At 69.1% G+C, this 57,671-nt stretch carries 34 protein-coding genes (2 of these 34 cut by a window edge); 16 read left to right on the plus strand and 18 right to left on the minus strand.

The features are described 5' to 3' along the window. On the plus strand, positions 1–1,434 hold the 3' portion of the coding sequence (locus tag AB0A74_RS05170; RefSeq protein ID WP_358247610.1) for a hypothetical protein. It extends 186 nt beyond the left edge of the window; the window shows 1,434 of its 1,620 coding nt (coding positions 187–1,620); the start codon falls outside the window, past its left edge; its stop codon occupies positions 1,432–1,434. 283 nt (positions 1,435–1,717) lie between these two features. On the opposite strand, the gene AB0A74_RS05175 is transcribed toward AB0A74_RS05170, so the two are convergent. From AB0A74_RS05175 to AB0A74_RS05195, 5 genes are all read right to left on the minus strand, one after another. Then, the gene (locus tag AB0A74_RS05175; protein ID WP_358247611.1) at positions 1,718–2,632 is read right to left on the minus strand and encodes a hypothetical protein; all 915 of its coding nucleotides are present in this window, start codon (positions 2,630–2,632) and stop codon (positions 1,718–1,720) included. Between the two features lie 140 nt (positions 2,633–2,772). Continuing rightward, on the minus strand, positions 2,773–3,807 hold the full coding sequence (locus AB0A74_RS05180; RefSeq protein WP_358247612.1) for a competence protein CoiA family protein: 1,035 nt from the start codon (positions 3,805–3,807) through the stop codon (positions 2,773–2,775). A gap of 509 nt (positions 3,808–4,316) precedes the next feature. Next, positions 4,317–7,910: a hypothetical protein gene (locus AB0A74_RS05185; protein ID WP_358247613.1), complete on the minus strand. Its 3,594-nt coding sequence runs from the start codon at positions 7,908–7,910 to the stop codon at positions 4,317–4,319. Positions 7,911–8,183: 273 nt separating this feature from the next. Continuing rightward, positions 8,184–8,486 carry a hypothetical protein gene (locus AB0A74_RS05190; RefSeq protein ID WP_358247614.1) on the minus strand — a complete coding sequence of 101 codons (303 nt, stop codon included), beginning with the start codon at positions 8,484–8,486 and terminating at the stop codon, positions 8,184–8,186. Further along, positions 8,483–9,112, minus strand: a complete 630-nt coding sequence (locus AB0A74_RS05195) for a zinc ribbon domain-containing protein (protein WP_358247615.1) — start codon at positions 9,110–9,112, stop codon at positions 8,483–8,485. Before AB0A74_RS05195 ends, AB0A74_RS05190 begins: the two co-directional genes overlap by 4 nt. 666 nt (positions 9,113–9,778) lie before the next feature. On the opposite strand from AB0A74_RS05195, the gene AB0A74_RS05200 reads away from it, so the two are divergent. The 7 genes from AB0A74_RS05200 (at position 9,779) to AB0A74_RS05230 (ending at position 25,478) form a co-directional block, all read left to right on the plus strand. After that, positions 9,779–10,063 (plus strand): hypothetical protein, encoded by a 285-nt coding sequence (locus tag AB0A74_RS05200; protein ID WP_358247616.1) that lies wholly within the window; start codon positions 9,779–9,781, stop codon positions 10,061–10,063. A gap of 128 nt (positions 10,064–10,191) precedes the next feature. Then, the gene (locus tag AB0A74_RS05205) at positions 10,192–20,421 is read left to right on the plus strand and encodes a DNRLRE domain-containing protein (protein WP_358247617.1); all 10,230 of its coding nucleotides are present in this window, start codon (positions 10,192–10,194) and stop codon (positions 20,419–20,421) included. A gap of 67 nt (positions 20,422–20,488) precedes the next feature. Then, positions 20,489–21,031 (plus strand): hypothetical protein, encoded by a 543-nt coding sequence (locus AB0A74_RS05210; protein WP_358247618.1) that lies wholly within the window; start codon positions 20,489–20,491, stop codon positions 21,029–21,031. Positions 21,032–21,108: 77 nt separating this feature from the next. Beyond that, positions 21,109–22,947 carry a S8 family serine peptidase gene (locus AB0A74_RS05215; protein WP_358247619.1) on the plus strand — a complete coding sequence of 613 codons (1,839 nt, stop codon included), beginning with the start codon at positions 21,109–21,111 and terminating at the stop codon, positions 22,945–22,947. Position 22,948: 1 nt separating this feature from the next. Beyond that, a complete protein-coding gene (locus AB0A74_RS05220) occupies positions 22,949–23,962 on the plus strand; it encodes a Dyp-type peroxidase (RefSeq protein WP_358247620.1) in 1,014 nt (337 codons plus the stop codon). Between the two features lie 546 nt (positions 23,963–24,508). Beyond that, a complete protein-coding gene (locus AB0A74_RS05225; protein ID WP_358247621.1) occupies positions 24,509–25,159 on the plus strand; it encodes a GNAT family N-acetyltransferase in 651 nt (216 codons plus the stop codon). A 13-nt stretch (positions 25,160–25,172) separates the two neighbouring features. After that, positions 25,173–25,478: a hypothetical protein gene (locus AB0A74_RS05230; protein ID WP_358247622.1), complete on the plus strand. Its 306-nt coding sequence runs from the start codon at positions 25,173–25,175 to the stop codon at positions 25,476–25,478. Between the two features lie 56 nt (positions 25,479–25,534). On the opposite strand, the gene AB0A74_RS05235 is transcribed toward AB0A74_RS05230, so the two are convergent. Both AB0A74_RS05235 and AB0A74_RS05240 read right to left on the minus strand, forming a co-directional pair. Then, complete coding sequence (locus AB0A74_RS05235; RefSeq protein WP_358247623.1) at positions 25,535–25,795, minus strand: hypothetical protein; 261 nt, start codon at positions 25,793–25,795, stop codon at positions 25,535–25,537. After that, positions 25,792–26,430 (minus strand): TNT domain-containing protein, encoded by a 639-nt coding sequence (locus AB0A74_RS05240; protein ID WP_358247624.1) that lies wholly within the window; start codon positions 26,428–26,430, stop codon positions 25,792–25,794. The genes AB0A74_RS05235 and AB0A74_RS05240 overlap by 4 nt, the downstream gene beginning before the upstream one ends. 1,142 nt (positions 26,431–27,572) lie before the next feature. Between AB0A74_RS05240 and AB0A74_RS05245 the strand changes: the two genes are divergently transcribed. From AB0A74_RS05245 to AB0A74_RS05280, 8 genes are all read left to right on the plus strand, one after another. Beyond that, positions 27,573–29,486 (plus strand): GMC family oxidoreductase, encoded by a 1,914-nt coding sequence (locus tag AB0A74_RS05245; protein ID WP_358247625.1) that lies wholly within the window; start codon positions 27,573–27,575, stop codon positions 29,484–29,486. Positions 29,487–29,563: 77 nt separating this feature from the next. Next, positions 29,564–30,733: a ferritin-like protein gene (locus tag AB0A74_RS05250; protein WP_358247626.1), complete on the plus strand. Its 1,170-nt coding sequence runs from the start codon at positions 29,564–29,566 to the stop codon at positions 30,731–30,733. Then, on the plus strand, positions 30,730–31,296 hold the full coding sequence (locus AB0A74_RS05255; RefSeq protein WP_358247627.1) for a hypothetical protein: 567 nt from the start codon (positions 30,730–30,732) through the stop codon (positions 31,294–31,296). Before AB0A74_RS05250 ends, AB0A74_RS05255 begins: the two co-directional genes overlap by 4 nt. Further along, on the plus strand, positions 31,293–32,210 hold the full coding sequence (iolE, locus tag AB0A74_RS05260; protein ID WP_358247628.1) for a myo-inosose-2 dehydratase: 918 nt from the start codon (positions 31,293–31,295) through the stop codon (positions 32,208–32,210). The genes AB0A74_RS05255 and iolE overlap by 4 nt, the downstream gene beginning before the upstream one ends. 2 nt (positions 32,211–32,212) lie before the next feature. Then, positions 32,213–33,205 carry a sugar phosphate isomerase/epimerase family protein gene (locus AB0A74_RS05265; RefSeq protein ID WP_358247629.1) on the plus strand — a complete coding sequence of 331 codons (993 nt, stop codon included), beginning with the start codon at positions 32,213–32,215 and terminating at the stop codon, positions 33,203–33,205. A gap of 266 nt (positions 33,206–33,471) precedes the next feature. Beyond that, complete coding sequence (locus AB0A74_RS05270; RefSeq protein WP_358247630.1) at positions 33,472–33,882, plus strand: DUF296 domain-containing protein; 411 nt, start codon at positions 33,472–33,474, stop codon at positions 33,880–33,882. Positions 33,883–34,405: 523 nt separating this feature from the next. After that, positions 34,406–34,906 (plus strand): hypothetical protein, encoded by a 501-nt coding sequence (locus AB0A74_RS05275; RefSeq protein WP_358247631.1) that lies wholly within the window; start codon positions 34,406–34,408, stop codon positions 34,904–34,906. A gap of 198 nt (positions 34,907–35,104) precedes the next feature. After that, positions 35,105–36,235 (plus strand): endonuclease/exonuclease/phosphatase family protein, encoded by a 1,131-nt coding sequence (locus AB0A74_RS05280; RefSeq protein WP_358247632.1) that lies wholly within the window; start codon positions 35,105–35,107, stop codon positions 36,233–36,235. Positions 36,236–36,333: 98 nt separating this feature from the next. On the opposite strand, the gene AB0A74_RS05285 is transcribed toward AB0A74_RS05280, so the two are convergent. The 11 genes from AB0A74_RS05285 to bioB form a co-directional block, all read right to left on the minus strand. Beyond that, positions 36,334–37,527: a hypothetical protein gene (locus tag AB0A74_RS05285; protein WP_358247633.1), complete on the minus strand. Its 1,194-nt coding sequence runs from the start codon at positions 37,525–37,527 to the stop codon at positions 36,334–36,336. Beyond that, complete coding sequence (locus AB0A74_RS05290; protein ID WP_358247634.1) at positions 37,524–38,582, minus strand: hypothetical protein; 1,059 nt, start codon at positions 38,580–38,582, stop codon at positions 37,524–37,526. The genes AB0A74_RS05285 and AB0A74_RS05290 overlap by 4 nt, the downstream gene beginning before the upstream one ends. Further along, positions 38,579–42,316 carry a hypothetical protein gene (locus AB0A74_RS05295; RefSeq protein ID WP_358247635.1) on the minus strand — a complete coding sequence of 1,246 codons (3,738 nt, stop codon included), beginning with the start codon at positions 42,314–42,316 and terminating at the stop codon, positions 38,579–38,581. The genes AB0A74_RS05290 and AB0A74_RS05295 overlap by 4 nt, the downstream gene beginning before the upstream one ends. 10 nt (positions 42,317–42,326) lie before the next feature. Next, complete coding sequence (locus AB0A74_RS05300; protein ID WP_358247636.1) at positions 42,327–44,531, minus strand: hypothetical protein; 2,205 nt, start codon at positions 44,529–44,531, stop codon at positions 42,327–42,329. Next, positions 44,528–48,988, minus strand: coding sequence for a DUF6603 domain-containing protein (locus AB0A74_RS05305; protein WP_358247637.1), 4,461 nt, complete (start codon positions 48,986–48,988; stop codon positions 44,528–44,530). Before AB0A74_RS05305 ends, AB0A74_RS05300 begins: the two co-directional genes overlap by 4 nt. A 7-nt stretch (positions 48,989–48,995) precedes the next feature. Continuing rightward, positions 48,996–50,420 carry a hypothetical protein gene (locus AB0A74_RS05310; protein ID WP_358247638.1) on the minus strand — a complete coding sequence of 475 codons (1,425 nt, stop codon included), beginning with the start codon at positions 50,418–50,420 and terminating at the stop codon, positions 48,996–48,998. A gap of 129 nt (positions 50,421–50,549) precedes the next feature. Further along, the gene (locus tag AB0A74_RS05315; protein ID WP_358247639.1) at positions 50,550–52,544 is read right to left on the minus strand and encodes a hypothetical protein; all 1,995 of its coding nucleotides are present in this window, start codon (positions 52,542–52,544) and stop codon (positions 50,550–50,552) included. A gap of 678 nt (positions 52,545–53,222) precedes the next feature. Then, positions 53,223–54,761 (minus strand): hypothetical protein, encoded by a 1,539-nt coding sequence (locus AB0A74_RS05320; protein ID WP_358247640.1) that lies wholly within the window; start codon positions 54,759–54,761, stop codon positions 53,223–53,225. Positions 54,762–54,919: 158 nt separating this feature from the next. Further along, complete coding sequence (locus AB0A74_RS05325; protein WP_358247641.1) at positions 54,920–55,864, minus strand: hypothetical protein; 945 nt, start codon at positions 55,862–55,864, stop codon at positions 54,920–54,922. A 13-nt stretch (positions 55,865–55,877) separates the two neighbouring features. Next, on the minus strand, positions 55,878–57,152 hold the full coding sequence (locus AB0A74_RS05330; RefSeq protein WP_358247642.1) for an adenosylmethionine--8-amino-7-oxononanoate transaminase: 1,275 nt from the start codon (positions 57,150–57,152) through the stop codon (positions 55,878–55,880). Beyond that, positions 57,149–57,671 carry the end of a biotin synthase BioB gene (gene bioB / locus AB0A74_RS05335; RefSeq protein ID WP_358247643.1) on the minus strand. The gene runs 572 nt beyond the window's last position, so the window shows 523 of its 1,095 coding nt (coding positions 573–1,095); the start codon falls outside the window, past its right edge — the gene reads right to left on this strand; it ends in the stop codon at positions 57,149–57,151. Before bioB ends, AB0A74_RS05330 begins: the two co-directional genes overlap by 4 nt.

A 57,671-nucleotide genomic window follows, 5' to 3' on the forward strand; every position in this document is an offset into this window, starting at 1 on the left:
GAATCCTTGGCCGCGCGCGTCCGCCCGCTCCTCCTCGTCAAGGAGTCGGTTCACCATTCCAAGGTCACCAAGGCGTTGAAGCGCCTGCTCGACACGAGTCCGATCGGCGACGTCGAGCAGTACCGTGACGAGTTGAACGAGCTGCGCGAGGCATGGAAGACGACCACGACCGGCGAGACCTACGGGCTGGTCCAGTGGACGGGAACAGAGGTGCCCGACACCCTCGCCCCGGTGTCCAACGTGCTCCTGGCCGAGGCGTGGATGTACATCGACCTCGTGCACGTCGATCCCGACCAGCGCAGACGTGACGCCCTGAATTTCCCGATGCGGCAGCGCTATCTGGCCGCGGTGCGCTACTACTGCCGGATCGCCGAGCTGGTGGTGCGGACGTTGCGATACGTGGAGAAGCTGCGCGACGTCGGCGTGGTCGTGCTCGACGTCGCCGACTGGGAGCGCGACGTCGTCGTGGGCTCGGAGATCGTCGAGGAGGGCATCATCCGTGTCGCGCCCGTTGGAACCGAGGCGACCGCGGCCGACTTTGGCGAGCAAACCAGGGAAGTCTGGCGTGATCTCACCACCGTAGAGGCACTCCGGCAGGACTTGGTGACACGACTGCGAGTGGTACTCGGCCGTGCCGACGGAACCCCGGCGACCGTCTACGACGCCGCCGTCCTACCTCGACCCGCCGACGCGGAGGATCGACAGAGCGCCGACGTTCTGATCACTGGAGGAGTGGTGTGCCGCCTGCGGTTTCCGGTGGCCGACGGACAGCCGGATCCGCCGTCGATGGAACTGGTCAGCGCAACCGAGAGCAACGAGGCCCATCTGGCGCTGTGCCGCTTCCAATTGCAGGCGGGCGAGGCACACACGCTGGCGTTCTACGGCGAACACGACGACGAACCGCACCTGACCTTTACCACCCACCTCACCGCCGAGGACACCGAACAACTCCGGGTGGTCATCGACACGCTCGAAGACGTCCTGGCCATCGAAGCCCTCACCGGCCGAAGCCTGGGTAGGCCCACCACCATCGGCGATCAGGAACGCATCCTGCTTCGGGTCACGCGCCGACTCCACGAAGGACGAGTCGTCGAACTCGCCCGCTCTATCGGCCCACGGATCGACCCTCGCGGCGAACTGCCCACCGGCGAACACAGCTGCCTCGTCCGCAACGAACCGCAGACGATGACGTTAGCAGGAGTCGAGGTCCCGATGCCCGCCTTCGTCGTGTGGCACCCCCGTGCCTCCACCCGCGACCTCGGATCGGCACCCGAACACGGCCCCGAGGCACGACGGTTCGACATCGCCGCGCCGCAAGGCGAGCGGTTTTTCGCCTGGGCACCCGACGTCTGCACGATCGCACCGGACGAGATCACCCAGCACGTGGAGCCGTGGGACCTGTTCGGCATCGACCAGCGGACCAGCCCGTTGTGACCGACCCGCCGCGACGATGAATCCGGGTGACGTGTCCGTCACCCGGATTCATCGCACACCTACCATGTCGCGATGAGGCTCCCCGGACGTAAACGTCCCGACGGCTTCGACCACGAGCCTTCGCGACGATCGTCGAGGGGACGGACAGACTCGCTGCGGCCGGACTCGGCGAGGACGAGGCGCGCACTCGCGGTCGACGCCCAGGCCAGGCCTAGGTTCAGTCCCGGCGTCACCAACGGTGCTCCCGGACCAGTCGGGTAGCCGGTGGTGGGCGGACGGACGGTCACAGGCTCAACTGGCCTGTCGGCGTCTTCTTGGCCAAAGTGACCAGCTCCCCGACCCAGTCAGCGGACAAACGCAGTCCTTCGGCATGTTCGACCATCCACTCGGCGGCGTAGCGCTTGCGCGCCGCCGCGGTGATGCACGCGGCGTAGCCCGGGTCGGCGGCGAGCCGGGCGGCCAGCTCCGCCCTGCGTGGCAGCAGCGCCTGTTCCTGCTGTTCAACCTGGTCACGTACGAGTCCCAGGGCTGCGCTGACGATGTGGTTCTCATGCCAGCGAAGGCGTGGGTTCCCCAGCAGCTCGGTCAAGCCAGGTACACCCCGTGCCGCGGCTTGGTGGCCGCGCCAGGTCGCGCGCCGGAATCCCGGATCGGCCGCCACCGTGTCCACCCACCGCCGCACGACGTTCTCGGGCAGATGTTGCGGCGCCGCCTCCTCGTCGTCGACCTCCGGCGACCACCGTGCAGTGCGTACCCTGTCCGTAGCGGTGTCGGTCAACTGCTCCAGCGGCTCCGACCAGGCCGCGACGGCGGACCAGAGGTTGACCACACCCCCGTGGGCGAAGCCGACCTCCACCTGCCGGGTCCAGCCGTCGATCCTGTCCAAGGTGGTACGCAGCCTCCGATGATCGGCTTCGGCGAGATGGTCACCGGCGGCGGCCAACACCGCCGCGGCGTTCACGGTGCGATGGTTGAGGTACAACAGCACCGTGCCGCAGGCGGCTGCGGCGTCGAGAGCCTGGTCCAGGGTGACCTCGTCGTCGAGCACGACGGTGTCGACGTCCAACGACGCCGCCAACACCGTCAGGCCCTTTCGGCGAGCGGTGTCGCGTACGTGTCGTGCATGGTCGGCCAAGCTGTCCCGATCGGCGGCGGCGAACCCGACCACCGCGTCCTCCACATCCTGGGGCGTCATCATGGTGGGAACTCCACCAGCGGACACTGACAAAACCGGCTGCCCCGACCGACCGACGGGATAAGTACGCTCGATCGGGTGATCCGGGCCGCCAACCTGTTCAGCGTGTGCGCCAGGTTGCGTGATTTGATGCCGCAGCAGAGCTACTCAGGCACAGGGCCGGGACAAAAGTGCATGTTCGGTTCCCTGATCTTCCCTCCGTCCAGATGGATTCGCTCACATACCCGACGCACTGCGAGTCTGTCTTCGACATCGCGAACGCCGGCGAACCTCAGCGCTCTTTTCACCCATAACTCAAGCAGAAGCGTTCGCGGCCAGCCGAACGTTATGACCGCGAGCGTGGTCAACTGGCCAGTGAAATCCCGCCGGAACATCGGGTCGTCGTGGTCGTCAAGAAATGACGAGCCGCGGATTACTTCGAGGAGTCGGAGTACATCCTCTTCGCCGAGAAGGAGCTTGCGCTCCTCCGATCGGGCCTCGGGGACCGGCACGGGCTCCGGCTTGCCGAAAATCGCGAATCCGATGCGTCTGCGCTGGATTCTGTGGATACTTTTCAGCTGTGCACCGGGATAGGCCTTGTCCGGATACTCCCTGCCAGGGCGAACAATCGTGTCGAGCCTGACCGCCCATAACTCTTGCTTGTCAACGTCGAGGCAGCAAGCCTCCGAATCCGCGAGGGTACCGTGCAGAACGTCTGCGGTCACACGGATCTCACTACCTTGCGGTGCCGTCAGCAACCGATGCGCACGTCCGTCGGTCCACACCCAGTAGGTGAACTGGAATGTGTCAGGCCCCGTCGTGTCCGCCACCGTCCGGCGGTTCATCTCTTGTGTCGTGATCGCAGAATCCTGCACCTCTACCGCGTATCGAAGTCCGGAGTCGGGAATCGTCACCGCTACGTCGACCCGCCGACTGACGGCGGGGTAGGATTCTTCGAGAGTCACCTCGTATCCTACGCTGCGGAACTTGTCTGCCAGAATTCGCTTCGCGGCGAGGTGTCGCAGACTTTCGCCCGATGCCGGGCAGTCCAGATTGGCTCGATGCGCAAAATGGGGCACCACGATTCGCCCAGGCTTCAGGACAACCGCCTCGTGACAGGCCGGGCAGGTGTAGTCGGCTCGTGGGAGTTGGCGCGTGGCTTCGACGCGCTCCCCATCACTGTTGCGTGCCACCAACATGGTCCCACGTCTACACCAACCCCCCGACAATCTGGCGTTACCGCTGGTCGAGTTGCACCACCACATCGTGGTCGGTGCCGCAACAGCGCTCGCACGTCCAGTAGTGGATCATGCGGTGTGTGGGTGCGGACCTGGCTGTGGCGAAGTCGCAGTGAGTGCATGTACTGATCACGGCGCGGTTCACGCGGTCGAAGCCACAGGACTGGTCGTAGGAGTACCTGTGGGTCTGACCGCGGCGTTAGAGCGCAAGAAAGGCTGGACGTTGGCCAGCCGGCCAGCGAGGTCTCCCCGAACGGTGTCCACACGATGATTGATTCTCTGCGGCGACGGTCAGGGATATCGCCGAAGAAAGACGGACTCTTCCACGGTCTGAGCGAAGACAACTCAGAGGCATGTCCGAAGCCATGCCGCCCTGCCCTGCCGCGACGAGGACGGCATGACCCTCAATGATCTGGAGTGGTCCATTCCCGGCCGCGTGATATCAGGTCGACCAATGAGCTGGTGACGTGTCAGCCGGTGGCCATCAGGCCGTCGAACTCCTCCAGTGTCACGAACGTCATGAGCGGCCGTGGCACGAAGGCCGCCGGGCTCGGGCGCCGTGTGACGAACAGTCCTTGGACGGACGTCGGCATCGGTACGCCGAAGGCGTCCGCGACTGCCGCGCAATCCGCCGCGACGGTGTCCACCTTGGCTTGCAACTTGCCGACTTCGCCCTTCTTGGGATCGTAGAACTGCCGAACCGCGCGTGCGATCTCGGCCGGGGTGAACACCTCGGCCAGATCCTTGTCGTCGATGACCCACAGGACGCCATTGTCGGGGTGCATCGCGATGTGGTCGATCTCGCCGGGCAGGGAGGCGAGTCCGATCGTGTGCGCGTGGTGGGGCTTGATGCGGCTGCGTACCACGAACCCCATGTCCCGCAACCGCTCGTCGACCTGGTCCTCCAAGAGCCTGGTGCGCTGCAATCGAACCTGGTCGATAGCACGGCGCACCGTCGGACAGCGGTCCAGGCGGCTGGTCGGCCACGGCAGCAGGCCGTCGGTGAGATAGCCGCTGGTGACCCGTCCCGTGGCTGCCGAGTTCCACGGCAGGACCAGCACCGTGTCCTCGGTCAGCCGGATCAGGGGTCGGGTGAGGAGCCGGTGGTCGCGGGCCCGCGCTTTCCACGGTTGCACGCGTTCAGCGGCCAAGTCGGCGCCGGTCAGCGTCAGGGCCGCCAGCGCCGCTTGCGCCTGCGCACGGTCGATGTCGAGTTGGTCGACCAGCTCGGTCTCGACGTCGACGAGCGCGACTTCCGCAGTCGGGTGTTCGTTGGTGACCGGCCAGGCGCTGAGCACCGTGCAGGCGCCCAGCAACGCCGTGGCGGTACAGCCGAGGTCGGTCATCATCGCCGGATCGACCTGGGCCAGGATCTCACCGAGGTCAGGGCCGCGTCCCAGCTCGGTATCGGGTCGCGTGGTCGTCCGCTGGTAGTGGCGTAGGCGGGCGTCGTCGAACGCCTCGACGTCGATGGCCGTGGACTCCCCGGCGTGAAGGGTGATCTCGAAGCGGTCGGACACGTCGGTCACCTCACCGCTCATCTCGTGCAGCAGGGCGTCGGCACGGGTGGTGGAGTCGACGAACAAACCGGCCAAGGCCAGCAGGTGGGCCCACTCGATGTCATCGGGCTCAGCTGTGCCCTGCTGATCGTTCACCAGGGCGAGTTCCATCAGCGTCGCCAGGACAGCAGACTGCTTGACCAAAAGGCTCTCGCCGTCCGGTTCGAGTTCCGGATCACCGGTCTCCGACAAGCGCGGTGGCATCTGAGCGCGATTGAAACGTTGACGTCGGTGCGCATCGCGCGTGAAGGCGACCGCTTCGATCTCCTCCGCAGCCCGGTGTAGCACCGCGGAGGCGTCGAAGCGTGCGAACCACTCTTCCACCTGGTGACGCAGCCAGGGCAGGATCACCTCCAGTTCGAGAGCCCTGGACTCGGCGTGGTCGCGACGCCCCGCCGCTTGCCCGCTGTCGACCAGGTGGACGCCGAGCAGCCTGTTGGCCTGCGACACCGCCCACTCCGGCACTGGCGCGGGCCGCCGCATGTCAAGAGCCTTGTTCAACGTGGTCTCGGCCGAGACCACCAGCACCCGGGTCGCGGTGGGCCAGGCTGCGGCCAGAGACTCGACCGCCGCTGCTTGATCATCGCCGCAGTTGCGCAGCAACGCGGTCGTGATCAGCTCACCGAGTCGCCTCTGAACGTAGCCGGGGTTCTCGACCTCATGGTGCTGCAGGGAGGAAGTCCACCGGATGACGATCCCGCCCTCACCGCCGTCACCGCCCTCCAGCGTCAACGGTTCGCCAGAGGCATCCTCGTACACGAACTCGACCACCAGCCGATCGAGGCCGCAAGCACGCAGTACCGCTGTCGTCTCGTCTCGCAGTTGCAGCGCCACCCGGCACGCCGTCCCCACCATGTCGAACGCGAACGCCACCAGATGCGACGGCATCGACCCCCGCAGCACCTCGGCGAACAGCGGCCCGTGCCACGGATCTGCGCGATCGAGCAGACCCAACGCCCACGCGGTCCTGTCCGCGGACACGAAGCTGACCGGGTCGGCCTCCGACATGACGACCGCCAACTGGTTGACCGGCGGCAGGCCGAGCCGGTGCAACGCCCACTCCAGTGGAGCCCGCCGCCCCGCCAGTTCCCACTCCTCGTCACCGACCTGGTGCGGGGCGACCATGATGCCGGTGGGCGGCAGACCGGCTCGATGCAGAGCCTGGCCGTTGGCCCGCCACGTCTGCCAGGTGTTCACCGGCTCCCAACCGAACATCTGCACATCCGTGTTGGTGACCACCTGCTCGTGGAAGAACGCCCACAGCTCGTCCGAACGCTCACACGTCTTGACGATCCAGGCCAGGTCCTCCAGAGAAATCATCGCGACCGGCTCGGTCACCCCGATGAACGAGGTGCCGATCAGCGCGGTCACCACCACCCGCACGATCTCCGCATCCTCCGGCAGGGTCAGCGGCCCGGCATCGGTGGGTATGGAGACACCCGGTGTGACCGCGGTCAACGCGGTCTCGGCCTCGCGGACATCACCCCCAGGTCCGATCTGCGCCGCGACCGCAAGAGCCAGGACGTGGCGTTGCCCGTAGAAGATGAGCATCACCGGCCCCGCAGGTCCCTGGAACACGTCAGCGGGCGGAAGATCGTGTAGCGAGTGCAGCAGCTTGCCGACCTCACCCCGCGCGATCCGCAGCCACTCCTGCTGCGACCGCAACGACCGCGCCGCAGCCCGGGCAGCCAACTGCGCGATGCCGGACTCCCACGCCTCAGTCACGTACGGAAGCGGAAGCGCATACCGCGCACCACCAGGACCGGACACTGCAACAGCCGTACCGAAGCACGTGGTCATCATCCGCAGGTCGACCTCCAGCCGACCCAGCGGGATCGTGCCCCACTCCAGCGCCTTGCGGTGTTCCTCCGTCGCCTCCGGTCCCAGCGGAGTCCACAGCAGAACTTCCTCAGCGGCCCGCATTTCCTCGGTGCCAACCACCGGGAGGTCCCCAACCTCCGGTTCGCCGTCCGCAGGCCACGCAGGCGCCAGGATCTCGACCACCCGCTCGGTGTGCATCAGGCACACCTCGATCCAGTCACCCACACCGAACCCCACCATGCGCCTCAAAGCCGGGTCCACGGCCTGGGCGACCAGCTCCGCCGTCCGCAGCGACGCCAACGGACGCTCCAACATCCCCGGATACAACCGGTACGGCCGGCCACGGAAGACCCCCACGGCGGCCACTCGCGGATCCCAAGGAACCGCGTCCTCCAACGACGCCGCGGGCCCGGCCAACGCCACCAGCGACTCCATCAGCTCACGCATACCACCCGACGCACGCACCGCAGGACGCCGCTGCACCGCCGTCCGCAACGCCAGCCTCACCGCATACGCCAGCGTCAAATGCCGGTGCATCCCCAACGGCGAGGACACGATCGCGTGCACGGCAACCAACGGATCACCGAAACCGGACAAGGCAGCCAGCACCGCACGCTCATGCTTCCGACGCTGACGAAGCCGCTCCTGCTCACCCGACTTCGCCTTGCTCCTCCGGCCGCCCATGACGCCCTCCGACCCGCGATCCCACCCGCAGACGAAGCCAGTCCGCGGTTCCGGGCACCGTACGCCACCGCACCGACAATGTGGACAGTCAGCGGATCACGAAACGTAACGAGATCGCGCCGAAGGCGGGTTGCAAATCCGTAGAACAGAATGGATCTGCGTCGCCCGAAGTCAATCAATCGCATTTTGCGACCCGGGCTCCCGACCGGCCAAGGAGTACCCTCCCGGCCGAACAACGACTACCGAGTGCGACCGGAAGTACCCCTGCCGATTTCACTGGACGAAAGGTTCGGGTGGGAAATTCCCCACTCTTGCGACGACACCCCAGACCCCTGCTAAGCTGGACTTATGAGCCACTCCCCTTCGAGGCGAGTGGGAAATTCCCCACAGGCGCGTGTTCGGGCAAACCTCTCGGACACGTGCACTAACCCTACCGGCAGGGCGGATGGTCACATCGACCGTCCGCCCTTCGGCGTTGTAGACTATTTCCAGCCGTAGTTCGGCGAACAGTTGCTCAAGCTTGGCGGCGTCCGCCCGCTTGATGATCTCGTGCACGTCGCCGAACGAGTCGATCATGGCGTAGATCTCCCTGTCCGAGAGCCCGGTGCGCTGACACCCTCCAACTCCGCCTTCGCCGCTGCTCGCTGAGCCTGGGCCTCGTTGACCGCTTCCACCAGTGCCGCAGGATCGATACCCGAAGCAATGGCCTGCTGGAATCGCCTCAACCGACCCTCGGCCGCTTCGAGTCGCTTTTTCGCCGCTTCGTGCCCATTACCCGACGACCCGACCTTGCCCTGTGACTCGACCAGCGCAGACACGGTCCGGTCCACATTCTCGGATGCGAACAACCCGCTGAGCCACTTGCCCAGCGGCTCCAGAACCGCCGTTTCGGGCAGATAGACGTTCTTCGGGTGCCCGTTCAGCGCCGGCGACCCGGGAACCAGTGTCCGCGCCGAACACCGGTAGTACGTCCGCGTCGCGCGCGGAGTGCCCTCCATCCGTCGCGTGCAGTGACTGCACCGCACGCGCCCACGCAGGGGACAGGGACGTTTCGTAGCCTTCGGCCCACGCTCCGACTTCCGGCTTGCGGCCAGCCCACCGGCCGCCCGCGAGCGGCGGAGCAACTGGGCCTCTACGAACTCCTCTACATCGATGATCTTGGGATGCGCCGGCTGCCGCGACCGGACCACCTTCTCCGGCACCGAGCGCCTGAACCGGATGACGTGACCTGCCGCCACGTCGTCGGGGTCGAGCAGCGTCTCCTGTCGGGTCCACCTGCCGAAGGCGGGCTGCCGACGCCATCGTCATCGCAGCCTGGGCAGCGGACAGTGCCGCCACAACCCAGGTGCAGACCGCTCGACCGCCGCCCTCCGCCACGCACCCAACGACGGAACCGACAGTCCGGAAACACCCCCACAAGGCGATCGACATCCATTGCGAAATCACAACCCGAACGGCTACTCATCGTCACCACCGAAAGTGCGTCAGAGCCCATACTGGACAGACTCGCTCATCGGCATGTGCGGATGTTTGAAGCACGCCTTCAGCCGGAGCGGGTTAAGTGATCAGCTCAAAATGAGTTTTCGCAGTCAGGTGATCGAGCAGGCCAAGCTGAGTATCGCCTGGTGGGCGTCGGCTCCTCCTTCGGTGTGGACGCGGCGTCGTCAGCTCTTAAGCCGGGCCTCAGGGAACACTTGGTCGGATCGGCTACCGCGTCGTCACCGTCCGCCTCGCGGAACCTGCTCTATGCCGTCGGAGGCAGGGCGGGCTCCACCACCACCTCCTTGCTTGGTCTTGTGGCCGGCTCCGCGCCCCACGTCTGGCGTCAGTCCACTGTGGACGTTGCCTTGTCGGATAGCCTCGTGGCCATGTGGCAACTCACGGGGGTCGTCCTTGCCGTGCTGCTCGTTGGTGGCTGCACTGCAGACGGTGGGAGCGAGCGGGATCAAGTGGTGGCGAAGTTGAAGTCCGACGTCCGGACCCAAGGTGCGCCAGAGCGGACCGTTGACTGCGTTGCGGACTGGTACATGGAGCACGCGTCGTCTGAGCAGCGCGAAGCCTTCCTCGACGGCGGGGCCGAGAGCCAGGCCGACGACGAGAGCGCGCGTGCTGCACTCCTGGAATGCGTGAAGACCGCGACTGACGGGCAGTAGCCACACGGTCACTAGACCGTTTGCATCTACACGACCAGGGTCGTGCCCGTTAGCGTCGAGATCGGATAGGTGAGCGGCTAGAGGCCATCGGGGGCGGTGGCGGCTGCTCCGCCGCACGGGGGGAATCGATGCGCATCCGCTCTTTTGGGCTGCCCAGAAGAACTCTGGTCCTGGCTCTCGTCGTCGCCGTCGCCGCAGCGCTCGTCGTCGTGCTGCGGCCGTGGCAGTCGCTGGACGATGTGCCGAACGGCCAAGTGCAGCAGGGTGGCGCGCCGACTCGCGTGCGGGAGCTGGAGGACCAACGGACCTCCGCGTCGCGGGTGTACCTGCTGTCCGACGGTCGTTTCGAGGCTGAGCTGTCATCGCAGCCGCGGCACTTCCGCGACTCGCGGGGTTCCTGGTCGCCCATCGACACCGAGATTCGCGCGCTCTCCCGTGACGGATACGCCTTCGGCAACGACACCAACGCCTTCAGCAGCCTGTTCGGTCGCACGACCGATCGGCTCACCCGGTTCTCGCTGCCCGACGCCAAGGTGGAACTGGGTGTGTCGGGCAGCTCCCGTCCTGCGGAACCCGTCGTCCGAGGCGACACGATCACCTACAACGACGTGCTGGACGGGGCAGACGTCAGTTACCGGGTCACTCCGACCGCGCTGAAGGAGGAGATAGTCCTCGAACGACCGCCTGCCGAGGCGGAGTACCGGTTCGACCTGCGGTTGGACGGCCTGGAGCCGCGGGAGTCGGACAACGGGGAGATCGGCCTGTTCCGGCCTGGCGCGGTGGGCCGGGCGGTCGCCGTGCTGCCGAAGCCGTTCATGACCGACTCCGCGAAGGATGCGAAGTCGCCGTACGGCAAGGGGTGGAGCGACAAGGTCACGCAGGCTCTGGAACGCGATGGAGACCGCACGGTCGTCGTCGTGCGCGCCGACCACGAGTGGCTGACCGACCCGGCGCGCAGCTACCCGGTCGTGATCGACCCCACGATCCGGGTCGAGCCGACGTCGAACTCGGGTCAGGACAGCCAAATCTGGTCCGACACCCCTGATCGCAACGATGGCGTGTCGTACCAGCTGTCGGTCGGCACGGACAACACGGGCCGCGCCAGGACCCTGGTCAAGTTCGACACCTCGGTACTGCCCGCGGGGACCAGCGTGAGCTCCGCGCGGCTGCGGCTCTACTACGACAGCGAGCTGTTCACCGCTGCCAACAACAACACCTTAGAGGCGCGCCGGATCAGCGAGCCCTGGGCCGAGAACACCGTCACGTGGAACAACTCCAATGCCGCGTTCGCCGAGGCGGGCCTGTCGACGACGGTGAAGCAAGCCAACGTCTCGAACGCCTGGAACGAGTTGGACGTCCGCAACATCGTCCAGTCCTGGGTTTCCGGGAGCACCGCCAACTACGGCGTCATGGTGAAGGCCACCGACGAGACGCTCAACCGGGGCGGCGCGATCTACCAGGCGGCCGAGCCGGTGTACAACGGCGACTCTGCGAACTTCCCGCAGTTGGTGGTCACCTACGGGCGTCCGGGTGCAGTGCTGGCACCCATCACCAAGACCTACGCCACCGGTGCGGAACTGGCGTGGAGCCCCTACGCGGATCCCAACCCGGGCGACCCGGCCGACGATGCGGTCGAGTACCAGATCCACCGCTCGACCGCTCAGGTCTTCACCCCCTCGACGGCGACGCTGATCACGTCGGTGGGCACGCAGGCCACGAGCTTCATCGACCGCACGGCCCAACCTACTCCCGCGACCGCGCCCGACCTTGGCTGGAACGCCTACTACTACATGGTCGCGGTCAAGACCCGCGACGGGCAGGTGGTTCCGAGCGCGACCCAGCTGACCCGCACTCCGAAAGCCGGACAGGTCCGCCAGATCTTCCGCAACAGCGCCTCCACCACGGTGGCGTCGAACCAACCAGACGCCAACCACGATGCCTTCGCGGGCGAGCCGTGGTTGCAAGTCGGCAACAACGGCACGACCTACGGAAGGACCCGGGCGCTGCTCCGCTTCGACGGTCTCGAAGCGATCCCGCCGGGCACCCAGGTCGTCGACGCCGACCTGTCGGTGTGGGGCTTCTACTCCTACGGCGGTGGGGCGGTGTTCGACGGTCACCCGTTGACCACGCCGTTCGTGGAGAACCAGGCGACCTGGAACCGCGCCTCGGCCGCTGCCGTGTGGCGCACACCCGGCGGTGACGTCGGCGCCCGCGCGGACTACGTCTCCGGTGTCGGCAACCTGCCCACGTGGCACATCTGGGAAAGCGCCGCGATGGCGCAGGCATGGGTGGACAACCCCGGCGCCCACCACGGTTTCGAGATCAAGATCAGCGATGAGGGAGGACCCGGGCAACGGGTGCTCCTGCTGTCCGACGAAGCGAAAGAACCGCTGCTGCGGCCCAACCTGGCGATCAGCTACCTGGGCACACCGCCGGCCGAGGTGCCGGCCGCTCCCGCCGTTTCCTCGGTGGACTACCCGGCGGACGGGCAGCCGCACGGTCAGCCGGGACGTGAGGGCACGTTCACCCTCACACCGAACGGAACGGTGCCGATCACCGGTTACCGCTGGCGGCTGGACGACGGCCCGAACACCGACGTGGCGGGCACCGGGCCCGTGTCGGTCAAGGCCACCCCCCAGACACCGGGGCAACACAGGCTGACGGTCAGCGCGCTCGGCCAGAACGGAACGGTGTCACCGGCCACGGTGCACACCTTCGTCGTCGCCGATCCACCGACCGCACCTGGTGCTCCACAGGTCCTCTCCCTGGACTACCCGGCCGACGGGGCGGCGTACGGCGCACCAGGACGAGAAGGCACCTTCACCTTCCGCCCGTCCGGCGCGATTCCCATCGCGGGTTACCGCTGGCAGCTCGACGACGGCCCGACGACCGACGTCGCCGGCACGGGCAAGATCCTGGTCAAGATCACCCCGCAGGCCGCGGGGGCGCACGTGCTCACGGTGCGCGCCTTCACCTCGGCCGGCGGGCTGTCGGCCCCGACGACGTATCGGTTCCACGTCGCACCGGTGGTTGCCCCAGGGACCCCGGACGTCTCGTCGGTGGACTACCCGGCGGACGGGTTGCCGCACGGCGGAGCCGGTCGGGAAGGTGTGTTCACCTTCCGCCCCAGCGGAGCGGTCGAGGTCAGCGGATTCCGCTGGAAGCTCAACGACGGCGCGACCACGGACGTGCCGGCGTCGGGCGAGACCGCGGTGCGGGTCACGCCGCAAGCGGGCGGTCCCCAGACCCTCGCCGTGTGGGCGCTGGGTGCCGGGGGCACCGCTTCACCCCCGTCGACTTACACCTTCCTGGTCCAAGGCGCGGGAGCCGTCCCCGACGCACCGCTGGTCTCGTCCGCCGACTACCCGGCGGACGGGGAACTGCACGGCGTCCTCGGCCAAGCGGGCACCTTCACCCTGCGTGCGTCGGGCGAGGTCGCTGTCGACAGCTTCCGCTACCAACTGGACACCGACGCGACCGCCACCGAAGTCCCCGTCGGCACCGGTACAGCCACGATCAGCGCAACGCCCGTGCGGTCGGGCCTGCGAACGCTCACGGTCTGGGCCCGCGTCGCCTCGACGGGCGCCATCTCAGAGCCCCGCAGTTACACCTTCGGTGTCGGCGCGCCGTCCGGGCCGCGCGAGTTCTTCTACGACGCGGCAGGCCGGCTCGTCGGTATGACCAACAGTGCCGGCGAAGCCGCCGCCTACCGGTACGACGCGGCGGGGAACCTGCTGGCAACCGAACGGTTCGCCGCTTCGGAGCCGAAGGTGTTCGCCCTGGTGCCGGCTCGTGGCCCGGTCGGTACGTCGGTGGAGATCAGCGGCTCCGGTTTCACGAACAACGCCAGTGGCAACGAGGTCAGTTTCGATGGTGTGCCCGCGCAGGTGACCGCGGTGTCGGCGAACCGGTTGACGGTGGTGGTCCCCCAGGGCACCACGGCGGGTCGGGTCCGGGTCGTGGTCGGCGCCGGCGCCACCGAAGCCCCGGAGCCGTTCAAGCTGGGGCCGGGAACGCCTGTCCCGACGATCGCCACCGTCTCGGCGGACCGGGGCACGCGGAACGACGTCATCACGATCACCGGGACCGGGTTCGACCCGGACAGGTCCCACAACGTGGTGATGTTCCACCGCACCGTGGCCCTGGTGGAGGAGGCCACGCCGACCAGCCTGCGCGTGCGCATCCCCGAAGCCGCCTCCTCCGGCCGCATCACGGTGCGCACCCCGGGCGGTGTCGCCACCGGCGGCGCCGACTTCCTCGTCGCCCCGCGCGGGTTCGACATGGGCAACCTCGTCTACGCCGGGAAGATCAGCGCGGGCAGCGGCGCGCTGGACGTGAACGTCCCGGCGAACAAGGCCGCGCTCGTCCTCGTCGAGGGCACCGCCGCCGAGCAGCTCAACCTGACCCTCGACAACAACACCGTCCCCGTGCGCTCGGCCATGTGGATGTTCACGCCGTACGGCGGCAACTTCGCTCGCGGGGCACTCGGCGACCCGTTGGACTTGTGGGCGGGCGGCAGGCTCAGCGAAGACCTACCGGTTCTGCCGACCACCGGTGTCTACTCCCTGGTTCTCGACCCGAACGACGACGGCGCGGGCTCCGTGCGCATGTCACTGTCGCACGACCTCGCGGGTCGCAACCTGACGCGTGACGGCTCCGGGATCGGGTTCCAGGTCACCGTCGCCCAGCAGTACGTGGAATTCCCGTTCACCGCGGCGCAGGGCGAATGGCTGAGCATCGGGCTGTCCGACCTGAGCATGCCGCAGAACGACTTCTCGGTCCGGGTGACCTATCCGGACGGCAGCTACCGCACGTGGCAGGCATCGCTCGCCCGCTACATCCCGACGATGGTCTTCAAGGCCGGCGCCGCGGGCACGTACAAGGTCGGTATCACGTTCGGCCGCGACCAACTGGGCTTCGGCAAGGTCTGGCTCTCCAGCGTGGTCAACGGCGAGCCGCTCGTCGTCAACGGTGACGGCACCACTGTGCGGCTGCTGCGCCCCGGCCAGTCGGTGCGCTTGCCGTTCACCGGCACCTCAGGCCAAAACCTGACATTGGGTTACACCGAGAACACGCTCAAGGTGAACGACCGGCCGAAGTACCCCGGGGCGATCCTGGGTGAACCGGACGACCGGCAGATCGAGTTGAGCACCGGGTGGGCTGAGACCCGCGACATCCCCACGCTGACCAAGACCGGCTCGTACAACCTGTTCATCACCGGCTGGGAATCGGTGGGCACGGTCAAGGCGTGGCTGTCCACCCGTGTCGAGGGCGGGACGCTGGGGATCAACTCGACGAAGAAGGTCGCCGTCACGCGGCCGGGTCAGGACACCTGGCTCGACTTCGACGGCGTCCAGGGTCGGCCGCTCTACCTCGGCACCACGGGCAAGACCCTGTCCGGTGAGGTCACCCTGCGCCTCCAGCGCCCCGACGGTGGACTGGTGCAGAAGGACCGCAAGATCGACCTCGCGGCGTTGCCGGTGACCGGCCGTTACCGCATCCAGGTCGATCCTGAAACGCCGAGCACCGGCGAAGTCACGGTCGTCGCGGCCGAGCCGGTCGACGTCGGGGCGATCGCGCTCGACGGCACCCCGCCCAAGGCGGTCGTGGCGTTGCCCGGACAGAAGATCACCGGTCGGTTCACCGCGACCGCCGGCCAACGGCTCAGTCTCGGCACCGCGACCGCGATCCCCCACCTCAAGCCGGAGATCACCAAGCCGGACGGCACGCGCCTTGCCGTTTTCAGCTTCTTCGACACGACGTGGGGCCAGGACTTCGACGCGTTGCCCGCGACCGGTGAGTACAAGCTCACGCTGACACCGATCAACGCGAACACCGGAGACGTGACGCTGTTCCTGTCGACCGAGTACGACGGAGGGAAGGTCGATCTCGGGGGCGCGGCGAAGACGATCACCATCGAACGGCCCGCTCGCAACGGCAAGGTCACGTTCGACGCGACCGCGGGCCAGTCACTGGAATTCCTCGTCACCAACCTCAACCTCGGCCAGTACGCGCCCTACTACACGCTCTACCGCCCCGACGGGGGCACGGTGTGGCGACACCTGATCATGTCCAGCACCCGGATGACGTTGGGCGCCATGCCCGCCACGGGCACGTACACCTTGGTCTTCGATCCCTCGGTCGGGTCCACGGGGACGGCCGACGTCCAGGTACGACCGAGGACCACGACAGCGGGTGGCCAAGCCGACGTGGGGCAACCGCCCACACCCGCCGCGGCCACCTGCGACACGCTCCCCGCCGGCCCCACGGCCAAGGGAGGCGCTGCCGAGGGCACGCCTGGTGTCGCACCCGAGCCCGAGCCGGCAGCGCCGAACGAGTGCGCCCAGCCCGAGCCGGACGGATTCACCGCCCGACCGGGCGGCACCGGCTGGCGGCCCAACCGGTTGGACCTGGACGGGCTGGGCTGGGGCACCCGCCGCCCCGCACCTCCCGTGCGCGAGCGCCCGTTGCAGTTCCCCGTCGGACTCACCGGGGTCGTGGGCAAGGTCCTCGACACGTCGGACAAGCCGCTGCCAGGGATCTCGGTGGCGGTCGGTGATCGGCACACCACCACCGATGCCGACGGTCGTTTCGCTGTCGCGGACGTCCAACCCGGGCACGTCGTGCTGCGAGTGGACGGCGGCGACCGGCACGGCGTGTTCGACATAGGCGTCGATGTGACCCGCGGTGAGGTCACGGTCTTGCCCTACACGGTGTTCCTACCGGTGCTGGACACCTCGACCAAGGTGCAGATCGCGAGCCCGACGCAGGGCGAAACGGTGTTGAGGACCGGGGCCATCCCGGGCCTGGAGGTCCGCATCCCCGCGGGCACGGTCATCCGGGACGTGTCGGGCCAGGTCGTCACCGAACTGAGCGTGACGCCGATCCCGGTGGACCGGGCGCCGTTCCCGCTGCCACCGACCAAGGTGCCGGTGTACTTCACCGTGCAACCGGGTGGGGCAGTGCTGTTCCCGCAGGGCGCGACGATCGTCTACCCGAACTACACCAAGGAACCACCGGGCACCAGAACGCAGTTCTGGAGTTACGACCCGAACGGCAAGGGCTGGCACGTCTACGGGCACGGCACGGTGTCCGCCGACGGCAAGCAGGTCGTGCCGGACGAGGACGTCAAGTTCTACCGCCTGACCGGCGCGATGACGGCCGTGCCGAACATGAACCCGCCGCCGAAGGCACCCGCTCCGAACAACACGCGGGTGGGGGACCCGGTCGACCCGGCCACCGGCCTGCTCGTCGACGAGGCGATCGACCTGGTGGTCGACGACGTGATGCCCATCGAGATCAAGCGCACGTACCAGCAGGCAGACCCGGACGTGCGCACGTTCGGCCTCGGCATGAACTTCGACTACGGCATGTTCCCGTGGTCGCCCGGCACCATCGGCAGCTTCGACTTCCAGCAGTTCGACCTGGTGCAGCCGGACGGCGCGAAGATCCACTACCACCGGGTCTCACCGGGCAAGGACTACGCCGGCGCGGTGTTCAACGCCGACCCGACGCCGACGAAGTACGCGGGCTCCACCGTCAAGTGGAACGGCGACGGCTGGGACGTGGTGCTGCGTGACGGCACGACGATCGTGCTCGGCGACGAGGCCCCGATGCAGGCCATCCGGGACAAGCACGGCAACACGACGACCATCACCCGGGCGCCCGCACCGCCGTGGACCGACGGCAAGGTCCGGCTCAACGGACCGATCACGCAGATCACCTCGCCCAGCGGCCGGTGGGTGAAGTTCGCCTACGACACGGCCAACCCGCCCAAGGTCACCGGGATCGAGGACAACCTCGGCCGACGCGTCGGCTACGAGTACGACACGGGCAACCGGCTCGTCAAGGTGACGAACACGGAAGGCGGCACCACCCTCTACGGCTGGGCGGGCAACAAGCTCAAGACGATCACCGACCCGCGCGGGACGGTCTACCTGACCAACGAGTACGACGCCGCGGGTCGGGTCGCGAAGCAGACCGCAGCCGATGGCGGCATCACCGAGTTCGCCTACACCGAGTCCGGCGGCGCGATCACCGAGACGCGGATGACCGACCCGCGTCGCTTCGTGCACCGGTACACGTTCAACGCCAAGGGGTCGGTCCTCACCGAGACCAAGGCGTTCGGCACTCCGGTCGCCGCGACCACCACGACCGAGTACGACGCGTCAGGGGCACGTCGGACCGCTTCGACCGATCCCCTCGGGCGACGGACCGCGTACGAGTACAACGATCTCGGGCAGGTCTCGAAGACAACGCAGCTCGACGGGACGCCCGACGCGAAGGTACGCCGGTTCGAGTACAACGGGCCGCACGGTGAACTGACCAAGTCGACCGACGAATACGGCAAGGACACCGTCTACGAACTCGACGCGCGGGGCGCGGTCAAGTCCGTCACCGACGCCTCGGGACGCAAGACGAGCTACGGGGTCGACGGAGCCGGCCTGATCACCAGCGTCACCGATCCGGACAACAAGACCAGCACCGTGGAGTACGCGGGGGCCGACCCCGTGCGGTCCAAGGACGAGTTGGGTCGGATGTCCACGTCGGGTTTCGACGCCGTGGGGCGCAAGGTGGTGACCTCGGACGCCCGAGGAGCGGTGACCGAGACGCGCTACTCGGGTGCCGACCACGTGCTGTCCGTCGTCGACCCGCTCGGACACACGGTGTCCTACGAGTACGACGCCAACGGCAACCGCACGAAGGTCGTCGACGGGCGTGGCGGTACCACGGTGTTCGCCTACGACGTGATGGACCGCGTCCGGACCGTCACAGATCCCTTGGGCGCCTCGGACCTCACCGAGTACGACCGCAACGGCAACCTGGTGAAGTACACCAGCAGACGCGGTGTGGTGACCGAGTCCGACTACGACGCACTCGACCGCAGGGCCGAGACCCGGTACGGCGCTGAAGGGACCACGAAGTACGGGTACGACGCCGCCGACCGTCTCGTCCGTACCGAGGACACCGCCGCCGGCGTCTCGACGCTGGACTACGACGGGATCGACCGCCTCAAACGGGAGAGCGGACCACACGGCTCGGTCGACTACACCTACAGCGCCACCGAGCGGGACAGGACCGCCACTGTCGCCGGCCACAGCCCGATCCGGCACGTCTACTCCGCGACCGGTGAACTCAGCGAGATCCAGCACGGCGGCACGGCGGTCGACGGCGTGAGTCGGGACGTGGTCGGGCGGCCGTCCACGGTGGGTCTCGCCGGCGGCGTCCACCAGACCTACACCTACGACGCCACCGGCTCGGTCAAGACGATCACCTATCGCAACGGGTCGACGGTCCTGGGCTCGCTGAACTACGACTACGACCGCTCGGGCAACCCGAGTCGCACCGACGGCTCGTTCTCCCGATCGGTGCTGCCGGAGGCGTTCGGTCCGGCGACCTACGACGCGGCGAACCGGCTGCGCACCGCTGGGAGCGCCACCGCCGGGTACGACGCCGACGGCAACCTGCTCTCCGACGGCACCACGTCGTACACCTGGAACGCACGCGGGCAACTCGCAGGACTTTCGGCACCGGGGAAGTCGGCGTCGTTCACCTACGCGGCGGATGGACGTCGGATCGGACGAACGATCGACGGCACCACCACCAACTACCTGTACGACGGGGACAACCCGTTGCAGGAGAAGGTGGGCGGCACCACCTCGGCGACGGTCACCAGCGCCGGAACCGACGCGTTCACCATCCGGGAAAGCGGTGGAGGGACCCGTCGGCACCTGGTCGACGCCCTCGGCAGCACCGTCGCCCTGGTGGACGGCACGGGAGCCGGCGCGGCGTACTCGTACGAACCGTTCGGACGCACCTACAAGTCCGGTGACGACGTCGGGAACTCCTTCGAGTTCACGAATCGGGAGAACGACGGCACTGGCCTCTACTTCCACCGTGCCCGCTACTACAGCCCGACCCTACAACGGTTCATAAGCGAAGACCCGATCGGCTTCGACGGCGGGATCAACCTCCACGCCTACGTGGGCAACAAGCCCACCGAGCTGACCGACCCGGCGGGCGAGGACGCGAAGCAGATCCACTACCGGGGTCGCTACAACATCGACCTCTGGGAGAAGAACAAACCGAAGCTGCCCAAGAACTGGGACGCGCACCACCGGATCCCGCAGGAGTACCGCAACCACCCGGAGTTCAAGGACTTCGACTTCGACGCGCCGAGCAACATCCTCGGTGTGCCGGGCAGCCGCGTCCCGGGACCGGTCACGAACGTGCACCAGCACATCACGAACGCCTGGAGGGACTTCCGGGTGCAGAACCCCAACGCGACCCGTGCGGAAATCGAGGCGTTCGCCGAGCGGGTGGACGCGCAGTTCGAAGGGTTCTGGTGGTACAGGTGACCCGGACGACCAGGGTGCGAGCCGGTAGGGTCCGGCCTGGTACGCGATCGACGAACGGGGCCCTTCGATGACCGGTTTCGACTCCGACGGCTGGCGCGCGGACATGGCCCATGCCGTCAACCACCTGCTCCTGCACTTCCAGGCGCGGTTCGGCTACCCGCCCGACGAACAGACGATCGGCGGTCCTGCGGCGGCGGACGAGTTGGCGAGGGCATCGGGTGTCCTGCCCGAGCAGTTGCTGACCTTTTACCGACACGTGAGTGAGGTGGACCTGCCCGACGTCTTCAACGGGTTCTTCATCCACCCGCTGAACACGGTGTTGGCGAACCTGCCCGACCCGCTGACGCCCAAACACGCACCAGGGCTGACCGACTCGTCGTTGGTCGTGTTCGGCAGTGATGGCGGTGGCACGCTGTTCGCGTTGGGCACCGAAGACGGAGTCGTGTACGTGCTACCGGTCGGCGAGATCCGCGACGGCGCCTACCTGGGCGGTGGGGCGGAGCCCGGCCGCGCGGTGTTCCAGGACTTGTGGGATTTCCTGGGCTGGCTGCTGCACGCGGTGCGAGGTGTCGCCGAGGGCGACCTGGAGAAGGCGGTGTACCCGGGCTGACGGTCCGGATGCCGCGACACGGAACAGGGGGGCACGTGAAGCGCACGCGTACGTCGGTTGGTGCAGTTGTGGCGGTGGTGGCGCTGGTCGGCGCACTGCCCGCAGCGGCCGATGCCCAGGAGGGTGACATCACGGTTTCGGCGGGCGCCGAGGTCGTGGCGGGCCAGTACATCGTCACCCTGGCACGCGGACAGCTCTCGGCGTCCGCGGCTGAACTGGGCGCGCGATACGGAGGCACAGTCAGAAGGACCTTCTCCAGAGCCCTCCACGGATTCGTCGTCACGCTCCCGGAGAAGCAAGCGCGGAGGATGGCCGCCGACCCGCGGGTGGCCCGGGTCGAGGCCGATGCGGTGGTGCGGGGTCTGGGCAGCCGCACCACCTCGCTGTGGAACCTCGACCGCTCCGACCAGCGCGCCGCCATCCTGGACGGGACGTACCAGTACGCGGACGAGGCCGGACGAGGCGTCACCGCTTACGTGTTGGACACCGGCATCCGCATGTCGCACAGCGATTTCGGTGGTCGGGCACGTTTCGGTTTCGACGCCATCGGTGACGGCCTCAACGGTGAGGACTGCAACACCGACGGACACGGCACCCACGTGGCGGGCACGATCGGCGGGGCGACCTACGGCTTGGCCGACAAGGTCAACCTCGTGTCGGTGCGTGTCCTCAGCTGTGACAACCTCGGCACCATCAGCCAGATCGTCGCCGGTGTCGAATGGGTGACGGCGAACGCCGCCAAACCCGCTGTGGTCAACATGAGCCTCGGCGCGGCGGGCCGTTCGCCGACGGAGGAGGACGCGATCACGGCCTCGATCGCGACGGGGCTGACCTACGTGATCGCCGCCGGCAACGACGCGGTGGACGCGTGCACCTTCAGCCCCGCAGCGGTGCCGAACGCGATCACCGTGGCCGCGGCGAACTCGATCGACGAGCGCGCCACGAACTGGGGCAACGGGGCGGGGTCGAACTTCGGTTCCTGCGTGGACATCTTCGCGCCGGGCCAGGACATCAAATCGACCCACAACGCGACCGACAGCGCCACTCGCATCCTCCGGGGAACCTCGATGGCGGCGCCGCACGTCGCCGGTGCCGCGGCGCTGGTGCTGTCCAGGTTCCCCGACGCGACCCCGGCGGAGGTGACGGCGGTCCTGGTCAACAGGGCGACCCCGGGTGTGCTGCGTGCCGACAACCTGGGTGCGGGTTCTCCGAACAAGCTGCTCTACACGGGTGGAGCGTTCGAAGCGCCACTGCGCGACTTCAGCGTCGGGGTGGGCAGCTCGACCGCGACGGTCGGCGCCGGCCAGAGCGCGACCGTGGCGGTGTCGACGGCCAACCTGATCCCGCAGGGCCAGACGATCAGGCTCTCCGCGACGGGCGCGCCCGCCGGCGCGACGCTGTCCGTGAACCCGGCGGAGGTGGCGGCGGGCCAGAGCGCGACTCTGACCATATCCGTCGCCCCGGGGGTCAACATCCCCGCGGGATTCACGGCCACGGTCACGGGGACCGGTCGCTACGGGCTCACGCGCACCGCCTCCGTCGCGGTGACGGTTCCGTTCACCCAGGTGTGTTCCGTGTCGAACACGACCACTCTTCCGGTTCCGGACTTGGGAACGGTGTCCAGCACTGTCGAGGTGACCGCCTGCCCGCGCAGGGTAGCCTCGGACGCGACCGCTCGGGTGAGAGCCCAGCACCCCTACCGGGGGGACCTCTCGCTCGTGCTGCGAGCACCCGACGGAACCGAGCAGGTCCTGCGCGAGGCGGACGGTGACGATGCGGCGGCCGACCTCGACCAGGTGTTCCCCCTCCGCATGTCGACCGTGGACGCCAATGGCGTGTGGACGTTGGTGGTACGGGACAACTTCGGGTTCGACCAGGGTGCGGTGACCGGGTGGGACCTGGTCTTGGCAGTCTGACGTGGCGATCACCAGACGGGCGTTGCTCGCGGCGGCGGGTGCGGTGTCGGCAGTCGCCTGCACCACGCCGCCGGTGGGTCCACCGCGGGTTTCGAGACCGGTCGCCCACCAGCGCGGCATCGTCGAACCCGAGCGGCGGCACACGGTTCTGGCCGCGTTCGACGTGGTCGGCGACCTTGAGCAGGTCCTCCATTCCCTGCGCGGCTCGGCTCCGGCGGGCGATGCGGTGCTGTCGGTCGGGGCGTCGCTGTTCGACGCGCGTCCCGGGCTCGCCAGGCCGACACTGCTCACCACCATGCCCGCGTTCCCGGGTGACGTGCTCGACCCGACCGACTGCGGTGGCGATGTGCTTGTCCAATTGTCGTCCGATGACCCCTCGGCGCTCCCCAACGCCTTCGACGTGCCGGGAGCGCGTTTGCGCTGGACCGTTGAAGGGCAGCACACCGGCCGCAACGCGTTCGGGTTCCGAGAGGGCACCGGTAACCCCGACGCCTCGAACCCCGACTTGATGGACCAGCTCGTGTGGGTTCAACCGGGCGACCCGGAGCCGGAGTGGTGTGTCGGGGGCACCTACTTGGCCGTGCGGCTCATCAGGCTCGCCATGCCGACATGGGATTCGAAGTCGACCGCGGACCAAGAGCTTGTTTTCGGGCGTCACAAGGAGAGCGGCGCGCCGCTTGGAAGCACCGGCGAACACGACGCGCTCGACTACGTCAACGATCCTGAGGGAACTCGGATCCCCCTGAACGCACACATCCGCCGCGCGAACCCTCGCACCCCGGAAAGCCAGGCGCACCGCATCCTCCGCCGCGGCTACACATACCGCCGACCCGCCGACACCTCCGGGGAACACATCGGCCACATCTTCACCTGCTACCAGCGGGACCTCGAACGTGGCTTCGCCACAACCCAGCGCCGCCTCGCGGGGGAGGCACTGGCCACTTACCTGCTGCCGTTCGGCGGTGGGTATTACTTCGTCCTTCCGGGTGGTGACACCACGCCTGGAGAGAGGTGAAGGCCGGGCGGTCAGGTGACGATTCGGTCCGGTGACATGCGCACCGACGGACGTCGGACGGGACTGGCTGAGGCTGGTGCGGTGCGTGACCGAGGCGCACAAGTCCCTTCCCACCCCACCCGCTCGTCCCGACCTGTGGCGCACACCTCTCACCCGCAACCCACAGACCCGTGGCGAGCACGACAGCGAATGTCATGTTCAGATCTCGCTCGCCAACTCGCTCCTCCAACCAGACCACAACCCGGCCTGCTGACGCCACGAGCACACCGAGACCTGCGCACGACCCGACAACGGGCGCGATACCACCCCTGTGCCGAAGAAACTCGTCGCTATGCAACACAGTCAGGGAACGGGTATGGCTCATCCCGCAGTGCTACGCCTTCGACATATCTTCCGAATCGTTTCATTTCATCAAGACGGGATGCCGGCGACGTTGAAGAACGCGCTGGCTACCTGGGCCGCGAGTGGGCGTGGAAGCCGATCGGGTTCGTCGGCTACGGCAACACCTCGGCGGGCACGCGGTCGGTCCAGCACGCCAAGCAGGTCGTGACCACGCTGCGCCTGGTGCCGCTGGGCGCCACGGTCGCGATCCGCATCGCCGACGCCGTGGAGAACGGGCGGTTGCGCCCGGACGCCGCCCGCGACCGGGCGGGTGTGCACGTGCTGGACGAACTGACCCGCCTCGCCCACGCCCTACGGCCCATGCGCGAACGGGCCGTAGCGTCGCCGGGCCCCTTGCCAGGCTCCTACACGCGAGCGTTGACCCTCGATGACGCCGCGGAGGTCACCGTCCTGCAGCGGTGCTGCTGGGTGGAAGAGGCGCTGGCCAACGACACCCTGGCCATCCCGCCACTGCACGAGTCACCGGAGGAAGTGCGCGAGTGGCTGGCAACGTGGACCACCGCGGGCCTGCGGCTCGACGGGCGCCTGCTGGGCATGGTCCGCACCCGCCAAGAAGGCACGGACTGGCACATCGGCCGACTCGCCGTGGTGCCCGACCTCCGCGGCCGGGGCGTGGGGCGGTGGCTGCTGCGCGCCGCCGAAGCGGGCGCCGGGGCGGACGTGCGCCGAATGGTGCTGTTCACAGGCGCGAAGAGCCTGCACAACATCGAGCTGTACCGGAGCGAGGGCTACGAGCCCGTGCCGAACACGGGTCAGGCCGGAATCGTCAGCCTCGTCAAGGAGGTGCCGCGCTGACTCACCAGGCGGCGTGGTCGCCAGCGGCGGTTTCCGCACCCGGCGGCCCACCGCCACCGGTCCCGGCGGTGGGGCGTGGCAGCGGACCGTCCTGGCCGTCTTCGGCGATCCCGACACCCCCGGTCACGCGGTGGGCCGCCACGTGGTGACCACGGACTTCGGCGGCGACGGCAACGACGAGTTCCTGGTCGCCCCACGCGGACCCGTCCCGTGGCAGGGAGTGCTGTACCACAAGGCGAAGGACCCGCGGATGATGTTGTTCCGCAACGAGTTCGGCAAACCGTTGTGCCCGCCGACCCCCAGGGCGGTGAACGGCTGACACCCACACCGGACGCCGGCCGGCCGGACGCCACGCACGGCGCCCGGGCCGGCCCGTCACCGTGGTCGGGTCCCGATCAACCTCCGGTAGAACGCCGCTGTCGCCGCGTCTTCGGTGTCGTACTCCTCGAACGGGTCGTACTCGCCGCGCTCGTACACACCCACCTGCCAGCGATCACCGCGGCGGCGCAGGAAGTAGAAGTCGGTGGGCGGCACGTCACCGAACTCGCGCACTCCTTCGACCTCGTACATCACGCGCGGGATGCCCGCGTGGTCCAGCGCTTCCACCAGGGCGGTCGAGTCCACGACGGCCGTCACCCGACGATGGGGACGAGGTAGTAGTTCCTGACCAGCCAATCCACATTCCACCGGTCCGGGGCGCCCACCGGCGTCTCGACCTTGAACTGCTTCCCCCCACCGGGCTGCCCGAACCAGCTGGCGGTGGTCCCGCTCAGCACCGCGAACGGCCGATCCACCTTGTACCGGTAGTAGCCGTAGGACATCCGCACACCCGGCTCGTACTCACAAGTGTTGAGGCTCTGCGGCGGCAGCGAACGCTGCGCGTACGGCGTGCCGATCGGAGACAGGAACTTTCCGGACTGGCCACCGAAGCGGTCGACGACTTCACCCGGCAGGAGCAACTTCGACGACGGCGTACCGACGAAACCGTAATTCGAGGGGTATTTCCAGTGCTTGCCATCCCAGTACTTCGCCAGGAAAGCTTCCGCGTCGGGTTCGTTGCCGAATCGCTTGTACTTGTCCAGCAGTCGGCCGACCACGTGTGTTTCCGGCGGTAGGACTTTCGGGCCGAGGCGTTCGTCGTCGCGGAAGAACGGCCCTTCGCATTGGATCTGCGCCGTCGGCGGCGCGGCATGTCCGGCCGGTGCAGCGATCAGCCCGAAAACCGAGTGCCTACCACAGGGCAGGTACCCGGGAAATCCTTGCAGGACCACAGCACTCGACCAGGGGACGGCGTCACGCGTCCGTGCGCATCCGCCTGTAGGAGCGGTTGATGAGAACTGGATCAAATGCAGATCCGGCGTCTTGGGGTCACGTTGTTCGTGCCGAAACGGCTTTGGGATAAACCCGAACGTGTGCCCACTCGCCGAGGGCGCTGCCCGGCAACCGCGGCCGGCTCGCCACTCGCGGCGTATGGGGAGACCGGCTCCGCCACCTCGGCCGGGCCGGCCCACCGCCGAACTCCGTGGGTGGGGTCGAGGCCGGTTGCTGGATGTGATGGGCCGGTCGCCGCAGTCGCGGTCTGCGGCGATCGTGTCATCGCGTCTCTCCACTGTGGAGAGCGGTGTTCGGTGCGCCTGCGCTGCCCCAGCACTGGGGTCGCGGGACGCACGGCGTTGCTGTCCAAGATCCGGTGGCCGCCATGAGGGCCGGAGCGAGTCGAGCGAGAAGTGCCCCTGAACGTGGTACGTCGGGCCACCAGTGATTCCGCTATGGAGGGATCACGGATATCGCATATCGCCGCCTCGTCTCGACGAAATGTGTCACCCACAAGTTGCTTTGTCGGCGTGATCTATTGGGGTAGCCGGTGGCGGGAGTCCATCCGAAGCCGCGAGTGGTCACATGCGCGGTGACGGTGATGTGGGTGATGGCCGGCCGGTCGTCATCCATCTCTGCGGTGACGGTCACCGACGCCGATTGGACTAGTTCAGTGCGTTGCTGTTCAACTGCACAATCGCTCTGCGTCCTCGCCGCTGGAGAGGCCACGCCGAGAAGGCTCTTTGTCGCACCCGAACGGTGGATCCACCGCGAAGGCCCGATGCGGAGGACAGCGTCATATGCAAGCCTCGTGGTGAGGCCCTTGCCACGATCCCGGCGGATCGGCGAGCGGTGTCACATGTGGTCAATGGCAAGTGAAGGGTGGTCCTCGTGTGCGGCTCGCACAGGCGGGCCGACAAGGCGGCGAGTGGCCGCGGTTGGCGGTAGGACCCGCTGGTGATCGGATTCCGTGCCGACGGTGGCGACGGGCTTCCGGCGGTCATTCGACCACTATCCGTCCTGACGCGCCGGCGGATCTGCAACCCGAATTTCCCCGTAACCGGGTGCGGCTCGCCCCCGGATGCGAAAAGGGGCATAAATGACATCTTACGATGATACAGACCAGGTGATTTTTCCAGCCGGCGCCGCGACGCGGACCAGCGCCGCGGAGGCCGCGCAAGAGAAGTGGGACGCCGTCATCGTCGGTGGCGGCATGGCGGGTTCCATCGTCGCCGAGCGGCTGAGCCAAGCCGGCTACCGGGTGCTGATCCTCGAAGCCGGTCCCGGCAAGGACCTGGACCTCAACGAGTACGAGTCTTACCTGTCGCGGTTCTACGACGCGGTCGTCAAGGACAACCAGTCCCCGTACGAGTTCAACCCGAATGCCCGGATGCCCAGGAGCACCGACACCATGCCGGTGACACCGGACACGCCCCGAGACGACTTCTACCTCGTACAAGAGGACAAGTACTGCTCGGACACCACCTTCACCCGGGTCCTCGGCGGCACCTCCATGCACTGGGAGGGCAAAGCGCTGCGGATGCTCCCCGAGGACTTCGACCTGCGAACCAGGTACGGCCAGGGCCTGAACTGGCCGCTGGGCTACGACGACCTGGAGCCGTACTACCGGCAGGCCGAGGCCGAACTGGGCGTGGCCGCCGAAGTCGAGGACCAGGCGTACCTGGGGATGCACTTCCCCGAGGGGTACGTGTTCCCGATGCACCGCATGCCGCTGTCCTACCTGGACCAGACGGTCGCCCGAGGCGTGGACGGCATGCGGGTCACCCTGGCGGACGACGAGTACACGCTCCGGGTGCGGAGTTTCCCGCAGGCCCGCAACGGCGTCCCGAACGCCGCGTACGACGGCGGCAAGGGCTACGTCCCGGTCGGCGCGGTGAGCACGAGCCAGGCGGAAGAAGGCGAGCGCTGCCAGGGCAACACCAACTGCGTCCCGCTCTGCCCCGTGCAGGCCAAGTACCACGCGGGGAAGACCCTGGCCAAGGCGCTCAGCAAGGGGAACGTCAAGATCGTGACGCAAGCCGTCGCGTCCAAGGTCGAGATCGACGAGCAGACCCGGCGAGTCACCGGGATCACCTTCAAGAACTACGAGTCGACCTACTCCAACAGTTACGAGACCTACACCGTGGAGGGCCTCGTCTACATCCTCTGCGCGCACGCCATCGAGAACGCCCGGCTCATGCTGGCCTCCGGCATGCAGGACATGAGCCGCAGCAACCTGATCGGTTGCAACCTGATGGACCACGCCTACCTGCTGTCCTGGGGCTTGTTGCCCAAGCCGGCCGGCACCATGCGGGGCACGACCTGCACGGGCGGGATCACCGACCTGCGCGGCGGGCGGTTCCGCCAGACCCAGGCCGGGTTCGGCGTGGACATCCACAACGACGGCTGGGGGTGGGCGACCGGCTCGCCCTACACGGACCTGGTCGAACTCGTCGACAAGCAGAACCTGCGCGGGTCGGAGCTGCGCAGGACGCTCGGGGACCGGATCTCCCGACAGCTCCTGCTGGCCTTCATGATCGACCTGCTGCCCGACAAGAGCAACACCGTCACCGTGGACGAGCGGTACAAGGACGCCATCGGCAACCTGAAACCGGTCGTGTCGCTCAAGATTCCGCCCTACACCATGCGGGGTGCCGCGTTCGCCCGCAAGCTCGCGGCCGACATCTTCGAGAAGCTCGGTGCCGAGGACTGGACCCAGTACGACGAGAAGAGCTACAGCGCCGTCGAGCACGACGGCCAGTGGTACAACATCCTGGGCGGCAACCACTTGGCGGGCACCCACATCATGGGAACCGACCCGACGAACTCCGTGGTCGACCACACCCAGCACTCGTGGGACCACGACAACCTCTACCTCGTCGGGCCCGGCAGCCTGCCCTCCATCGGGACGTCCAACATCAGCCTGACCATGGCGGCGCTCGCCTTCCGCAGTTCGACCCACATCGTCAAGTACCTGCGTGCCGCGAAGGTGCCGGCCACCGTGCACGGCTAGACGGCCAACAGATCGGCGGGTCGAACGCGACGCCAGCCACCGCCACCCTCACCGCCACCGCCACCGATTGGGGCAACATGTCCGTTTCAGCACCAGTGGAGCAGGCCCAGGGCTCCATCATCCAGACCATCGAGGAGCTGCGCGAGTACCTCTACCGGGGGCTCCAGCTGGAGCACGCGACGCTCCCGCCCTACCTGACCGCTCTCTACTCGCTCAAGCCCGAGACGAACTCGGACGCTCGGCACGTCATCAGGGTCGTGGCCGTCGAGGAGATGCTGCACCTCACCCTGGTCGCGAACGTCTTGAACGCCGTGGGGGGAACGCCCGACCTCACCAGGCGCGGCTTCGTGCCGAACTACCCGACGCGCCTGCCGTGTGGTGTGGGTGACTTCGAGGTGCACCTCCGACCGTTCTCGCCTGAAGCTCTCGAAACGTTCCTCAAGATCGAGAAGCCCGCGGAGGTGGCCAGGGAGGAGGACAGGTTCGTACCGGTGGACTGGGTGGCCCTCGGGCTGACGTCCAACGGCTCGGCGCCGTCACCGGACGAACTGGCGGAGCTCGAAGAGTCCGGCTCCGTCCTCGGCCTCGTCCCGGGAGATCCCACCCGGCGCTTCTCCAGCATCGGTGAGTTCTACGAGGAGATCATCCGGGGGATCAACCACCTGGAGGACCAGGCCCGCGAGGCGGGAACGACGATCTTCACCGGCGATCCCGCTCGCCAGGTGACCCCCGAGTACTTCTACTCGGGTGGCGGCGACGTGATCAAGGTGACCGGGCGGGACACCGCGGTCGCGGCGCTCACGCTCGTCGCGGAGCAGGGCGAAGGGCTGTACGGCGGCATCTACGACAGCGGGGACGAACTCGCCCACTACTACAGGTTCCAGCAACTGGAGAAGGGGCGGTACTACCAGAAGGGCGACGAGCCCGGCTGTCCTTCCGGCCCGGATCTGCACGTCGACTGGAGTGCCGTCTACCCGGTGAAGCCGGACATCAAGCTCGCGGACCTCCAGGGCGACCCGGAGGTCCTGGCGGCGGCCGAGGAGTTCAACCAGTCCTACGCCACCTTCCTCACCCACGTCAACCTCGCCTACAACGGTCAGCCCGACCTGCTGCTCAAGGCGGTGTGGGAGATGTTCCGCGTTCGCGACAGCATGAACCGCCTCATCCGCAATCCGCTCGCCGGGCATCCGGGGAAGAACGCCGGTCCGACGTTCCAACTCTACCTGTCGAGGGAGGAAGCACCGTGACGCAAGGACCGACCGCGGATGAGGATCTACGCGAATTCGTGAAGTTCTCCGCCGCCGTGACCGGGTTCAGCGAGTTCGACCTGTGGGGGACCGGTCAGGCGAAGGTCTACTACGAAACGGTCTTGGACCAAGAAGGGCCGGATGCGATCCGGAACGTGATCTTGCCCGACTCCTCTGTCGACACCACCGACCCGGTGGTGCAGAGCATCATCAAGCTCTGGTACGTCGGCGTCTGGTACGGCCCGGAGCTGTCGGGACGTGCGGACGTGGCGGCCTGGACGGCGCCCGGCCGGAGCGGTGGGAAGCCCGCGGTCTCGGACGGCAGTCGGCCCGAGACAAGTCAGCTCCGGCAGGACGTGTCCGGGCAGCGCCAGGTTGAGGAAGATCGCGCGCACGCCGAAGACGGACGCAAAGCCTTGTTCGTCGTTTCACCCGCCGCCTACACCGAAGGGCTGCTGTGGCGGGCGATCGGTGCCCACCCGTCCGGCGCGAAGGCGCCGGGGTACGGGTCGTGGGTCAATCCCCCCACGTTCGAGGACTACCAGAAGGAGGAAGTGCGATGACCGGCACTGTCCCGGGTCTGAGTCGCGATGGTGTATCACTCGGCGTGACGCCGACCCTGTGGTGGAACGACGACTTCCCGCTGATCGACATCGGGATCCCGTTCGAGCAATGCGTGAGCGAGATGGCGCTCGCGGGCTTCGAGGGCTGCAGCATCGGCCACAAGTACCCGGCCGACCCCGATGTCCTCAAGGCGGCACTGGACCTGCGCGGCCTGAGGGTGTCCGAGCCATGGGTGAGCACTTACTTCACCATCGGCGACAAGGACCGGACCGTCGAGAACTTCAAGAGACAGTTGGAGTTCCTCAAGAAAGTGGGCGGCCAGGACATCGTGGTCGCGGAGTTCGGGCAGTCGTCGCACCTGCAGCCCATACCTGTCTTCGAGCACCGCCCCCGCTTCACCGAGGACGATTGGCATCTCCTCACCAGTGGGCTCGACTACATCGGGAAGCTGGCCGCGGATGGCGGGATGCGGCTGTGCTACCACCACCACATGGGCACCGGTGTGCAGACGGCCGAGGACATCGACAGGTTGATGGCGGGCACCAACCCGGACTACGTGCACCTGCTGTTCGACACCGGACATCTCCAGTTCGCGGGCGACGACCCGCTTGAGACCGCGGAGAGGCACAAGCAGCGGATCAAGCACGTCCACCTCAAGAACGTCCGCCAGTCGGTGGCCGAGAAGGTGCGGAGCGACCATCTCTCCTTCCAGGAGGGAATCCTGCAGGGCGTCTTCACCGTGCCCGGGGACCCGGAAGGCGCTATCGACTTCGTGCCCATCCTCTCGACGCTGGGGGAAGCCGGCTACGGGGGATGGCTGGTCGTCGAGGCCGAGCAGAACCCGGCGACGGCATGCCCGCTGGAGTACGCCAAGATGGCCCGCGCTTACCTCGCGGAAGTCCTGGGGTGGTAGCGATGAGCACACGCGACATCTATCTCAGCTTCTTCATGTTCACCGTCAACCTGCACCCGGATGATCCCCGGTACACCGAGGTCGTCGTCGGACACATGAAAGAGCTGCGGAGCATCGGGTACACGGGCTTCGACCTGCCCGTCTTCCCGAACGACGCGGGCGACCCCCAAGCGGACGTGCCGCGTTACGAGAAGCTCAGGGAGGCTCTCGACGCAGCCGGGTTGGAGGACGTGGGCCTGACCACGAACGTGGCCACGACGCCGGCCTACGATCCCACATCGCTGAACCCCGAGGTACGCGAGGCGGCCCTGGCCTACCTCAAGTCCCGGGTGGACATCACAGCGGCCCTGCGCGGCACCATCCTGGCGGGCCCCATCCTGTTCCCCTACAACGTGTTTCCCACCCTCAACGGCGAACCGCTGTGGAGTGACGCGCTGCAGGACTGGTTGCGGCCCCGGTACGACATCGCGCAGCCGATCCTTGAGCGGCTTGGCGAACACGCGGCGGAGAAGGGCGTCCAAGTCGCCATCGAACCCGTCGACCACTGGGAGACACCCGCTCCTAACATGGTGCGCGACGTGCTCGACTTCCTTGCCGGCGTGCGCGGTTCCAACGTCGGCGTGTGCGTGGACAGCTCCCACGTCGTCCTCGGCAGCAGCGGCCCGGATGCGTACCGCAGCGACATCCAGGATGCCGCCGACCAGCAGCGCCTGCACTACGTGCAGGTGTCGCCGCCGGATCGCGGCGAAGTTGCGGACAGCTGGATCCCCTGGCGCACGTTCCTCGAACCGATCATGCCCGTGTACGACGGACCGCTGCTCATCGAAGTCTTCAACGCCATCCCGGCGTTCCTCAATTCCTTGCGGCTGACAAGGCGGAAGTTCTGGATCCCCGGGGAGGACAAGCCAGTTCTGGGCGTGCCGAGCGCCTACGAGGTTGCCGAGCAAGGGATCAGGAAACTGCTTTCGGAGCTGGCCACGGTGAACGCGGCATGATCCGAGCTGCCCAGTGGTCAAGGCGCTGTGAACTTCAGGTTGAGGGTCCACAAGGGAGCTGCCGATGCCGTGGTCACGTCGGCTCCGGTCGGCTGACGTCTGCGGCGTAGGCGGCCCAGTCCTCGCCTGATGTGCGCTGCCACTGGACAGCCACTTCGATGTGGACCCGAGCATCGACGTCATCGACAGTGAGTTGGGGCGAGGAGTTCCTCGCCGCCGAGGAGATCGTCGCCGGGTCGCCGGCACCCACCAGCTGAGGAGGTCGCATGGCCGCGCACGCCGTGGTTGACAGTGGAACCGCACGTCAGTACACCTTCGTGATGGACGCCGGTGATTCGGCGTTGGACGAGTTGCTCGCCTTCGCCCGCGAACACCGCTTGCAGACCGCGTCGTTCACCGCCATCGGCGCGTTCAGCGACTGCACCCTGGCGTTCTACGACGTCGAAGCCGAGCAGTACGTGGACAACCCGGTCAGCCAGCAATCCGAGGTGGCCTCGCTGATCGGCAACGTGGTCCGCACCGAGGAAGGTGACTGGCAGGTGCACGCGCACGCCGTGGTCGCATTGCGGGACGGCACCACCAGGGGAGGCCACCTGCGTCGAGCGGTCGTGCGCCCGAAGCTGGAGGCCGTCGTCATCGAGACGACACACGAGGTCGACCCGGCGTTTCAACCCTGACAGCGGCTTCGCCCTCACCGACCTCGGCAGCGGTGACGCCATCGTCCACCCGGATCCGCTGCGACACGGCTCGGCGCCGGGAACGGGCGGGAGTCGTCCCGGCGACCGCCGCACCGACGCGTCCCCGGACAGGAAGGAGCCGACGACGCCGGCGACACCGTCCAAGGGGTCGCGCGCCTCCGCGAAGCACTCGCGTCCACCGGGGGATGAACGCCCCGCAGGTGGAGCGGATCACCCGACTTCTCTCCACCTTCGAGACCGAGCGGCCCTGACCGCGGCGGCAGCGGCGCCGAGCCTTTCACCAGCGCGGTGGCCACCTCCGCCAGGGTCACCCCGCCGGGCTCCGGTTGCCCCCTCGACCCGCACGGCCGGGCCCCTTGCGACGGCCGGTTACCGGCAGGGGGATGGCCGTCACCTGCGCGAGTGAGTGGGGTGCCCTGCGGTGGCGAACCGACGTCCGGCGCGCTTCGACGCGCGGGAACGGGCGACCCTGACAGGGAAAACGCCTTGAAGGGAGTTCCCGATGCGCAAGCTCGCCCGCAGAACCGCGATCGGCGCGGTGGCCGTCCTGCTCTCCGTCCTGACCGTGCCCGCCCACGCCACTACCGGGGTACAGGCCGGCCAGTTCTACAACACCGGCCGGTCGAAGTGCACCACGCCGGAGAAGGCGGCGGCCGGCAACTACGCGCCGAACATGAAGCCCTGCCTGACCGGTTCCGCCGCGGCGCACCAGATCCACCTCGTCTTCAAGCCCGAGAACACTTACTACGTCATCAAGAGTCAGGCCTATGGCGTCTGCATCGGCGCCCACAACTTCTACGGCGACCTCTACACGATCATCTACATCGACTGCGAGGACAAGAACGCCCGCTTCCACCCCGTCGCGGCCTTCGGAGGCCTCCGGTACGTGCTCGCCGACGGTGGCGCGAAGGGCGAGTACCTCTTCGGCACCGACTACGCGGTGCACTCCAGCAAGAACTCCGAGGGCAACGACCGGATCTGGCGGCTCCGGCCCCCTGGCTGACCGACGGACAGCGGCACGGCGGTCCTCGACGTCCGCACGGTCCGCAGGAACACGGCCGGCAGCGGGAGGCAGTGCGGGGCCCTGACCGTCAGGCGGCGACCGCGTGCCGCCGTTGCGGTGCGCGGTAGGCGTAGCAGGGGTCCCGCCGAACAAACCGAACGAGATCAGCGGCGCGCACGCGTACCGTGGAGGTCAGAGATGGTCAGGCGACGTCAGCCGTCCGGGAAGGCCGAGGCGGCCGTCGGAGCGGGAGAGCCGACCCGGGGTGCGGCCGAGGTCGCCCCGCAGCACGGCGGGCTCCCGGACCGGACGCTCAAGGTCATGCAGTTCAACATCTGGCTCGGTGGCAGCCAGGTCCCGGGCGGCCGGGCGGGCATCGCCGACACCGTCGCCGCCGTCGAGCCGGACCTGGTCATGCTCAGCGAGTCGAACCGGGAACGGGTGGCTGATCTCCGGGCCGATCTCGCCGCGCGCGGGTTGACCTATTTCGGCGACGAGAACTCGACCGATCCGGCGGTGATCTCACGCTGCCCGATCGTCGAGCACACGTCGTTCCCGTCCTGGACGAAGGCGGTCGTCTCGGTCGGCGGCGTCGAGATCGCGGCCTACTCGGGGCACTTGGAGTACCGCTACTACGTTACCTACCTGCCGCGCGGCTACGGTGGCGGCACACCGGAACCACTCGAAACCTCCGAGTACGGCTGGGACGAGATCCCGACCGGTCCCATCACCGACGCCGCCTTGATCATGTGGCTCAACGCCGCCTCGGGACGCACGGAGGTGACCAGGGCCGTGCTCGCGGACGCCGAGGAAGAGCGGGCCAAGGGACGGCTGACGCTGCTGGCCGGTGACTTCAACGAGCCCTCCCACCAGGACTGGGACCACCGGACCCGACACCTCTTCGACCACAACGGCACCATCGTCGCCTGGTCGACCACCGAAGCGATCGAGGACGCCGGTTTCCGCGACAGCTACCGCGAGATCAACCCGGACCCGGTCCTCACGCCGGGCTTCACCTGGCCGAGCGACAATCCGGGCGCCGACGTCGGCAAGCTCACCTGGGCACCGAAGGCCGACGAACGGGACCGGATCGACTTCGTCTTCTACTACCCCGACGAACGGCTCCGACTTCTCGACAGCGTCCTGGTCGGACCGTCCCGCAGCATCGTCCGCGGCAAGCGCGTCGAGGAGTCGGGCAAGGACAGGTTCCGGCGCCCCACCTGGACTTGGCCGACCGACCACAAAGTCGTCCTCAGCACCTTCCAGGTTGTGACGGCGTGGGCGACCGCCACCGACAGCGCCCGGCCAGGCACCTCGGCGCGGGGATGAACCCGAGATCGCCGCGTACGAACCGGTGGCGACCCGCGTGCGGGTCCGGCGAGCGAGGCCGCCGCGACCCGGATAGGCCCCGAGTCCGCCGCGACGATCTACTGGGTCGACCAGGCGAGCCCGCCGCTCCCCAGTGGGCTCCACTTCCACAGGACCGTGTTCCAGAAGTACAGGTTGTTGGACTTGGCCTTCAGCTTCCCGGTGATCACGAGTTTGCTCCCGACGGGTACGGGGATGGTCAGTCGGCGCAGTTCGACGGAGTAGTCCTGGCGCGGCACCTCGTCCTTGGTCACCGGGATCTCCGTTTCGTAGAGCGCCTTCCCGGTCTTGCCGATGAGTTCCACGGTGAAGACGGGGTAGGCGTCGACCACCTCCCACTCGTTCTCGACGTGCGTCCCGACGACCAGCTCCGCGATGCCGTCGGTGTGTGCCACGACCTTGATCGGCGTCATCTTGAACCGCTGGTCACCGTCCCGCTTCCATTCGACGACACCGGATCGGGACGTGTCGAAGTCGGAGAACAGGCTCGCCCCGCGGTCGACCTTGCACGTCGGCGGACTCAGGTCGGGGTGGCCGACGAAGACCGCGGTGCTGCGGAGCAGCTCGACTTCCGTGTCCTTCTTGTCCTTCTCGCCCACCCGGGCGATCATCCGGAACGACGTGTCGTGGTACAGCCTGACGCTCGTGTGCACTGTCTCGGAGACGTTCCTGGTGGAATTCGGGTCGCCCTCGCGGCCCCATTCGAGACGGGCCGAGAAGGTGTGTCTGTCGGGTACCTTCCTGGTCCACGTCAGCTCGGCCTCCTGGCCGGCCTTGATCCACGGTGTCCTCGCCTGGAGGTCGGTCAGCTCGACGCCCGGCTGGACCTTCTCCACCACGAGATCCGCCAGGGCGTCCTTGCCCGAGGTCACCTTGACGACCGCCTTGCCCGGCTTGGCCACCGCGGTGTTGGTCAGTCGCACCGTGAAGTGCTCACCCGGCTTGAACTCGTCGCTCTTGGGGGCCTTCGCCACCGTCACCTTGCCGTTGACCACCGACTTCTTGCGCCAGCCCCCCGACTCGGCGGTGATGCCGACGTGCTGGCCCCGAAGTTCGCGGAACAGAGCGGTTTCACCGTCCCCGCACGGCACCGCGATCGTCACTTCGGCGCATTTGACGGTTTGCCCGGTGTCGTTCCCGACGGTGACCCGAAGTTCGGCGGAGGCACCCTTGGTGGTGGTGCTCGCCTCCACTCGCGGGGGTTTGAGCGTGCAGGTCAGGTCCTTCGGCGCGGACTGCTCGTGGCCGGTCATGACTCTCGCTCCGAGTCGCCGGAGACATCACACTCGGGTGCGTCCACCTCGTACCCCAGCGGGAACCAGACGGCCTCGTAGGTGTTCTGCCTGTCCGTGGTCGGGATCGTGAAGAGGACGCAGGCTCCGCACTGCACCGGGATGAGCACGTTGTCCACCCGGCCGTTGCCGGGGTTCAGCGAGAACGAGTACGACTTGTCGTCGTGGGGAGGGTGTACGGAGGTCGTCATCGAGGTCGCCTGGCCGCCGGCCTTGGCTCTCGCCGTGGCGAGGATGAACCCGTCGCTCGGCATGGTGCACTCCCATTCCGGGTGAGCGCCGTTGTAGATCTTCGCCGGTCTGCCCACCATGGAGACCGTGCCGCGAACGGTCAGCGTGCCCGCGTGCACATCCCCCCGGTGCACCATGACCAGGGCCACGCCGCTCTCGTCGGCCGCCGTCAACTGGAACACCGTGTTCGCGGTGAGCTTCGGCACCCGGTAGCGGTAGGCGTCGCCGTTCTTGGTGATCGCCTTCTCGTCCAACCGGACCGGATCGCTCGCGTTGATCTTCAGGTGGTAGCCCTTGGGCGGGAAGGAGTCGGCCCCTTCCCACACCAGGTCGACGTCCTCCTCGTAGTCGACGGCGGACGAAGACCCGCGGAAGTTCCTGATGTGCTTGTTGGCCTGGAGCCGGTGCGTCGCCGCGCTGCGAGTGGGATCGCTGTCGCCGTCGAACGTGCCCTCGACGAGCGTGCCGAGCGCGACCGGATCGGAGCCGAGGCCCCGCAGGGGGCCGAGGACGACGGACACCCGGTCGCCCGGGGGGATGGTCGACGCGTCCGTCCCGGGCAGCGCGACGGTGTCGCCCGAGTCCTGGGTGACGGTCCAGCCGTCCGAGTCCCCGTTCGTTCGCGGCGCCGCGGCGATCTCGGTGGTCGGGCAGGACAGGACGAGTTTCGTGCACGTGAAGGGGCGGTCGCCCCGGTTGGTCACGGTGATCCGCAGGGCGGGGGCGGTCGCCGGGTCGTAGATGGTCTCGGTCAGGGTGAACAGTGGGGCGGACGGTGGGCTCATCGCTGGTCCTCCTGCGCGGTGATGGTGAGGAATCCGGAGCGGACTTCCGGCCTGCGGTGCGGGAGCCGGGCGGCGGCGTCGGCGGGTTCGACCGGGGTGGTGTGCCACTCCCGGCCGGTCCGCTCCCACCAGGTCCCCTTGTGCTCGCGGGCGTCGAATTCGGTCGGCAAGGGCACGACGAGGTTGTCGGTGCCCTTCAGGCCGTGGCGGGTCGGCGCGAGCAGCGTGTCGACGGGCACCGCCGTGTGCAGCCGGGACAGCACAGCGTCGACGGTGCCGGTGGGCAGCCGCAGGCTCGTGGCGGGAACGATGTCCATGGCGGCGGTCACCTCGGACCACGGGTCCATCAGCAAGGTGACGTACCGCGAGGCCGACGGGTCGTCGGTGTGGACGGGACGTGCGGGCAGCGAGAGGACGTGGCCGTCGTCGAAGTGCGTGACGTAGGCGTGTCCGGTGCCGTTGGGCTTGTGCACCAGGTGGAACACGTCGTAGCCGGTCTTGGCGGGCTGTGCCGCGTCGGTGTGCGCGTAGTAGCCGATGAGCCCGTCCCGCAGGTCTTCGCCCTTGCCCAGCTGCACCGGCCAGCGCATGGTCCACAGTGGATGCTTGGTGTCGGGTGGTGGGCTGTGCAGGTACGTCCAGTCCCCGTCGTCCTGGTGCGCGGCGGGCAGGGGTGCGGTGTCGAGGTCGAGGCTGAGGCGGAGCCGGACCAGCGCCAGCGGTCGTCCGACGAGCTGGGTGAGCCGGGTCCCGCGGTCGTCACCGACCGGTGTGATGAACATGAGCCCGGTCTCGACGGCGTTGAGCAGTTCGTGCAGGCGTCGGGGTTTGTCCGGGTCGTTCGGGCCTCTGGTGGCCGCTCCGCGGGCGATCGCGTCGGCGTTCCGGTCCACCAGTGCCCGCAGGAGGTCGGGCAGGTGGGCGGAGGTGTCGGCGAAGACGTCCGCGGGTTCGACGTGCCGTGAACCGTGCAGTGGCCGCCAGCCGACCGCGCGTCGTGGCGGGGTCCGCCCGGACGGGCCGATCACGCCGAGTTCGCCCAGGCCGCGGCCTTCCGCGTCGAAGACGACCAGCGTGCGGTGTTCGGAATCCGGGCTGGTCGGGGATCCTCGCCCGGTGCGGCGCAGCATCAGCCAGCCGCAGACGGCGGTGTCGGTGACCATGTCCGGGTCGGTGTGCGGGTCGAGCGGACGGATCGCGCCGGTCCGGGCGGACAACAGGTCGAGGCGCAGGCGGGCCGGCTGGTGCAGCCGCGGTGCCAGGTGTATGTAGCGGTGGGTGTTCTGGGGCAGGTGGCACTTGTTGTCCTTCGGCGCCTTCTCGTCGTTCCCGCAGTCGACGCTGGCCGCGCGCCGCGGCGGGAACTTCTCCGGTTCGCTCGTGCGCACCACGGTCACGGTCTGGCCGAAGCGGTCCACCACGACGACGCGGGAGAAGGCGAACTGGACCGTGCGCACGGCGTTCCACCCCTGCGGCGAGTGCGGATCGGGAACGGTCGACGGCGGCGTCGGCATCGCGGGCCGCCCTGCCGCGCTCTTCGGCGACGGGTCGTCGAACGCGGGGCGTCGACGCGCCGGCCAGGCGTTCACCCCGTCGAGTGGTTGGGAGAGCAGGTCCCACTGCCGGACCTGCTGGGCGAACAGGCGGAAAGCCGCGAACCCCGCGGCGGAGTAGGTGTCGCGGTGCGCGTCGGCGCGGCGGGACATGGTGAACACGGGCACGGGCGCCAGCCCCGCGCGGCCCGCGGCGCTGCGCGACCCGGCCACGTCGCCCTTGCCGGCGGTGGTGAAGCGGAACCGGCCGTCGCGGAACGTCCAGTGCTCGCCCTTCGTCCCGTCGGCGGCCATGCCGAACGGCAGGGGGTGGACGCCGACGTCCCACATCAGGTAGAGCGGGGACCAGGGCTGCTCCCAGACCGCCAGGACGGCGGGCAACCGTCCGTCGCCGTCCGGCGTGAGCACGTCGCGCAGGGCGGCCTTCGACCCGCCGTTGACGTGGTGAGCGGCGGCGGCCTCCAACACGGAGAACTCGCCGAGCAGTCCCGTGATCACCGGCCACGGGACCTTCATGGCTTCGAGCTGCCGCTGGAGATCGTCGAAGTGCTGGGGCCGGAGGGGTGTCGACGGCGCCGCGAACGTCTTGCCGCCGATCCTGGCCGAGCCGATGACCTGCTTGGGCGTGCGGCACGGCAGGGTGTGGCCGGCGTCGGGAACGGCTGTGGTCGGATCGGCTCCCGCGCCGCACAGCACGGACACCGGGTCCTGCGCCTCGTGGAAAGGTCGTTCCGGCACCGCCTTCAAGGTGAAGGGGCGATCACTGGAGTCCCGCAGCGGGAATCGCTGGATCAGGTTCCGGCGGACCCTCAGGTGCTCGTGGGTGTCCGCCGCGGCCGACGCGACCCGCGCGGCGAGGCTGTCGGGTGTTCGCGGGTCGAGCTGCTTGTTCGCCTTCTCGGCGAAGCCGTCGGGAGCCTGGTCCACGTCTCGTGCCCACCACAGGTCGTACAGGCGCCGGCGCAACCCGGCTTCGCGGGAGCGGGCCCGGTCCAACCGGCGCTGGGTGGTGTTGAGCTCGCGCAGGGCGCTGAGCTGGCGGTCGTCGGGCCGCGGTCGTGCGGTGTCGGCGTCGGGCTCCTCCGCGACCAGTTGCCACGCGGTTCCTCCCGGGCTCGGGCGGAACCAGGTGGCGTGCACCGCGTCGTCCAACAGCGTGCTCGCGGCGGCACGGCCGGGAGCGGTGTCGAGCACGTCGAGGAAACCGGTGTGGAAGGCGTTGAGCAGCGAGGTGAAGCCCCACGACGACGCCGTCCCCTTGACCGCGTCGAGCAGCGGGGTGAGGGCGTCGGCGGAGCTGCTGCCGACGGCGATGTTGACGGTGTTGGTCGGGCTGCGGGGTTCCCGCGGAGACAGGGGGGCTTGGTCGGTTCGCCATTCGAGGGACAGCACGTGGCCGACGTAGAGGGAACGCTTGGCGGTGGGCGCGCCCGTCGTCGTCCAGCCGAGCGCGTCCAGCCCCTCGGCGACCAGGTCGCTGGTGCGGGTGGTGGCGGGAGGGGCGTCGGTGAAGAAGGCCACCAGGTCGTTGATCTGCTCGGTGGAGAGGGGGTCGTGTTCGGGCCTGGCGTGCCAGCCGATGACGAGGTAGCTCAGCCACCCCCGCGCCACCCCGGCCAGCGGGTCGTGCGTGGACAGCACGTCCGCGTTGTACGGTTGGTAGGCCGCGAAGGCGGGCAGACCGGGGCCGATCGCGGTCAGCGTGAAACCGGGATCGGTGGTGGCGCCCGGCCACGGGGACTTGTGCAGGTCGTGCCGTCTGCCGATGGTGGCGGGTTCGCCCTTGTGCAAGTACGCCGAGGTCCCCGGTTTCGCCCGGGTGCCCAGGTGGTCGCTTTCCACGACCCAACCGGCGTCGCAGGTGGCGGCTGCGTCGAGGGCGCCGGCGCGGCGGTAGCGCACGACCACCCAGCGGTTGGGGATCGGGGGGTGCACGAGGAGGTCGGGGCGGGTGGTGAGGTTCGCGCGGCCCCGGGTCAACGCGTCGGGTAGCTGCCAGTGCAGGTAGACGCCTGCTCCGATCTTCTCGGCGGGGTCGCAGCCGAACGGATCGGGCTCCGGGTGCGTCCTCGCGTCGCCGAAGTGCAACGTCCAGCGGCACAGCGTGCCGGTGTTGCGCGCGTTCGCCACGAAAGCCTCGACGCGGATCGGCACGATCACCGCGTCGCCCTGATCTGTCATCGCCTGCTCCTCACGCCGACTCGACGACGAGCTGCTGCGGGCTGTTGAGCAGCTGCAATCCCAGGATCGCGGGCGTGATCTCGATCTTCAGCTTGCTCTTGAGGGCCGCCACCAGCGTCGACGACGTGGCACCGTCGATGTCGAACACCTGCCCGCGCGCGACGCTGGTGTCGCGCAGGTACCCGCTGAGCGGGGACAGCTTGTCGCCGTTGGACTCGCCGATCTTCGTGCCGGACGCGTGCCGCAGGGTCAGCTCGCCGGGTTTGGGCTCCGTCCCGGAGGTGTCGAGGGAGTCGATGCCGAACCGCAGCGCGTTGGGCGGTTCCCGGATCCACACCACCGATGGGCGCTCGTCCCACAGCACCAGGAGGATGTCCGGTGCCGGCCACCACAGCGAACGCGCCACCTGCGAGCCGTCCGCGTGGGCCTCGACGACGAGTTCCGGCCAGTCCACGACCAGGCGTGACCGGATGACCATGCCGCAGGCCGGGGTGTCCACGACGCTGGTGGACAGCACTTGTCGGATCATCCGCTGGTCGAGCGTCGTTGTGCTGCCGGGGCTGGCGGCGCCCGCCATCAGCGCGGCCAGCCACGTCCGATCGACGGAGAAGAAGCGGATCGACTCCTCCGGGAGCATCGCCGGGTCCGGCACCAGGTAGTGGAACGGGGCGCGGCGCAGGAGGGCGACCGCGTCCAGGCCCGCTCGGCGCAGTCGGGTGGTGTGGGCCGCCGCGACGACGTCCACCGCACTCAGGCACCGGTCCGATGCCGCCTCGGCGAGCAGGCTGCTCGTCGTTCCCGCGGCGGAGGTCTCGTCGGCCGCTGCCGAGTCCTGCCGCGGTGGCAGGGTGTTCCGCAGGTCTTTGAGCTTCTCCGCGACGGACTTGGCGAAGTCCGGTACCTGCACGAGGGCCTGCACCGAGGCCGCGGCGGACCCGGAGGAACCGGCGGACGGGTCGACGACGCCCAGCGCGTGGTGCAGGGCGCGCAGCCCGTCGTCGCTGAGCGCGGCCAACTGTGCGCGGAGCCCGGAGTCGCCCAGGGTCAACAACCGCCCCAGGGCGTGGGCGGCGGGGTAGCCGAGGTCGAAGACGCCCCACCGCGACAGGTGGACGTGGGAGTCGGCCTCGGACGACACCGTGGCGCCCTCGTCCGGTTCCGGGGGTTTGACCGCGGTGAACGGCCCTCGGTACCACGCGATGGTCCTGCTGCCGTCGGGTAGCCGGTGGCTGACCGGCACGTGGCCCCGGCGCAGGCGGTTCGCGGTTTCCTCGCGGGCGGTGGGGTCGCGGCCGTCGTCGGGTGGGCTCTTCGCGGGCAGCCGGAGGGTCCAGTCGTCGCCCGAGTCGGCCAGGAGCTCGCGAATGGCGGTCCCGAAGTCCCCGGCGCCTTGGTCCCGGCAGTGGAAGGTCCAGCTGTGCAGCGCCAGGAAGCGCACCGACTCGGCATTCGGGTGGGCGACCGCACCGCCGAGGAACGCGTGCTCGCCGTGCCCGTCCAGCGAGACCAGGACGGCCGTGTAGCGCCGGGGCGTCACCAGGGGGAGCCGGTTGGCCAACAGCACGCTGTAGTGGCCGGGCCGCCACTCGTCGGCGGCCCGGCGGGATCGGCGGACCGCCACGTCGCGGACATGGGCGAGGTGCTTCAACTCCCGCCGCTTGGGCAGGACGGCCTTGACGGTGTCCATCGGCAGGTCCACCACGCGGCACTGGAGTGCCTTCTCGACATCGGTCAACCGGCCGAGCGCGGGCGGCAGCAGCGTGGCCCCCGCCTTCTTCGGGTCGACCAGGTCGCCCAGTGCTCCCGTTGTCGTCGTGTCGTCCCCGTGTCGGAGGACTTCCGTGTCGGCCAGGACGAGCAGGGTCATCCACGGCGTGCCCTTGTCCGCGTCCGCGTTGCTCAGCGTGCGCTCGAAGGGCAGCGTCGACCCGTTCAACGTCACGTGCGCCAGGGTGGTGCGGTAGTTGCCCGTGGTGTTCGCCGGCGGGAACACGGCGAACACCGCGTCCGGGCCGAGCGAGAACCGCGGGGTGACCACGGTGACCTTGCGGGTCGCTCCCAGCTGCCGGTCGAGGCCGGCGAGCTTGCCGGTGGCCTCGGCCTTGAGGTGGTGGCTGACCTCGACCGTGTAGTCCCCGCCGGGCAGTTCGGGGCGGTGGCGGGAGTGCAGGGTGATGTCCAGCGGTTCGTGGCCGGCGTCCTGTCGAGCGGTCACCGGGGGCCTCCCGTCACGATCAGGGGATCTTCGGTCAGGTAGGTCCACACGCGGTTGGCGTAGTCGGTCGGCGCCGCGGGCGGTGTCGTGCTCGGGGCGACGCCGTGGTCCAGCAGCGCCCGGTGCAGGGCGGCACGGTCGTTCGCGGTGGAGCCCAGCGTGGTGGCGATGGTGTCCCGGGTGGCGGGGGTGACGGGGCGTCGGGGCACCGGGCCGTCCGCGGTCGTGCCGATCGGCAGCTTGCGCGCTGTGGTGAGGTTCTTGACCTGGAGGTTCTCCTCGGGGATCGTCGGCAGCGTCTCCTCGTGGACGGGCGCTGGAACGGTGACGCGCAACCCCAGCACCTGGTCGAGCAGCAGCGGGGCGGTCGTCTTCGGCCGCTCGGTGGGCTCGTCCAGGCTCGGGCCCCACACGCTCGCCGCGACGTTCCCGGTGACCGGCTCGACCCGCCACGTCAGCACCGGACCGGCGGAGCGGGTGTCCGCCCTGCGGATGGTCACGCTGTGGGTCGCGGTGATGGGCGCGCTGCGCATCGGGCGCGCCGCGAACGGGCACCGTCCCGACGGCAGGGCGACCGAGTCCGGTCCCGGTTTGCCGGGGGTGGTGAGCTTCGCTTCGCTGATCGGGGTCGGGGCCTGCGAGACGAACGCGAAGCCCGAGACGGACACCAGCCAGGGCGCGTCCGCCGGGGTGTCCGGTGCCCGCGGTCCGACGCCGTCGGCGGGCAGGAGTTCCACTCCCGCCTTGTTCAGCACGCGGGCGTGGAACTCGTCCCACTCCAGCCACTTGGGGGCGCCGGGCCGGGGCTCGCCGAACCGGGCGGTGACGGAGCCGCCCACGGGCAGGTGGAAGGTCGCCGTGCCGCCGGTGGGCGGCCCCCACAGCCGGACGTCGACACCGACCTCCACCCTCGGGTGGAACGGGACGTTGAGCTCGGCGCCGGCCCGCACACCCACCAGGACGTCGTAGGAGAAGGGCTCCCACTGGATCAGCGCGTTGAGCTCGGCGTGCAGCCAGGCGTGCGCGGCCTTGGCGTGGAAGTCGACGTCGAGCTTCCCGCCGAGCATGAACGCCGCCGGGGTGAGCGCGGCGTACCACTGGCCGGTGATGGTCAACGAGCCGGACAGCCTCCAGTCCAGGCCGACCCTGGGGACCACCGGGAAGTGCCTCGGTGGCGTGTAGTCCGGGTGGTAGCCGCCGACGGTGAGCACGAAGTCGCCCCGGTGCGGCGACGGCGGAGCCCACGCGCACAGGGCGAACCCGCCCGTGAGGCGGCAGTCGGGGTGCAGCAGGAAGGAGTCGCGGGTGATCAGGCCGCGCACGGCGATCTCACCGGTGGCCGCCTGGTAGCTCGCCCGCAGTTGCAGCACCACCCGTGCGTACGGCTTGACCTGGCGGACCTTCGGGAACGTGGCGGTGGCCAACCCCAGCAGGTGCAGCGTGAAGTCGACCCCCACCTGGAGCAGCAGCAGCGCCTTGAGGTCGATGAACTCGAACAGGGACAGGTGCGCGCCGGCGGCCAGCCACATCCGCCCCGGCTCCGGGGTGATGTGGGCGACGACGGCCTCGATGACCCGGTGCGGCTCCTGCTCCACCGGGAAGCGGTCGGGGTCGGTCAGCCCGGCGACCAGCGGGAAGTCGGCGATCGACTCGACCGGGGGCACGACGACCGCGCTGTTGTAGCCCACCCCGGCGGTCAGGCCCTCCAGCATGACGGGCGGCTCGCCGATCTTCAGCCCGGACAGCTCGCCGAACAGGAAGAACGACAGCGTGCCGTCGTCCTTGACCGCGTACGAGCCGATGAGCGCCATCCCGATCTTCGGCGTGGTGAGGGTCAACAGCCCGACCAGCATCAGGTCGTAGTGCTCCGGTGGCGTGCGCTGGGACAGCGCGCCGGTGATGCGCAGGGGCGGGTTGGCGTAGCCGACGGCGAGCCCGTCCAACGCGTACTCGACCCGGCTCGGATCGCCCGGCGGGAAGCCGATGCCCAGGCCCAGCGCGGAGATCGTGATGCCGGCGAGGCTCAGGCCGCCGTCGACCATCAACCAGAGCTTGCCGTCCTTGATCCGTACACCGAGCCGGTGCACCGACAGGGGGCCCAGCCGCTTGTCGACGGTGTGCCAGGCCGTCACCGCCTTCGACCGCGTGCTCACGAGTTCGGCCCCGTGCGGCTGCGTGGTCGTGGAGCAGTACCAGGCGGACTCACGGCCGATCGCGACCCGGACGCAGTAGCGGGCAGTGGCGTCCGACGGCACCGTCGGCGGGTCGGAGATCCCGGGCACGGCCTTCAGCAGCGCGTTCGCCGCGTCCGCGGCACCGTCGAACCGGGCACCGGCCTTGGTGAACCGGACGTCGCTGATCCGCACGTCCACCTCGGGAGGGATGTAGGGGCCGACGGCGGGCAGGCGCGACAGGCCCGCCGAGACCGGGGCGTCGACCAGCAGGCACCACTTCTTCGACGTGGACAGCGCGACACCGCAGATCCGGCCGTGACCGGTGGTGGCGCTCCACGCCACGCCCTTGTCCTTGTCCACCACGAGCGCGGCGGACGTCACGCGGACGTCGAGGAGGCGCGGCAACCCGGGGTCGGTGACGCCGAGCGCCGCGACCAGGTCACGAAGGCCGGCCGACCGGTCGCCCGACGCGGTCCACGACAGGCCCAGCTTCCCGCCCGTGACGGCGCCCTCGAAGAAGAAGTCGCCGAGGGCGAGCCGCGCGGCGCACTTCTCCTTCGTGACCTCGACGGCCACGCGGAGGGGAGTGTCCGTGACCGCCACGGACGCCGCGCACGTCAGGACGTAGGCGCTCTTGTCACCCGTGGTGAAGTCGAGGGCGAACGCGTCCACGGTCATGCTCGGCAGGTCGCCGGGTGGCTGGGCACCGAAGACGCTCGCCAACTCCTTGACGAGGCTGTCCACCGACAGGCTGATCCCGGTGGGGGTGGTGAATCCGAACCGCCACCGCTTGGCCGTGAAGTCGTACGCCCCGACACCGTGGAGGGTGACGTCGCCGAACTTCATCGTCGCCCCGATCGAGGCGGTGACGGCGCCCGCGATGCGGGCCAGGTCCAGCGTCAGGTCGCGGAGCTCCACCTTGACCGCCGAGCCGAACGGCCGCCACGACGACGGCAGCGCGGCGCGGAGCCGAAAACCACCGCCGAGGCCGCTGATCAGCAGGTCGGCTCCGCTGAGCGCGGGCAGGGGGAGGTCCTTGGCGATCGACCGCACCAGGTCGGTGATGTCGTCCGTGCAGTTCGGCGCCAACTCGGCGGACACGGCCCGCGAGGGGAGCTGCCACCGCACGGTCAGAGCGCAGTTCTTGACGGTGACCTTGCCGGTGACCTCGACGGCGAGGCGCTGCCCCGGCGGGCGAGAGGGGAAGTGGTCGACCGACACCTCCAGCTCCCGCACGGTGAGCAACCCGTCGAACAGCCCCACGGTCCCCGAGGGGGTCCAGCCCACGGTGGCCCCGATGGCGAGGACCTTGCGCTCCCGCGGCGCGAGGGTCACGTCCAGCCGGCGCAGCGTGCCGCCGGACAGGGCGGGCAGGTCCTTGAGGTGGTCCTCCACCGACGTCCCGAGCAGCTTGCCGATCTCGCCGAGCCCGATGGCGGTGCCCGCCTTCGGCAGGCACGGCAGGGTGAGCACCGACGGCGTGGACGTGGTGAGCCGCGCGGAGAAGGGCAGGCACAGCGACCGGCTGTCCCCGACGTCCGCGGTGACGGTGCCCGTCAGGTGCATCAGGTTGGTGACCCCGAGCAGTTCGTCGCCGTGGGCGAGCGCGGCGGCGGCGAAGGTGAGTTCGCTGGACACCCGGAACCGGCCCAGGACGGTCACGGGGTCGGCGGTCCGCGCCGTCACCGCGACGCCGAGCTGGTCGACCGGGAGCGCGAGCGCGCCGCTGACCGGGTAGGGGCCCTTCGGGAGCAGCCAGGCGAGCACGTCGTCGGTCGCCGTGCCGGGGGAGAACGTGCCGGACAACCCCAGGCCGAGCACGGTCCTCTTCCGGATCGCGTCCGGGAGGCACGGGAGGTCGAACCCCTCCGGGAACCGGTCGGGCAGCGGCGGCCGCTTCGCCGAGTCCAGCGCCAGGGTCACGTTGGTCAGCGCGCAGCGGGCGAAGACGTCGCTGTCGAGTTCGGCGAAGCACCGGGAGAGCGCCAGCGACGGGATCTTGTCCAGCTCCACCCGCAGCGCCACGCGGCCGGAGTCGACGCGGAACGTCGCGGTCACGGGGTGGTTGGTCAGCTTGGCGAGCGCCGGGAGCGTGCCGCCGACGGTGATCCCGGTGGCGTCGTCCCGGGTCTCCTTCGCCCCGGTCAGCGCGAGTTCGTCCTTGCCCCACGCGGCGGTGAGCAGCGTCGTCAGCTCGGTGGAGGCGAGGGTGGCGCCCGAGATCGAGAACGAGCCGTTCTTCAGCGCGGCGCGGACCTTCTCCTTGAGGGTGGTGACGTCCATCGGGGACTCACTTCAGGTCGAACTGCAGCACGACGGGCAGGTGATCGCTGAGGAGGCGGGCTCCGATGAGCTTTCCCTTGTCCCCCAACGTGCGGGCCGGGGTGTAGAGCCCGCGGGCGGCGGGGTCCACGGCGTCCTTGGTCCTCGCCTTGACGTGGTGCCGGCCCGCTTCGGTGAGGTCCAACTGCTCCGTCGCGTCCTTCTTCGCGCTGCCGGAGCGGACCACGTTGTCGGGGACCACCACGACCCGACCCGCGTCGCCGTCCGCGTCCAACGCGGCTTTGTGCAGGACCTGCCCGCCGTAGAAGAAGTTGTCGAAGCAGTGGCTCGCATAGCCCGCGGCGGCGGACTTGAAGTCGGCGGGGAAGTGCAGGATCGTTCCCTTCCGCGTGATCGCCGCCCGCAGCTCCTGCTTCCGCACGCGTTCCCGGTCCGGCCGGGACAGCGGGGGCTTGGGGGGATAGGGCTTCGGCGGGTACGGGGGGCCCGCCGTCGTGCCGGTCGCGGCCGGCGTGCCGGACCCGCCGGCGGCTTTGGTCGGGGTGAGCCAGTGGTACTGGTACTTCCGCTTGCCCTCGGGGCCGACCTCGTCGTTCTTGAGGAAGTCGAGGTTGTAGTCGCCGGTGAAGCAGAGGTCTTGGACCGGCACCGGTTCCTGGCCGTTGTCCGTGGCGATCATGATGTGCCTGCTGTCGCCCTGGTGGTTCGGGCCGGGGTGGGGAGGGGTGAACATCTGCGCGATGTGGAGCCAGGTCGACGCCAGTAGTTGGTGGTTGGCGAGCTGGTTGCGGACGTCGGCGTTGCGCACCGCGCCGTAGTGGCACGCGACGAAGGGGATGAGGTGCTTCCGGGTGGCGGTGCCGCCGCGGAACAGGAACATCATCAGGGCGGGCAGCCGGAAGCCCAGCCCCTGCGCGTACTCCCGTCCGGGGAACACCACGTCCCGCCGGGTGGCCGTGGCGAACGCCTCGACCACGGGGAACGTCGGGGGCCCCGTGGTCGAGGTGGACTTGGCCCAGTCGAACGACGGCCACACCTGGAACGCCTGAGCGGTCAGGTCCGCCAACGGGGTGACCTCCGTGCCCACCGCGTCGGAGGACGTCGGCGCCACCGGCCGCACCGCGTCGAGGTCCCGGACGAACGCGCAGTACCGCTCGGTCCCGGTCTGGTGCGACAGGAACGGCGTGAGCCAGCAGTCCTTCGGCACCGGCTTCTTCGCGGCACGGCGGTGGGCCACCTCGGCGTCGTGCAACTCCCGGGCCAGCTTGGTCATGGTGTCGACCACGTTGGCCAGTCGGACTTCCAGTACCAGCAGCAGGTCGATGTCCTGCGCCACGACGGTGCGCGCGATGGCGGTCCCCACCCCCGCGATGGCGAGCTTGTTCGTGCTCAACGTCTGGATGTTCCAGGTCATGACTCGATAGGTGGTCATGGTGTCGTCCGCTCCCGCTTCGTCGCACCGTCCGTGCCGGTCACCCGCGATCAACCCCGGGGTTCCGTCTCGAACGGAACCCGTTCCGCTTCATCGGCCGGTCGGCCGGTGGAATCACGCCCGCGTCCGTCACGCCCACGGCACCTCGGTGCAGGCCCACCCCGGGCTTCGACCGGTGCGGTCGCTGGAGCGGCGGCCTTCGGCCGTGACGGAGGCGATGTGCAGGACGGTGCTGTCCTCGGCGCCCTCGCGCGCCACCCGCGGGACGAAGCAGACGGAGTTCGGGGTCGCGGCGAGCAGCACGAGGCCGCCGTTGCCGTCCTTGCGGTAAACCTCGTAGTGGTGGACGGGGTAGTAGACGCGGTTGACCGGTTGCCACGACAGGCGCGCGGTCTGGTGCGGCTCGGGGTCGGCGGGGTCGTTGTTGACCCGCCAGCACCGGATCGCGACCTCCTTGGGCGGTTCCGGCGGGTCCTGGTGGTCCTTGGGGATGTCGCCGTCGCGCAGGACCAACTGCCCCAGGCTCACCGCGTAGTCCGCCAGGTCTTGGTCGGCGACGACCCGGATGCCCAGTCGCGTCAACGTTCGACCGGCCAATGGCGCTGGAACGACAGCTTTGAGGGCGCTCCACGTCGTGGTCGGTCTCGCCGCGAAGTCGACCACGGTGTCGGCACCGTCGTCCGTGGTGAGCACCACACCGACCGCGGCGACGGTCGGTGTGGGCGACTTGACGACGAGCGTGATCCGCGTGTCCGCGCCGATCTTCACCGAGCACTGGTACAGGAAATGCGTGGTCGTCGTGCCCTTGGCGAGCGCGCCCCGCAGCCGCACCGAGGAGCCGCCCTCGTAGGCGTCGCCCAGGTCCAGCGCGGGGGCGAAGGCGCCGCCGGCTTTCTGGGCGCCCGCTGTGGTCCAGGCCGTGCGGTAGGTCGGCAGGACGTCCTGCAACGACAGGTTGTTCCACGGCGCGCTCGAAACCTTGACGCCCCGCGCCCAGTAGGCGTTCCCGTGACCGGCGTTGAAGTTCGTGACGAACGGCAGGGACACGACGGGGGTGTGTTCGGCGACGTAGTGCGCCATGCCGTTCCAGTCGGCGTTGCCCTTCGCCCACAGCTCAAGTTCCTTGGCGTGGAGGATCTCGGGGTCGTTGAGGACGGTCGGGTTCCAGTCCGGGCGGAACAGCGCCACCGAAACGACGTGCCGTTGCGCGGCGAGCGCCGCATCGCACCGTGCGTTCGTGGGGAACTTGCCCGCTTCGACGTCCAGGCCCGCGGCCACGTCGTAGCGCCTCGGTTCGGTCGCGCAGGTGACGGAGTCGCGCAACTGCTTGCTGTTCCAGCCGTAGTTGAGGAAGATCGAGTGCGCGACCGGGGTGTCGCCGTCGCGGAAGAACATCACGTTCTCGGCGTTCAGCTCGTCCTGCCACAAGATGCGACCGTCCTTGGTCATCGAGTCGTACCACATGCACTCAAGACCCGGATCAACCTCGCGCAAGTGCGTGATCCAGCACTGGAACTCCTTGGCGAGAAGGGCTCCCTGCCCGTCGTCGCCGCGGTGCGGGCTCTCCTGGTTGATGAACCACCCGTCGAACCCGTAGTAGCGGGCGATCCGCACGAGTTGCCGCGCGACCGGGTAGTCGCCGCGCGCGTCCTTGACGACGAACTGGTGCAGCCACTCGGGCCGGTCACCGTGGTCTGCTTCCGGGAAGTAGACGTTGCCGTAGACCTTGACCCCGTTGCGGTGTGCCGCGTCGGTCACCGGCGCGGCGGGGGCGAGGATCAACCCGTCACCACCGGAGCCTCCCCAGTACACCAGCGTGTCCACGTACTGCCAGAAGCCGAACGCGTAGTACGCCGCGCTCGGCGAACCCTGGGCGGGTGTGTGCGCGGCATGGCCGAACACCGCTCCGGAGTAGACACGTCCGTGGCTCGTCCGGGATGTGGGCCTGGACGCGAACCGCGGTTGTCGGCAACGGGGGGCCAGCGGAACCACGGAGCGGTTGAACCGCGCGTCCGGGTCGTCACGGGGATCCCACTCCAGGACGTCGTCGGGATACCAGTGCGGCGCCCACGGCTGGCCGGGCGGGCAGTACACCTCCAGCGTGCCCTCGGCGCTCGTCACCATGCCGCCCCCTTCCCGCGTTCGGTTCGTGAACCGACCTCCTTCCATGCTGGCTTCCTGTGGCACACGCGCAATGCCCCTACCCGCGAGCCCCACGAACGGTCGCCCCCGTCAACCGTGTGGGGCACGAAAGCGCGTGTCCGAGCACCGGTCGCTATCGGGTTCCTGGCCGACGCACCCGATAGGTTCGTGCGGACTCCACGCAAACGTGGCCCACTGCTGAGGTTTCAACCCGCGGCCGGCGCTCGCACGGCCTCGTAGGACCCGCTCGACCCCCTTGCCGTCGCCGAGGGTGGGACCGGTGTTCGCCGGCACGACCAGCGCGGTCCCCGTCCGCTGACTCCAAGCCGGCGAACGCGGTGGACCCGCGGGTCGCTCCGATGTCGCCGGTCCAGAAGCTCCGGGTGATCGGCACCCAACTGGCGTGACATGCCTTCGCGGGATCGATCGGCGGAGTTGGCTCCTCATTCGAAGTGTTCATCTTGAAAGACCTTTCGAACTCCGCTTTCATTTTCCGCATTATCGGAGCCGCTGCGGTTCCACATCGAGACTGCGGCGCGCTGCGGCTGCGGGATCTGGACCGGGGGCGCGCCAGGCGAACCTCAGGCCACCTGGCGCGCCACTTCCGCCGCGCCCTCGGCGTCCCCCAGGACACCTACCGCCGCGTGACGATCGCGGCGGTCACGGCTCGGTCGGGTTGTCCTCGGACGGGCTCAGCGTGACCGGCTGCAGCAGATCGGCGGTCGCGGATCGGTTGAAGTGTCGGGCCCAGTCCAGCGGGGTCGCTTCGAAGCGTCGGTCGCGCAGGTTGGGGTTCGCGCCCAGGGCCAGCAGGCGACGGGTGAGTTCGACGTCGCCGGCCATCGCGCTGTGGTGCAACGCGGTCTCCCACGGCTCCTCGACCGGCGCGTCACCGCGTCCGTAGGCGTTGACGTCGAAGCCCAGTTCCGTCAGCAACACCACCGCCTCGACCGAGGCCCGAGCCGCCGCCCAGACCACGAGCCCGGGACGGCCGCGGCGGGCTTCGGCGACCACGTCGGGGTGCTCGGCCCGGATCCGGTCGACGGTGTCCCGATCGCCGCCCAACGCCGCCGCGATCAGGTCGCGGACCGGGTCGGGGCCGGGCGGCGTGGCACCCCGCGCGAGGAGGAAGTCGGTGATCTCCTCGTCGCCGTTGAGCCGGGCCAGCTCGACGGGCGTGCGGCCGTCACCGGGACTCCACGCGGGACCGTCGCCGTCGAACGGGGAGCGGAAGTCGACGCCGTGGTCCACCAGCAGCCGCACGCGGGCCGGCTGGTGGTGCTCGACCGCCCACCGGAGCTGGGTGCGCAGCAACCGCGCGGGCGGGTCGAGTTCCGCGATCCGCCTCCGCCACGGGCCGCCGTCCCCGGTGCCCAGTCCGTGGGCGAACAGCAGTTCCAGGTGGGTGTCGTCCGACTCGAACATCCTGTTGTAGAGGGTCTGGGCGTCATTGGGGTCGGCGCCCGCGTCCAGCAGCAACCGCCCCAACTCCGCCCAGTGCGGGTGACTCGGCTGACGCCGCCGCCCCAGCTCACCGTGCCCGAACACGCCGGTCAACACCGTGAACGGCGAGGGCAGGCCGTCGAAGAGGTAGCCGTCGTTCGGATCGGCGCCCGCGTCGAGCAGCAGCCGGGCGACCGCGAGCACGCGTTCGGCGGGCACCGCGAGGTCGAAGCGCGAGTAAGCGAGGTGGAACAACGGCCGCCACCCGAACGGCCCGCCCCGCCGCTCGGCCAGCCCCGGATGCTCCGCCAGCAGCCGACCGACGTCGTCGGGCCGGGCGGCCGCCGCGGCGGCCCAGATGTCACGGCTGGTCAGGTCCGGGTCTTCGATCAACAGCCGACGAGCCGCCTCCCACCGCCGCGGACCGTCCGCGCGGGTGTAGGTCAGGCAGGCGAGTCGGCAGAACTCCGCCGCCGGCCCGTCCGCCGGCACGGTCCCGAGCCGCGTCTCCCAGCCGTGCTCGGCCACGGTCCCCAGGTACCGCACCAACCGCGGCCAACTGGCGAACCCGTGCTCGCGGGCGACGACCAACTGCGCCGCGCTCAACCGGATCTCGCCGCCAAGGACACCGGGGAAATACCGGGCGACCCGCGCGACGGCATCGGGATCACCCGCCCGCGCGGCCCGCTGCACCGCGCGGGCCTGTCGGCGGAACCGGTCGAGGTCGGGACGTTCGGGCATGCCGAGCGTGGGCACGACGGCCTCCTCTCGTGCGCCTGATGTCCGCTTGGTCAGGCCGAAAGGAGAGCGGTGGTGACACGTGACGCGCTCACCAGGTGGGCTGAGCCCATTCCCGCGGACCGGTGGCTCCCTGGCAGCCGCCCCCACCCTACCCCGACCAGGGCAGCAGGCCCTCAGCGCACGAGTTCCGGTCGTCGGGCGATGGTCGCCCAGGCCGCGCCGGCGGTCACCAGCACCACGGCGGCGAAAGCGGCGCCCGTCGCGGCGTCGGGGTGGATCAGGGACTGACCTCGGCCGGCTTGCCAGGTGACCACCGCGAGCAGCCCCGTCCAGCCGAGCGCGGCCACGCCGACGAGTCGGGCGCGGACCCCTTCGGCGCGCAGCCACGCCACCCGGCCGGCGAGCGCGGTCAGCGCGGCGGCGAGCAGCAGCAGCACCTGGAGGGCGTGGAGGCCGACGAAGTGCGGCACGCGGAAGTCGCCGCCCGTGACGCTCCAGTGGGTGATGGGCATGCCGTGGCCATCGGGGTCGCCGATGCCGTGTCCCTGGTACATCACGACCGGCTCGCCGTTGGCGTCGAGGACCGTTCGCTCGTTGATCTCGGTGGCCATCCAGAACACGGGCAGCGCCATCCCGACGACGGCGAGCGCGACACCGGCCCGCACGGCCCGCACGAGTGCCCGGTCCCCGGCCCGTTGGCACAGCACCAGCACCGCGATCGCCACCTGCACCAGCAACAGCGCGGCGACCCCGTTGGTGAACGCCTGGGTGGCCGCCCTGGTGACCGGGTCGGCCAGGTCGCTGTTGAAGTGGCTGAACGTCCCGCGTGCGGCCTGGACGGTGATGGCGGCCACCTCGACGGCGGCGGCCACCGCGAACACGGTTCCCAGCCACCAGCCGAACCGCTTCGCCTTGCGCAGGTGGGTCAGCAGCCACGCGAGTGTGGCGCAGTGCAGGCCGAACGCGAAGGCGAACTTCAGCGGCTTGACCCACACCGACTCACCCAGCAGGACACGGTCGTCGACGATGAGGCCGACAACGGCGACCGCCACGAGTCCCAGCATGAGCGCCGCGGACGCCATCAGCGGTCTGTGCCATTGCTGCCAAGCTCTGTACATGTTCTTCCTTTGATCAGCCGACGCGGGCAGCGGCGTGGATCGCCGTGCAGATGAGCGCCAGGTCGTCGTCGTCGGTCAGGTAGGGCGGCATGGTGTAGACGAGATCGCGGTGGGGACGCAGCCACACCCCGTGCGCCACGGCGGCGGAGGTGGCGGCGGCGATGTCGACCGGGTGGTCGAGCTGCACCACGCCGATCGCGCCCAGGACGCGGACGTCGCGCACGCCCGGCATGCCGCGCGCCGACTCCAAACCTTCGACAAGCCCGCGTTCCAGGCGTCGCACGTCCCGCCGCCAGTCGCCGTCGAGCAGCAGACCGAGTGAGGCGTTGGCCGCGGCGGCGGCGAGCGGGTTGCCCATGTAGGTCGGGCCGTGCGCGAGGACGGGCACGTCGCCCTCGGCGATGCCCCGGGCCACGGCGGACGTGCACAGCGTCGCGGCCATGGACAGGTAGCCGCCGGTCAGCGCCTTGCCCAGGCACAGCACGTCCGGGCTCACCCCGGCGTGGTCGGCGGCGAACAGCTCCCCGGTGCGGCCGAAGCCGGTGGCGATCTCGTCGAAGACCAGCAGGACGTCGTGCTCGGTGGCCAACTCCCGCAGCGCTCGCAGGTAGCGCGGGTCGTGGAAGCGCATCCCGCCGGCGTTCTGCACGACCGGTTCCACGATGACCGCGGCCAGTTCGTGCGCGTGCCGGCTCAGCAGGTCGTCCAGGTGGGCGACGTAGTTCTCGTCGTAGTCGGCGGGTGGTGCGTCGGCGAACACCTGCGCCGGCAACACTCCCCGCCACAGGTGGTGCATCCCGCCTTCCGGGTCGCACACCGACATGGGTTGCCAGGTGTCCCCGTGGTACCCGCCGCGCCAGGTCAGCAGGCGCCGCTTGCCCGGCTTCCCGCGCGACCGCCAGTACTGCAGGCACATCTTCACCGCCACCTCCACCGACACCGACCCGGAATCGGAGAGGAACACGTGCCGCAGCGGTTCGGGCGTGATGTCCACGAGCGTGCTCGCCAGGCGCACGGCCGGCTCGTGGGTGAGGCCGCCGAACATGACGTGGCTCATCCGGCCGACCTGCGCGCGCACCGCGTCGTCGATGACCGGGTGGCCGTAGCCGTGGATCGCCGCCCACCACGACGCCATCGCGTCGACCAGTTCGACACCCTCCGGCTCGGCCAGTCGCAACCGCACCCCGGAGGCGGACTCCACCAGCAGCGACGGCACGCGCGCCGGCATCGGGCTGTAGGGGTGCCAGACGTGCTCGCGGTCCAGCTCCAGCAGCCGCGCGGTGCTCACGTGTTGGCCGGCAGGTCGGTGCCGGCGCCCCGGCGGCGGATGGCGACCGGCTCCCGGTGCCCGGGCGAGGGCTCCGCCAGGCCTTCCACGGTGAAGCCCGCGTCGGCGATCATCCGCAGGTCGGCCGCACCGTCCTGACCTTCGCTGGTCAGGTAGTCGCCGAGGAACAGCGAGTTCGCCAGGTGCAGCGCGAGCGGCTGCAACGAGCGCAGGTGGATCTCCCGGCCGCCCGCGAGGCGCACCTCGGCGTCGGGGAAGCAGAACCGGAACAGCGCCAGGATGCGCAGGCACCGCTCGGGGGTCAGGTCCCACCGCCCACCCAGCGGGGTGCCGTCGAACGGGATCAGGAAGTTGACCGGCACCGAGTCCGGGCGCAGCTCGCGCAGGGCGTGCGCGAGGTCCACGATGTCGTCGTCGCTCTCGCCCATGCCGAAGATCGCGCCTGAACACGGCGACAACCCGGCGGCGGCGGCCCGGCGCACCGTGTCGACCCGGTCGTCGAAGGTGTGCGTCGTGCAG

This window comes from Saccharothrix sp. NPDC042600, from assembly GCF_040647305.1.
In the GTDB taxonomy this organism is placed as follows: domain Bacteria; phylum Actinomycetota; class Actinomycetes; order Mycobacteriales; family Pseudonocardiaceae; genus Actinosynnema; species Actinosynnema mutabilis.

Bases quoted from the DNA above. Each gene is read 5' to 3' on its own strand.
- AB0A74_RS05175 (WP_358247611.1), bottom strand. From the start codon at position 2,632: ATGATGACGCCCCAGGATGTGGAGGACGCGGTGGTCGGGTTCGCCGCC.
- AB0A74_RS05180 (WP_358247612.1), bottom strand. From the start codon at position 3,807: ATGTTGGTGGCACGCAACAGTGATGGGGAGCGCGTCGAAGCCACGCGC.
- AB0A74_RS05185 (WP_358247613.1), bottom strand. From the start codon at position 7,910: ATGGGCGGCCGGAGGAGCAAGGCGAAGTCGGGTGAGCAGGAGCGGCTT.
- AB0A74_RS05190 (WP_358247614.1), bottom strand. From the start codon at position 8,486: ATGATCGACTCGTTCGGCGACGTGCACGAGATCATCAAGCGGGCGGAC.
- AB0A74_RS05200 (WP_358247616.1), top strand. From the start codon at position 9,779: ATGTGGCAACTCACGGGGGTCGTCCTTGCCGTGCTGCTCGTTGGTGGC.
- AB0A74_RS05205 (WP_358247617.1), top strand. From the start codon at position 10,192: ATGCGCATCCGCTCTTTTGGGCTGCCCAGAAGAACTCTGGTCCTGGCT.
- AB0A74_RS05210 (WP_358247618.1), top strand. From the start codon at position 20,489: ATGACCGGTTTCGACTCCGACGGCTGGCGCGCGGACATGGCCCATGCC.
- AB0A74_RS05245 (WP_358247625.1), top strand. From the start codon at position 27,573: ATGACATCTTACGATGATACAGACCAGGTGATTTTTCCAGCCGGCGCC.
- AB0A74_RS05250 (WP_358247626.1), top strand. From the start codon at position 29,564: ATGTCCGTTTCAGCACCAGTGGAGCAGGCCCAGGGCTCCATCATCCAG.
- iolE (WP_358247628.1), top strand. From the start codon at position 31,293: ATGACCGGCACTGTCCCGGGTCTGAGTCGCGATGGTGTATCACTCGGC.
- AB0A74_RS05265 (WP_358247629.1), top strand. From the start codon at position 32,213: ATGAGCACACGCGACATCTATCTCAGCTTCTTCATGTTCACCGTCAAC.
- AB0A74_RS05270 (WP_358247630.1), top strand. From the start codon at position 33,472: ATGGCCGCGCACGCCGTGGTTGACAGTGGAACCGCACGTCAGTACACC.
- AB0A74_RS05275 (WP_358247631.1), top strand. From the start codon at position 34,406: ATGCGCAAGCTCGCCCGCAGAACCGCGATCGGCGCGGTGGCCGTCCTG.
- AB0A74_RS05280 (WP_358247632.1), top strand. From the start codon at position 35,105: ATGGTCAGGCGACGTCAGCCGTCCGGGAAGGCCGAGGCGGCCGTCGGA.
- AB0A74_RS05285 (WP_358247633.1), bottom strand. From the start codon at position 37,527: ATGACCGGCCACGAGCAGTCCGCGCCGAAGGACCTGACCTGCACGCTC.
- AB0A74_RS05290 (WP_358247634.1), bottom strand. From the start codon at position 38,582: ATGAGCCCACCGTCCGCCCCACTGTTCACCCTGACCGAGACCATCTAC.
- AB0A74_RS05295 (WP_358247635.1), bottom strand. From the start codon at position 42,316: ATGACAGATCAGGGCGACGCGGTGATCGTGCCGATCCGCGTCGAGGCT.
- AB0A74_RS05305 (WP_358247637.1), bottom strand. From the start codon at position 48,988: ATGGACGTCACCACCCTCAAGGAGAAGGTCCGCGCCGCGCTGAAGAAC.
- AB0A74_RS05310 (WP_358247638.1), bottom strand. From the start codon at position 50,420: ATGACCACCTATCGAGTCATGACCTGGAACATCCAGACGTTGAGCACG.
- AB0A74_RS05315 (WP_358247639.1), bottom strand. From the start codon at position 52,544: ATGGTGACGAGCGCCGAGGGCACGCTGGAGGTGTACTGCCCGCCCGGC.
- AB0A74_RS05325 (WP_358247641.1), bottom strand. From the start codon at position 55,864: ATGTACAGAGCTTGGCAGCAATGGCACAGACCGCTGATGGCGTCCGCG.